This is a genomic window from Arthrobacter sp. P1_D4 (genome assembly GCF_056406115.1).
In genome coordinates, this window is the sequence record NZ_JBFUAU010000011.1 from 114285 (window position 1) to 170662 (window position 56378).

51 protein-coding genes, 1 pseudogene and 1 riboswitch (2 of these 53 cut by a window edge) are annotated in these 56378 nt (G+C 68.0%); of the genes and pseudogenes, 26 read left to right on the forward strand and 26 right to left on the reverse strand.

Annotation, left to right across the window (positions count from 1 at the left end):
- On the forward strand, positions 1-408 hold the end of the coding sequence (locus tag AC1D0A_RS12425) for a PaaX family transcriptional regulator (RefSeq protein ID WP_476945941.1). The gene continues 519 nt to the left of window position 1, outside the view; the window shows 408 of its 927 coding nt (coding positions 520-927); its start codon lies beyond the left edge, outside the window; the stop codon is at positions 406-408.
- Positions 409-445: 37 nt separating this feature from the next.
- Here AC1D0A_RS12425 and AC1D0A_RS12430 read toward each other — a convergent pair whose 3' ends face one another.
- The 4 genes from AC1D0A_RS12430 to AC1D0A_RS12445 all read right to left on the reverse strand — a co-directional run bounded on the left by AC1D0A_RS12430 (position 446) and on the right by AC1D0A_RS12445 (position 3240).
- The gene (locus AC1D0A_RS12430) at positions 446-1069 is read right to left on the reverse strand and encodes a LysE family transporter (protein WP_028275416.1); all 624 of its coding nucleotides are present in this window, start codon (positions 1067-1069) and stop codon (positions 446-448) included.
- Positions 1070-1118: 49 nt separating this feature from the next.
- On the reverse strand, positions 1119-1670 hold the full coding sequence (locus tag AC1D0A_RS12435) for a dihydrofolate reductase family protein (protein ID WP_079550735.1): 552 nt from the start codon (positions 1668-1670) through the stop codon (positions 1119-1121).
- 172 nt (positions 1671-1842) lie between these two features.
- A complete protein-coding gene (locus AC1D0A_RS12440) occupies positions 1843-2295 on the reverse strand; it encodes a hypothetical protein (protein WP_476945942.1) in 453 nt (150 codons plus the stop codon).
- 129 nt (positions 2296-2424) lie between these two features.
- The gene (locus tag AC1D0A_RS12445; RefSeq protein ID WP_243180592.1) at positions 2425-3240 is read right to left on the reverse strand and encodes a methyltransferase domain-containing protein; all 816 of its coding nucleotides are present in this window, start codon (positions 3238-3240) and stop codon (positions 2425-2427) included.
- 142 nt (positions 3241-3382) lie between these two features.
- Between AC1D0A_RS12445 and AC1D0A_RS12450 the strand changes: the two genes are divergently transcribed.
- Positions 3383-4747, forward strand: coding sequence for an APC family permease (locus AC1D0A_RS12450; protein WP_476945943.1), 1365 nt, complete (start codon positions 3383-3385; stop codon positions 4745-4747).
- Between the two features lie 15 nt (positions 4748-4762).
- Here the strand turns inward: AC1D0A_RS12450 and AC1D0A_RS12455 are convergent, their stop codons facing one another.
- Entirely contained in the window at positions 4763-5323 is a 561-nt protein-coding gene (locus AC1D0A_RS12455) for a MarR family winged helix-turn-helix transcriptional regulator (protein ID WP_243180594.1), read from the reverse strand.
- A gap of 226 nt (positions 5324-5549) precedes the next feature.
- Between AC1D0A_RS12455 and AC1D0A_RS12460 the strand changes: the two genes are divergently transcribed.
- Positions 5550-7784, forward strand: coding sequence for an MMPL family transporter (locus AC1D0A_RS12460; RefSeq protein ID WP_476945944.1), 2235 nt, complete (start codon positions 5550-5552; stop codon positions 7782-7784).
- 25 nt (positions 7785-7809) lie between these two features.
- Here the strand turns inward: AC1D0A_RS12460 and AC1D0A_RS12465 are convergent, their stop codons facing one another.
- A complete protein-coding gene (locus AC1D0A_RS12465; protein ID WP_476945945.1) occupies positions 7810-8772 on the reverse strand; it encodes an NAD-dependent epimerase/dehydratase family protein in 963 nt (320 codons plus the stop codon).
- Between the two features lie 124 nt (positions 8773-8896).
- Here AC1D0A_RS12465 and AC1D0A_RS12470 point away from each other — a divergent pair, with 124 nt between their 5' ends.
- The 6 genes from AC1D0A_RS12470 (at position 8897) to AC1D0A_RS12495 (ending at position 14857) form a co-directional block, all read left to right on the forward strand.
- A complete protein-coding gene (locus AC1D0A_RS12470; protein ID WP_476945946.1) occupies positions 8897-9694 on the forward strand; it encodes a TetR/AcrR family transcriptional regulator in 798 nt (265 codons plus the stop codon).
- A gap of 91 nt (positions 9695-9785) precedes the next feature.
- Positions 9786-10262, forward strand: coding sequence for a hypothetical protein (locus tag AC1D0A_RS12475; protein ID WP_476945947.1), 477 nt, complete (start codon positions 9786-9788; stop codon positions 10260-10262).
- 354 nt (positions 10263-10616) lie between these two features.
- Positions 10617-12479: a molecular chaperone DnaK gene (gene dnaK, locus AC1D0A_RS12480; protein WP_223915273.1), complete on the forward strand. Its 1863-nt coding sequence runs from the start codon at positions 10617-10619 to the stop codon at positions 12477-12479.
- Between the two features lie 2 nt (positions 12480-12481).
- Positions 12482-13153, forward strand: a complete 672-nt coding sequence (locus tag AC1D0A_RS12485) for a nucleotide exchange factor GrpE (protein WP_028275424.1) — start codon at positions 12482-12484, stop codon at positions 13151-13153.
- A gap of 282 nt (positions 13154-13435) precedes the next feature.
- Complete coding sequence (locus tag AC1D0A_RS12490) at positions 13436-14419, forward strand: DnaJ C-terminal domain-containing protein (protein ID WP_243180598.1); 984 nt, start codon at positions 13436-13438, stop codon at positions 14417-14419.
- Between the two features lie 15 nt (positions 14420-14434).
- Positions 14435-14857, forward strand: coding sequence for a heat shock protein transcriptional repressor HspR (locus AC1D0A_RS12495; RefSeq protein ID WP_028275425.1), 423 nt, complete (start codon positions 14435-14437; stop codon positions 14855-14857).
- Between the two features lie 113 nt (positions 14858-14970).
- Here the strand turns inward: AC1D0A_RS12495 and AC1D0A_RS12500 are convergent, their stop codons facing one another.
- Positions 14971-15396 carry a hypothetical protein gene (locus AC1D0A_RS12500; RefSeq protein ID WP_476945948.1) on the reverse strand — a complete coding sequence of 142 codons (426 nt, stop codon included), beginning with the start codon at positions 15394-15396 and terminating at the stop codon, positions 14971-14973.
- Positions 15397-15743: 347 nt separating this feature from the next.
- Here AC1D0A_RS12500 and AC1D0A_RS12505 point away from each other — a divergent pair, with 347 nt between their 5' ends.
- Both AC1D0A_RS12505 and AC1D0A_RS12510 read left to right on the forward strand, forming a co-directional pair.
- A complete protein-coding gene (locus tag AC1D0A_RS12505) occupies positions 15744-16142 on the forward strand; it encodes a hypothetical protein (protein ID WP_243180600.1) in 399 nt (132 codons plus the stop codon).
- 91 nt (positions 16143-16233) lie between these two features.
- Positions 16234-18396 (forward strand): elongation factor G-like protein EF-G2, encoded by a 2163-nt coding sequence (locus AC1D0A_RS12510; protein WP_243180601.1) that lies wholly within the window; start codon positions 16234-16236, stop codon positions 18394-18396.
- A gap of 21 nt (positions 18397-18417) precedes the next feature.
- Here the strand turns inward: AC1D0A_RS12510 and AC1D0A_RS12515 are convergent, their stop codons facing one another.
- Entirely contained in the window at positions 18418-19827 is a 1410-nt protein-coding gene (locus AC1D0A_RS12515) for an aldehyde dehydrogenase family protein (protein WP_476945949.1), read from the reverse strand.
- A 349-nt stretch (positions 19828-20176) separates the two neighbouring features.
- Here AC1D0A_RS12515 and AC1D0A_RS12520 point away from each other — a divergent pair, with 349 nt between their 5' ends.
- Positions 20177-21646: an APC family permease gene (locus AC1D0A_RS12520; protein WP_243180603.1), complete on the forward strand. Its 1470-nt coding sequence runs from the start codon at positions 20177-20179 to the stop codon at positions 21644-21646.
- A gap of 62 nt (positions 21647-21708) precedes the next feature.
- Here the strand turns inward: AC1D0A_RS12520 and AC1D0A_RS12525 are convergent.
- Together AC1D0A_RS12525 and AC1D0A_RS12530 are read right to left on the reverse strand one after the other, a co-directional pair.
- A pseudogene (locus tag AC1D0A_RS12525) lies at positions 21709-22614 on the reverse strand (AraC family transcriptional regulator); the annotation flags it as partial.
- A 126-nt stretch (positions 22615-22740) separates the two neighbouring features.
- Positions 22741-23340, reverse strand: a complete 600-nt coding sequence (locus AC1D0A_RS12530; protein WP_476943232.1) for a TetR/AcrR family transcriptional regulator — start codon at positions 23338-23340, stop codon at positions 22741-22743.
- 118 nt (positions 23341-23458) lie between these two features.
- Between AC1D0A_RS12530 and AC1D0A_RS12535 the strand changes: the two genes are divergently transcribed.
- On the forward strand, positions 23459-25411 hold the full coding sequence (locus AC1D0A_RS12535; protein ID WP_476945950.1) for a primary-amine oxidase: 1953 nt from the start codon (positions 23459-23461) through the stop codon (positions 25409-25411).
- A 9-nt stretch (positions 25412-25420) separates the two neighbouring features.
- Positions 25421-25897: a hypothetical protein gene (locus AC1D0A_RS12540; protein ID WP_476945951.1), complete on the forward strand. Its 477-nt coding sequence runs from the start codon at positions 25421-25423 to the stop codon at positions 25895-25897.
- A gap of 25 nt (positions 25898-25922) precedes the next feature.
- On the opposite strand, the gene AC1D0A_RS12545 is transcribed toward AC1D0A_RS12540, so the two are convergent.
- A complete protein-coding gene (locus AC1D0A_RS12545; protein WP_476945952.1) occupies positions 25923-29327 on the reverse strand; it encodes a DEAD/DEAH box helicase in 3405 nt (1134 codons plus the stop codon).
- 196 nt (positions 29328-29523) lie between these two features.
- Between AC1D0A_RS12545 and AC1D0A_RS12550 the strand changes: the two genes are divergently transcribed.
- Entirely contained in the window at positions 29524-30468 is a 945-nt protein-coding gene (locus AC1D0A_RS12550; RefSeq protein WP_476945953.1) for a DMP19 family protein, read from the forward strand.
- Positions 30469-30605: 137 nt separating this feature from the next.
- Here AC1D0A_RS12550 and AC1D0A_RS12555 read toward each other — a convergent pair whose 3' ends face one another.
- On the reverse strand, positions 30606-31139 hold the full coding sequence (locus AC1D0A_RS12555) for a COG4315 family predicted lipoprotein (RefSeq protein WP_243180609.1): 534 nt from the start codon (positions 31137-31139) through the stop codon (positions 30606-30608).
- A gap of 186 nt (positions 31140-31325) precedes the next feature.
- Between AC1D0A_RS12555 and AC1D0A_RS12560 the strand changes: the two genes are divergently transcribed.
- On the forward strand, positions 31326-31835 hold the full coding sequence (locus AC1D0A_RS12560; protein ID WP_026538160.1) for a sigma-70 family RNA polymerase sigma factor: 510 nt from the start codon (positions 31326-31328) through the stop codon (positions 31833-31835).
- On the forward strand, positions 31832-32515 hold the full coding sequence (locus tag AC1D0A_RS12565; RefSeq protein ID WP_243180610.1) for an anti-sigma factor family protein: 684 nt from the start codon (positions 31832-31834) through the stop codon (positions 32513-32515). Before AC1D0A_RS12560 ends, AC1D0A_RS12565 begins: the two co-directional genes overlap by 4 nt.
- Positions 32516-32571: 56 nt before the next feature.
- On the opposite strand, the gene AC1D0A_RS12570 is transcribed toward AC1D0A_RS12565, so the two are convergent.
- Both AC1D0A_RS12570 and trmB read right to left on the reverse strand, forming a co-directional pair.
- A complete protein-coding gene (locus AC1D0A_RS12570) occupies positions 32572-33378 on the reverse strand; it encodes a DUF1206 domain-containing protein (protein ID WP_476945954.1) in 807 nt (268 codons plus the stop codon).
- A 102-nt stretch (positions 33379-33480) separates the two neighbouring features.
- On the reverse strand, positions 33481-34437 hold the full coding sequence (gene trmB / locus AC1D0A_RS12575; protein WP_243180612.1) for a tRNA (guanosine(46)-N7)-methyltransferase TrmB: 957 nt from the start codon (positions 34435-34437) through the stop codon (positions 33481-33483).
- Positions 34438-34574: 137 nt separating this feature from the next.
- Between trmB and AC1D0A_RS12580 the strand changes: the two genes are divergently transcribed.
- Positions 34575-35846: an MFS transporter gene (locus AC1D0A_RS12580; RefSeq protein ID WP_439954122.1), complete on the forward strand. Its 1272-nt coding sequence runs from the start codon at positions 34575-34577 to the stop codon at positions 35844-35846.
- 96 nt (positions 35847-35942) lie between these two features.
- Here AC1D0A_RS12580 and AC1D0A_RS12585 read toward each other — a convergent pair whose 3' ends face one another.
- Entirely contained in the window at positions 35943-37232 is a 1290-nt protein-coding gene (locus tag AC1D0A_RS12585) for an MFS transporter (protein ID WP_079550797.1), read from the reverse strand.
- A 24-nt stretch (positions 37233-37256) separates the two neighbouring features.
- On the reverse strand, positions 37257-38525 hold the full coding sequence (locus tag AC1D0A_RS12590) for a M20 metallopeptidase family protein (protein WP_476945955.1): 1269 nt from the start codon (positions 38523-38525) through the stop codon (positions 37257-37259).
- 204 nt (positions 38526-38729) lie between these two features.
- Between AC1D0A_RS12590 and AC1D0A_RS12595 the strand changes: the two genes are divergently transcribed.
- A complete protein-coding gene (locus tag AC1D0A_RS12595) occupies positions 38730-39761 on the forward strand; it encodes an Lrp/AsnC family transcriptional regulator (protein ID WP_243180906.1) in 1032 nt (343 codons plus the stop codon).
- 91 nt (positions 39762-39852) lie between these two features.
- The gene (locus tag AC1D0A_RS12600; protein ID WP_243180614.1) at positions 39853-41307 is read left to right on the forward strand and encodes an MFS transporter; all 1455 of its coding nucleotides are present in this window, start codon (positions 39853-39855) and stop codon (positions 41305-41307) included.
- Between the two features lie 139 nt (positions 41308-41446).
- Here AC1D0A_RS12600 and cycA read toward each other — a convergent pair whose 3' ends face one another.
- The 4 genes from cycA to AC1D0A_RS12620 all read right to left on the reverse strand — a co-directional run bounded on the left by cycA (position 41447) and on the right by AC1D0A_RS12620 (position 45549).
- Positions 41447-42961: a D-serine/D-alanine/glycine transporter gene (cycA, locus tag AC1D0A_RS12605; protein WP_476945956.1), complete on the reverse strand. Its 1515-nt coding sequence runs from the start codon at positions 42959-42961 to the stop codon at positions 41447-41449.
- Positions 42962-43523: 562 nt separating this feature from the next.
- Positions 43524-43721 carry a CsbD family protein gene (locus AC1D0A_RS12610; protein WP_243180616.1) on the reverse strand — a complete coding sequence of 66 codons (198 nt, stop codon included), beginning with the start codon at positions 43719-43721 and terminating at the stop codon, positions 43524-43526.
- A gap of 147 nt (positions 43722-43868) precedes the next feature.
- Positions 43869-44528 carry a class I SAM-dependent methyltransferase gene (locus AC1D0A_RS12615; protein ID WP_476945957.1) on the reverse strand — a complete coding sequence of 220 codons (660 nt, stop codon included), beginning with the start codon at positions 44526-44528 and terminating at the stop codon, positions 43869-43871.
- A complete protein-coding gene (locus tag AC1D0A_RS12620) occupies positions 44497-45549 on the reverse strand; it encodes a class I SAM-dependent methyltransferase (protein ID WP_243180618.1) in 1053 nt (350 codons plus the stop codon). The genes AC1D0A_RS12615 and AC1D0A_RS12620 overlap by 32 nt, the downstream gene beginning before the upstream one ends.
- A 215-nt stretch (positions 45550-45764) precedes the next feature.
- Between AC1D0A_RS12620 and AC1D0A_RS12625 the strand changes: the two genes are divergently transcribed.
- Both AC1D0A_RS12625 and AC1D0A_RS12630 read left to right on the forward strand, forming a co-directional pair.
- Positions 45765-46082, forward strand: coding sequence for a hypothetical protein (locus AC1D0A_RS12625; protein ID WP_243180619.1), 318 nt, complete (start codon positions 45765-45767; stop codon positions 46080-46082).
- A 344-nt stretch (positions 46083-46426) separates the two neighbouring features.
- Positions 46427-48349, forward strand: a complete 1923-nt coding sequence (locus AC1D0A_RS12630; protein WP_243180620.1) for a DEAD/DEAH box helicase — start codon at positions 46427-46429, stop codon at positions 48347-48349.
- 142 nt (positions 48350-48491) lie between these two features.
- On the opposite strand, the gene AC1D0A_RS12635 is transcribed toward AC1D0A_RS12630, so the two are convergent.
- The 6 genes from AC1D0A_RS12635 to AC1D0A_RS12660 all read right to left on the reverse strand — a co-directional run bounded on the left by AC1D0A_RS12635 (position 48492) and on the right by AC1D0A_RS12660 (position 52750).
- On the reverse strand, positions 48492-49142 hold the full coding sequence (locus AC1D0A_RS12635) for an MBL fold metallo-hydrolase (RefSeq protein WP_018774115.1): 651 nt from the start codon (positions 49140-49142) through the stop codon (positions 48492-48494).
- Between the two features lie 21 nt (positions 49143-49163).
- Positions 49164-50174, reverse strand: coding sequence for an aldo/keto reductase (locus AC1D0A_RS12640; RefSeq protein WP_476945958.1), 1011 nt, complete (start codon positions 50172-50174; stop codon positions 49164-49166).
- 177 nt (positions 50175-50351) lie between these two features.
- A complete protein-coding gene (locus tag AC1D0A_RS12645; RefSeq protein WP_476945959.1) occupies positions 50352-50726 on the reverse strand; it encodes a DMT family transporter in 375 nt (124 codons plus the stop codon).
- A gap of 20 nt (positions 50727-50746) precedes the next feature.
- On the reverse strand, positions 50747-51070 hold the full coding sequence (locus AC1D0A_RS12650; protein ID WP_028275448.1) for a DMT family transporter: 324 nt from the start codon (positions 51068-51070) through the stop codon (positions 50747-50749).
- Positions 51071-51079: 9 nt separating this feature from the next.
- Positions 51080-51144, reverse strand: a riboswitch (guanidine-III (ykkC-III) riboswitch).
- Between the two features lie 23 nt (positions 51145-51167).
- Positions 51168-51929, reverse strand: a complete 762-nt coding sequence (locus AC1D0A_RS12655; protein WP_243180624.1) for a cache domain-containing protein — start codon at positions 51927-51929, stop codon at positions 51168-51170.
- Between the two features lie 80 nt (positions 51930-52009).
- Positions 52010-52750 (reverse strand): FadR/GntR family transcriptional regulator, encoded by a 741-nt coding sequence (locus AC1D0A_RS12660; protein ID WP_243180625.1) that lies wholly within the window; start codon positions 52748-52750, stop codon positions 52010-52012.
- Between the two features lie 237 nt (positions 52751-52987).
- On the opposite strand from AC1D0A_RS12660, the gene AC1D0A_RS12665 reads away from it, so the two are divergent.
- The 4 genes from AC1D0A_RS12665 to AC1D0A_RS12680 all read left to right on the forward strand — a co-directional run.
- A complete protein-coding gene (locus tag AC1D0A_RS12665) occupies positions 52988-54064 on the forward strand; it encodes an ABC transporter ATP-binding protein (protein ID WP_476945960.1) in 1077 nt (358 codons plus the stop codon).
- Positions 54065-54152: 88 nt separating this feature from the next.
- Positions 54153-55340, forward strand: a complete 1188-nt coding sequence (locus tag AC1D0A_RS12670; protein WP_043434485.1) for an ABC transporter substrate-binding protein — start codon at positions 54153-54155, stop codon at positions 55338-55340.
- Positions 55341-55408: 68 nt separating this feature from the next.
- Entirely contained in the window at positions 55409-56338 is a 930-nt protein-coding gene (locus AC1D0A_RS12675) for an ABC transporter permease (RefSeq protein WP_459385745.1), read from the forward strand.
- A 13-nt stretch (positions 56339-56351) separates the two neighbouring features.
- Positions 56352-56378: the start of an ABC transporter permease gene (locus AC1D0A_RS12680; RefSeq protein ID WP_476945961.1), read on the forward strand. The gene runs 786 nt beyond the window's last position; only the first 27 of its 813 coding nucleotides appear in the window; it begins with the start codon at positions 56352-56354; its stop codon lies beyond the right edge, outside the window.

Consider the following 56378-nt stretch of genomic DNA (forward strand, 5'->3'; position numbering starts at 1 on the left):
GGCGTGGACGACTACGTCATCTTCCGCACCGCTGAATCGAGCCTCCGCGGCAAGCGGCTCGTCGAGGCCTGGTCACCGCAGGAGTTCAGGGAACAATACCGGCCGTTTACCGAAAAATTCACGCCCTGGGCCGAACGCCTCGACGCCGGAACGGTCAGCCCGGCGGAGGCCTTCAGGGCCAGGACCGAGCTGATGGACGCCTGGCGGGCGTTCCCGTGGAGCGACCCTGATCTTCCCGCCGAGCTCCTGCCGGAAGCCTGGCCGCGGACCGAGGCCAGGGAACTCCTTGTCCGCCTCTACGACGGGCTCGCGGACGCTGCCACTGCCTACGTCGAGGAAATCGTGGCCCGGGAAGCTCCCGAACTGGCGGGAACGGCGCAGGCGTTGTCGGTGGCGCCCGGGCTCTGACCTGCCGCCGGTGCCGGGACGCCGGCGGCCGCGGTGCCTAGTGGATTGCGGCCAGGAGGACGCCGACGCCGACGAAGAGCCCGCCGAACGTCCGGTTCAGGACCTTTTGTCCGCGGGCGTCGCGGGTGAAACGCTGGAAGGACCGGGCCGCAGCCGCGAAGAAGAACCACATGACCAGGACGTCGATCACGATCACGGTGGCGGCCAGGACCACGTACTGCGGCAGCAGCGGCTGCTCCGGCCGGATGAACTGCGGCATGAAGGCCAGGAAGAAGACCACGGCTTTGGGGTTGAGCAGATTGACCCAGAGGCCACGGCGGAACATGGACAGGCCCGGCTCGTTGCGCAGGGCCGCGGCCTTCTCCTGGTCCAGGTCCGGCTTGTGCAGGAACTGCCGGATGCCCAGGTAGACCAGGTATGCGGCGCCGGCGTAGCGGATCACGTTGAACGCAACCGGTGAGCTCGCCACGAGCACCCCGACGCCGAGCGCCACGATCAGGATGTGCACCACGAGGGCGGCCTGCTGGCCCAGGATGCCCCAAAGGGACCGGCGGAATCCCGAGTTCAGGGAGTTGCTCATGGTGTTGATGGCGCCCGCGCCGGGAGTGAAGCTGATCAGGACGCCGGCGCCGGCCAGGGCCAGCCAAAGGGAGGGTTGCACCAGGTAAGTTTACGGTCCCGGCCGTGGCGGGTCCGATTGATGACGGGAGTCAGTCGCGGCGGAGGCCGTAGCTGAGAATCATGTTGCCTTTGCTGGTCTGCTGGGACGACTGCAGCTCCAGCCGGGTGAGGGCATCGCCGTCGTTGAACAGCCGCCGCCCGCTGCCGGCGATCACGGGATGGACGATCAGCATCAAGGTGTCGAGCAGCCCGGCGAACAGTAACTGGTGGACCAGCGAAATGCTGCTGAAGATCCCGATTTCGCCGCCGTCGCTGTTCTTCAGGGCCGCGACGAAGTCTTCCAACGGGCCCTCGATCAGGCGTGAATTTTGCCATTCCAGTTCGCCTGTCAGGGTCCGGGACGCGACAAATTTCGGCAGCGGATTGATGAATCCGGCAAAGTCCGCGTCGCTTTCGGCGTTGGGCCAGTATTCTGCCCATTGCTGGTAGCCCACGCGGCCGAGGAGCGCAGTGTCGATCCGGCCCATCATCTCGCCCATCCCGGCGCCGAGCTCCTCGTCGAAGCTGTCGAATTGCCACTTGAACGGGTCTTCAACCACGCCGTCCACAGAGCAGAAAAGGCCGGCCGTCAATTTGCGCATGGGTTTCTCCTTGCCGTGGGTCTCCAGTGCAGATATCTAATGCACCCTATCCGCAGACCCGGAAGCAGGGAATGGCTGCCGGCAACTCGACGGTGAACGCCCCGGAGGCCGGCCGTGCCGCCAGGATCGCGGGCCTTGGGCGTGCAAGGGCGCACCCAAGACCCGCTAAGGGTTAGCCGTTGGACGTGTAGCCATCCGTGGCGGTGTCCCCGGGGCCGCCATGGCCGCCGCCGGGGCCGCCCTGGCCTTCCTGGGTTGCGGTCACCGTGAAGTTCGCATCCAGCAGGACAGTGGCGCGCGTGCCGTCCGCCTTCGTGATGTGGGCTTCGTAGGTGGCGCCGTCGGCGTCGGTCTCCATCCGCTCGATCGTCACATCCGGCTGGGCGGCCTTTACCGCCGCCTCGACCTTCGTGGCGGTGTCGCCGGTGAGGACCTCCTCCGTCTTTCCGTTGGCCTGGTGCGGGCCGCGCTGGCCCCCGGTGCCGTAGCCGTCGGTGGCCCGGGTCGAGGACGAGCTGCCGGTGGAATCGGCAGCCATCGCGGGGATGGCCGATGCGCCGATGGCGCCGCCGCCGATCACCGCAGCGAGCATGATGCCCGCGGTGGTCTTGTTGATCTTTGCCATGGTGAAACTCCTTTGCTGGGGCCCGGGCTTCCGGGCCGGCCGAGGATTCGGCCTGTACCCAGCCTCAGGCGCGGAGTTATGGCTGCACTTTCGGCGGGCTGTGCCGGTGCTGTGACCGCTGGCCGCCGCTCACGCCCGGGCGATGACCTCGCCGTTGGGAATCAGGAACCAGCCGTCGTCGGTGGAGCCCCACCGGTGCCAGCCCGCGGAAATCCGGGCCAGGTCCGCCTCGCTGGCCAGGCCGTACTCGAGCGCCTGGTCGGCAAAGGACGAATGCAGCACCCGCTCGCCCCACACCCGGGCCTGCCACCGCCGCTCATGCCCAGTGGCGTAGAGCCAGTTGCTGCTGGACGGCGCCACATCCGTGAAGCCGGCGGCCTGCGCCCAGGACACGAGCCGGCGGCCGGCGTCGGGCTCGGCGCCATTGCGACGGGCGATTCGCTGGTAGAGCTCCATCCAGTCGTCGAGCTCGGGGATGGCCGGGTACCAGCTCATGCCGTGGAAGTCGGCGTCGCGCACCGCCACAATCCCGCCTGCCTTGGCCGCCCGGCGCATCTCCCGCAGCGCCGCGACCGGGTCCGTGAGGTGCTGGAGGACCTGATGGGCGTGGACGACGTCGAAGGATTCGTCCGGGAAGTCGAGGTCGTAGATGTTGCCGGCGGCAAAGCCGACATTGTCCACGCCGCGCTCGACGGCGAGGGCCGCGGCCTGGGCGATGATGTCGGGGGAGCGGTCCAAGCCTGTGACCCTGCCCGGCGCCACCAGCTCCGCGAAGTCGCAGGTGATGCTGCCAGGCCCACAGCCGACGTCGAGGACGGAGGTCCCGGGCATCAGATGCGGGAGCACGAACGCTGCCGAGTTTTCCGCCGTGCGGGAGGCATGGGCACGGACCACCGACTCGTGGTGGCCGTGCGTGTACACATCGTCAGGCTGCTGCGCACTCATAATGGAACGCTACCCTCCCTCGCCCGGAAAAGGGTGGACCCCCGACTGCGGGTCAGCAGGCGCGCGGCGGCAGGCAGTTTTTTGCGGGTGGCCGTCAGTTTTGCCGCTTCCGGCGCCGGTGATTCTACGGATGAATGGAGGGGTGAAAGTCAACAGAAAAAATGACGGCAGCGGCAGCGGCGCCGGCAACGGACTGGGCCTGTTCCGGGCCACCGGAATCTATGTCGGCGCGATCCTGGGCTCGGGTGTCCTGGTGCTTCCCGCCATCGCAGCCAAGGAGGCCGGCCCGGCGTCGCTCCTGGCCTGGGCCGTCCTGCTGGTGTTCTGCGTTCCCGTTGCCTTCAGCTTCGCCGAAATGAGCCGCCAGCAGCCCGACGCCGGCGGGATCGCCCACTTCGTCAAGCGTGCCTTTGGTCGCCGCGCCTCGGTGGTGGCCGGGTACCTCTTCTACTTTTCGATCCCCTTCGGCGCCTCGGCTACGGCCGTGATCGGCGGCAACTACATCGCCCACGCTGCCGGCGGCGGCCGGGACACCGCAGTCCTCGCGGCGGCGGTGATCCTGCTGGCCGCCTTCGCGAGCAACGCCGTCGGCATCAGGGTTTCCAGCCGCATGCAACTGGCGCTCATGGTGCTGCTGGTGGCACTGCTCGCGCTCGCCGTCGTGCTCGCGGCACCGCACGCCAATGCGGAAAATTTCCAGCCCTTCGCCCCGCACGGCTACTGGGCGGTCGGCGGTGCCGCGAGCCTGCTGTTCTTCTGCTTCGCCGGCTGGGAAGCCGTCTCGCACCTGGCCGGTGAGTTCCGGAACCCCGGGCGCGATCTCCGACGGGCCACGTGGCTCACGCTGATTGTGGTGGGCGCGGTCTACATTGGCGTTGTCGCCGCCTCGGTGGCCGTCCTCGGCCCGGAACTGCCCGCTACTGCGGTGCCCGTCGCGGCGTTGCTGGAGAAAGGGCTGGGCTCATTGGCGGCCCCGCTCACCGCGGTTGCGGCGGCGGTTTTGACGTTCGGCCCCATCAACACCTTCGTGGCCGGGGCCAGCCGGCTCGGGGCTGCTCTGGCGTCCGACGGCGTGCTGCCGCCCGCGCTTGCACGCGGTGCCGGGCGGGGACAGGTACCCGCCGCAAGCCTGGCAACTCTGGCCGTCCTGACCTTGCTGTCCTTCGCTGCCGCCGTCGCCGGACTCACCGACATGCAGTTCCAGATCGGCGCGGCCTCGGCGTGTTTCACGGCCGTCACCGCGTTTGGGCTGGCGGCCGGCATCCGGCTGCTGCAGCCGCGGACCGTTGCCTGGTACGGCGTAATCGTGGCGGCCGGGGTCATGGTGGCCGTCCTGATCTTCAGCGGCTGGGCGCTGGGGGTTCCGCTGGCACTGGCAGCGGCCGCCGTCGGCGTCGGCAGGCGCTTTGGCGGGACCCCAGAACAGGAAACGATGCCGGAAACGGCGCCTTCTGCACTGGCGGAGGCGCTCCCCGGTCGCCGGCCGCAAACCGCCGCCCATCCGTGACGTCCGGGCCGCGATTCAGCCGGGGCGCTGCCCCGGCGCTTGCTCCGGCCCGGGGCCGCGGGCCGCTTCCTCGCCCGCCCGGACAGTGGCATCGATCATGGAGTTCATGAACCGGGTGACGATCTCCAGTTCCTCCGGCGTGAAGTTCGCCATGGCTGCACCCATATGGCGGGCCAGCGGCAGGAACATTGCGCCGCCGTCCCGGTAGGCCTTGGGCGTCATGCGCAGCTGCACCTGGCGGCGGTCAGCGCCCTCGCGCTCACGGACCACGTGGCCGGAACTGTGGAGCCGGTCGATCAGTGCGGTGGTGGCCGGGGAGCTGAGGTTCAGCTCTTTCCTCAGCACCCCTGGAGTGACAATCTGGTCCCGCGCCGCGTGCCGCATGATGACGGCGAGGGCGTTGAGGTCCGTGCGGTGCATGTCATTGCGGCCGCCGGCGGAGTCCACATAGCGGTTGGCTTCGAGGGTGAATTCCTGCAGGAGCCGGACGAGGGGCGGCGGACCGGCGGCTTCGGGCGGGACTGTGTTCCTGGGCGAGGCCGCGTCTTCGGATAGGCCCGGGGATTCGGCTGACACGGCGGACCTCCTTCGTCCCTTGATCCTGCCCCGGCGGTCTGACCGCGGCAGGTCGGCGCTGTCGACGGCGCCTTCGGGAGTCTACTGCAGGGTCTGCGCAGCGGCCTGACGCCGGCTGTCTCTATTCTCCTCCGGTGCCCCGGCCGATGGGTTATCTCTATGATGGAGATAGTCTACTATGGAGTTGATCTCTGCTCCCACTCCGAGGCGCACCCTGGAAGGAAACATGAAAACGACTTCGTCCGCGGCGACCCGTGTCCCGTTCTGGCTGCGCTGGCTGGTCCCCGCAGTGCTCGTCCTGGCCTGGCTGGCCATCGCCGGCGTCGGCGGCCCTACATTCGGCCGCCTGAGCGAGGTGTCATCCAATGACCAGGCATCGTTCCTTCCCGCCGGAGCCGAGGCCACCGAGGCCGCGGACTGGCAGGCCAAGTTCAGGGACTCCAAGGAGATCCCGGCAGTGATCGTGGTTGAGAGTGACTCCGCTTTCACTCCGGCCCAGCTCCGCGAGACCGCGGCCCTCAAGGGCAAGCTGGAGGCCCTGCAGGCCGGGAGCACGGTGATCGGTCCCATCCCCTCCGAGGACGCCAAGGCAGTCCAGTTCGTGGTGCCCATTGCTTCCTCGGCGGAAGTGAAAACGGTGGTCAAAGAACTGCGCAACGAGGTCCGGGCGTCCGCGCCGGCCGGAATGCAGACCTTCGTCACCGGACCGGCCGGGCTCACCGCGGACCTTGTGAGTGCCTTTGCCGGCATTGACGGCATCCTGCTGCTCGTGGCCCTGGGCGCCGTGTTCCTGATCCTGCTGATTGTCTACCGCTCCCTGCTGCTGCCCGTCACGGTGCTGTTCACCTCGGTCTTCGCGCTGTGCGCCGCGATCCTGCTGGTGTTCGGCATGGCCAAGGCCGGTTGGATCCAGTTGAACGGCCAGAGCCAGGGCATTTTGTCCATCCTGGTCATCGGCGCAGCCACCGACTACGCACTGCTGTATGTGGCCCGGTTCCGCGAAGCCCTGACCCACACCACCAACCGGACGGCCGCCGCCGTCACCGCATGGAAGGCGGCTTGGGAACCGATCCTGGCCTCTGGCGCCACCGTAATCATCGCGCTGCTTTGCCTGCTGTTCTCCGACCTCAACTCCAACAAGGCCCTCGGCCCGGTGGCGGCGGCGGGCATCCTCTGCGCGCTCTTCGCCGCCCTGACCCTGCTGCCGGCCCTGATGGCACTGCTGGGCCGGGCCGCGTTCTGGCCGTTCAGGCCCAAGCTGCTCCCGGAAACCGATCGGGAACCGGAACTGGTCACCGGCCTCGAGGGCCAGAAGGGACTCTGGCGGGCCACCGGTTCGCTCGTATCCCGCCGGCCGCGCACGGTCTGGGTCGCCTCGGTGCTGCTGCTCCTGGTAGCCGCTACCGGCGTCCTGCAGCTTAAAGCCAACGGCGTCGCCCAGACCGACGTCATCCTCACCGCCTCCAACGCCGTCGACGGGCAGGATGCCCTGGGCCGGCACTTCGACGCCGGGTCCGGCAGCCCCGCGGTGATCGTGGCCGACGAGGCAAACGCCCAAGAGGTTCTGGCGAAGCTGCAGACCAGCGACGGCGTCGGAGACGCCTATCTGCTGGCCGAAGGCGGCGCCCCGGTCATCACCGGCGCCCCGGGCGCACCGGCTGCCCCCGCAATCAGGGACGGGAAGGTCCTGATCAACGCGACGCTGAACCACGCCGCGGACTCCGCCGAGGCCGAAAACGCCGTGGTGTCGCTCCGCCAGGACCTGAAGAAGATAGACAGCGGCGTGCTGGTCGGCGGTGTGACGGCCACGGCGCTGGATACCAACACCACTGCCCAGCGCGACCTCGTCACCATCATCCCGGTGGTCCTGGGCGTCATCCTGGTCATCCTCATGCTGCTGCTGCGCTCGGTGCTCGCGCCGGTCCTGCTGGTCGCCTCCGTGGTGCTGTCCTATGCCGCGGCGATGGGCGTCTCCGCCTTCGTGTTCAACAATGTCTTCGGCTTCCCGGGCGCGGACGCGACGGTGCCCCTGTTCGGCTTCGTCTTCCTCGTGGCACTGGGCGTCGACTACAACATCTTCCTGATGAGCCGGGTCCGGGAGGAATCCCTCAAGCACGGCACCCGGGCAGGCATCCTGCGCGGCCTCGTAGTGACAGGCGGGGTCATCACCTCTGCCGGGGTGGTCCTGGCGGCCACGTTCGCGGCCCTCGGCGTCATCCCGATCATGTTCCTGGTCCAGCTCGCCTTCATCGTCGCGTTCGGCGTCCTGCTGGACACGGTGCTGGTCCGTTCCCTGCTGGTGCCCGCGCTGGCCTACGACATCGGCCCGCGGCTTTGGTGGCCCGGCAAGCTCGGCCGGCCCGGGAGCGGGGCCGTGGCCGGCGATGGCGCCCGGGCCACGCTGCCCGCCGAAAATCCGAAGGCAGATCCGGCTGAAAACGAGGAGGCCGGGGTCCGCTAGGCGGAACCGAAGACCGCAGCCGCCGTCACTGTCCCTGGTCCCCCCACCAGGCGACGGTGGCGGCGGCTGCCTCGTCCAGCGGGGTCGGTGTCAGCCCCAGGGCAGCCTGGCTCGCCATGGAATCCGTGACGAAGGGGTGCTCGAACTGGTACAGGGTCTCGGCCAGGTCCCGCATATCCGGAGAAAACACTCCCATTGCCCTCACCGCCCACCCGGGAACTCCGGTGACACGCGGTGCCCGGGCGCCGGCCGCCTTGGCGAATGCCCCCGCGATCTCGCGCTGGGTCAGTGCAGGTCCGGTGGGCGCATGCCATACCCGGTTCCACACCTGAGGCCTGTCAGCCGCCGCAATCATGGCGGCCGCGAGGTCCGGAACGTACGTGAAGGAATGCGGCTGGTCCGCCCGCCCGATCACCTGCATTGGCTTGCCGGCCGCGACGGGCCGGACCATGCGCTCGCCGGCGTGCGAGTTGCGGACCCGCGGCCCGAAGAAATCGCCGGCCACCATGCTCACGGTGGCGGTGGGGGAGGCCGCCCGGGCTGCGAGCAGTGCGGTCCGGACTCCGCGCTTGCCGCCCTGCGCCTGCCGGGGGCTGTCCTCGGTCATGATGTTTTCCGGGGTGCTGTAGGAGTACAGGCTTTCCGGGAAGACCACGACGGCGCCCGCTGCGCCCGCCGCGGCGAGCACATTCAGCTCGGCGGCCGGGAGTTCCCTGGCCCACACCTCGGCGTTGTACCGCGAGCCGTGGATGCAGTGAAAAACGGCCGCGGCGCCCTGGAAGGCCTCGCCGAGCCGGGCGGGCTCGGACACGTCGATCGACACTCGTTCCACCAGCGGGTGGGCGGGTCCGCTGCCGGACCTTGTCAGGAGGCGCACCCGGTGTCCCGCCGCTGCCAACTGTTCGGAGACGGTCCAGCCCACCGGCCCGGCCCCTGTGACGACGTGGAGCCGGGACGGTTGGTGCCCGGAGGGTGCAGGTTGGGACACTCCGATCTCCTTTTCAAATAACGAGAGCAGTGCTCTCCCATTCAGGATGCGACGCCGCTGCCGACAAGTCAAGAGCAGTGCTCACATTTGTTGTCAGTGCTCTTGGATGTGGAATGCTGGACTCATGCCAGAGGACAGGATTGCGGGCGCGACAGACTCCGGCGTTGCGGCCGGCCCGGCCGGAGCGGCCCCGGCGGCGGTGCGCCTGCGCACCCCGCGCGACCGTGCCCGCGCCCAGACGGTGGCCGATATCGTCCGCCTGGGCCGGGAGCATCTGGCGCTGCACGGGGCCGCCGCGCTGTCCCTCCGTGCCGTGGCCCGTGATCTCGGGGTCGTCTCTTCGGCGGTCTACCGCTACGTGGAGAGCCGCGAGGAGCTGCTGACCCTTCTGCTGATTGATGCGTACAACGAACTTGGCGATGCGGTGGATGCCGCCGTCGGGGCCGTGCCGGAGGAAGACTTCGGCGGGCGCTTCGCGGCGCTGGGCGGCGCGGTGCGGGACTGGGCGCTGCGCGAGCCATCGCGCTACGCCCTGCTCTTTGGCAGTCCGGTGCCCGGTTACCAGGCCCCGGCGGAGCGGACCACCGGCCCCGGGACGAGGGTGATTACGGCCTTAATTGGAATCCTCGACGGCGCCTTCCGGGCCGGGCGGCTCGCCGCGACCGACCGGCGGGGTCCTGCCATGGCCGCCGGACTGGCGGGGGACCTGGCGAAAATCCGCGCCGAGTTCGGCCTGGCGGTGCCGGATGACCTCCTGGCCCGCGGCGCACTGGCCTGGACCTCACTCTTCGGCGCCGTCAGTTTCGAGGTTTTCGGCCAGTACGGCCCAGGCACGTTCACTGCCCGGGAGGAGCTCTTCGGCCACCACCTCGCGGTGCTGGCCGACGTCGCGGGCCTGCCGGCGGCCGGCGCTGCCCGGTAAAGCAGGTTCCCCTGTTGCCCTGCCGTGGCGCTCGATAGACTGCCCCTGCGCCCGCACGGGCGCGCCAGATGCGTCCAGGAAGGATCCATCCATGTCTGAAGAGACCAGGCCTGAAGAGAACAGGCCGGCAGAGAACACGCCTGAAGAGAATGTCCCCGGAGAAGCGGCGCCGCGGAACGTCGATGCCGGTCCCGCGGAAGTTGAGGCAGAGGCCGCGGCACCTGAGGGGCAATACGTTGAGGGCGACTACGGCTCCGCCGGCACGGCCGGCCAACTCCCGCCCACCGCCGTCGAGGGGGAGTACGCGGCGGGGGACTATGGCGAGGCCGGCGTGGCCGGAGCCGCCGTCGTCGGCGACGTGGAAGGCGACTATCCCGAGGGCGACTACGGCGAGGGCGGGGTCTCAGGTGAGCCCGCCGGCGTCGCCGGTGAGTCGGCCCGCGTCGCCGAGGAAGGTGAATACCCCGAAGGTGACTACGGGAGCGCCGGTACGTCCCGTCCCGAGCGATCCGCCCGGCCGGCAACGGGAGAGCCTGCCGACGGCGACGCCGCTCGGGGCGACAACTAACGAGACCAAAGCTGGCGGGACCAGCCGGCGCGGGTGCCGGCTGGTCCCCTGCCATGGTCTGCGCCCCTGCGCCCATCGTGCAGGTTCGCGCAGGGCGAAACGCCGCCCTGGACGCGCCGGAAGGGCTGGATTGAGGGGAATTTAGGCGGCGGGGAGCTGCCTCGGGCAGGACGGGAAAGCAAAGTTGAGTCGACTTCGCTCAACTTTAAATTGACTTATGTCCCCCTCTGGGTAAAGTTGAGTGTAGATCGCTCAATAACGGTCGGACCCGTTGCGGTTAGAGCCCTTGCGGTTAGAGCCACTGCGGGTCCGCGGCCATCTCCGCAAGATTCCTAGGAAGTAAGGAAACAATCCATGTCACGTGCAGTAGGTATTGACCTCGGAACCACTAACTCCGTCGTCTCCGTTCTCGAAGGTGGCGAGCCCACCGTCATTGCCAACGCCGAGGGTGGCCGCACCACGCCGTCGGTTGTTGCCTTCTCCAAGTCCGGCGAGGTCCTGGTCGGCGAGATCGCCAAGCGCCAGGCCGTCAACAACATTGACCGCACCATCGCGTCCGTCAAGCGCCACATGGGCACTGACTGGACCGTCGCCATTGACGACAAGAAGTACACGGCGCAGGAAATTTCCGCCCGTATCCTCATGAAGCTTAAGAACGACGCCGAGTCCTACCTCGGTGAAAAGGTCACCGACGCCGTCGTCACCGTGCCGGCCTACTTCAACGACGCCCAGCGCCAGGCCACCAAGGAGGCCGGAGAAATCGCCGGCCTGAACGTCCTGCGCATCGTCAACGAGCCCACCGCGGCCGCCCTGGCCTACGGCCTGGACAAGGGCAAGGAAGACGAACTCATCCTGGTCTTCGACCTCGGCGGCGGAACCTTCGACGTCTCCCTCCTGGAGGTCGGCAAGGATGAGGACAACTTCTCCACCATCCAGGTCCGCGCCACCGCCGGTGACAACCACCTCGGCGGCGACGACTGGGACCAGCGCGTCGTTGAATACCTGCTGAACCAGCTCAAGGTCAAAGGCATCGACCTCACGAAGGACAAGATCGCCCTGCAGCGTCTCCGCGAAGCCGCGGAGCAGGCCAAGAAGGAACTCTCCTCCTCCTCCAGCACCAACGTTTCCCTCCAGTACCTGTCCGTCACCCCCGACGGCCCGGTCCACCTGGACGAGCAGCTGACCCGCGCCAAGTTCCAGGACCTCACCAAGGACCTGCTGGACCGCACCAAGAAGCCGTTCCAGGACGTCATCAAGGAAGCCGGCATCAAGCTCTCCGAGATCGACCACATCGTGCTCGTCGGCGGTTCCACCCGCATGCCGGCCGTCTACGACCTCGTCAAGGAACTGGCCGGCGGCAAGGAGCCCAACAAGGGCGTCAACCCCGATGAGGTCGTCGCCGTCGGCGCCGCCCTGCAGGCCGGTGTCCTCAAGGGCGAGCGCAAGGACGTGCTGCTGATCGACGTCACCCCGTTGTCCCTTGGCATCGAAACCAAGGGCGGCATCATGACGCACCTGATCGAGCGCAACACCGCCATCCCGACCAAGCGGAGCGAAACCTTCACCACCGCGGATGACAACCAGCCGTCCGTGGCCATCCAGGTCTTCCAGGGCGAGCGCGAGTTCACCCGCGACAACAAGCCGCTGGGCACCTTCGAACTGACCGGCATCGCGCCGGCCCCCCGCGGCGTTCCGCAGGTCGAGGTCACCTTCGACATCGACGCCAACGGCATCGTGCACGTTTCGGCGAAGGACAAGGGCACCGGCAAGGAACAGTCCATGACCATCACCGGCGGCACCGCGCTGTCCAAGGAAGACATCGACCGCATGGTCCACGACGCCGAAGAGCACGCAGCCGAGGACAAGGCCCGCCGCGAGGCAACCGACACCCGCAACACGGCCGAGCAGCTCGCCTACTCCGTGGACAAGCTGATCGCTGACAACGCCGACAAGCTGCCCGAAGAGGTCAAGACCGAGGTCAAGGCCGACGTCGACGCGCTCAAGAAGGCCCTCGAAGGCACCGATGACGCCGCCGTGAAGACCGCGTTCGAGAAGTTGCAGGCTTCCCAGAGCAAGCTCGGCGAAGCCATCTATGCCCACGCCGGATCCCCCGACGGCGCCACCGGCGCGGAGGGTGCCCCCGCAGGCGAGCAGGCAGCCGGTTCCGACGAGGACATCGTCGACGCCGAAATCGTTGACGAAGACGAGAAGAAGTAATCATGCCGCACCACGGTAACGAAGAAGAGCACGGTTCTTCCGAGAGCCGGCGCGACGCGGAACAGCAGGAGAACGAGCCGCAGAAGCCGGTGATCCACGACAACCGCAAGGTTGATCCGAAGACCGGCCAGGCCCGCCACCCCGGCCAGGATCACGCCGCTGCCGCGGCAGACTCCGGGGACGCCCTGTCCCAGGCAGAGGACATCCTCAACAGTGTTGAGGTGCCCGCCGCGGAATCTGTAGCCCAGGGCGTTGACGCGGCCGCGGCGGAGGAGCTCAGGAATGACCTCCGCCGGCTGCAGGCCGAGTACGTCAACTACCGCAAGCGCGTCGAACGCGACCGGGCCGTGGCGGGGGAGATGGCCGTCATCGGCGTCCTGAACTCCCTGCTCCCGGTGCTGGACGACGTCGACGCCGCCCGCCAGCACGGCGACCTCGCGGACGGCCCCTTCGCCGCGATCGCCGCCAAACTGGAGGCTGCGCTGAAGACGTACGGACTGGTCCGCATCGATGAGACCGGCGTGGAGTTCGATCCGACCATCCACGAGGCCCTCATCCAGCAGCCCGGCACGGATATCGAAATCGACACCGTCAGCCAGGTGCTGCGCTCGGGCTACAAGTCCGGCGACCGTGTCCTCCGCGCGGCCCAGGTGATCGTGGCGGTACCGGCGTAGGTTGCCTCTGGCGCTCCGCCGGATAGGGGGCGGTGCCCGCTTCGCGGTGCCCTCCACACCGCCGCCCCCTATCCGGCCTCCGCGCCAGCGTGTTGCTCGCCTAAAGTGAGTTGAGAAACAGCGCGAAGCAGATGATGGGCCCCGGGAGTGGCATCGGGCCTGTCGGAGCGTGGTGGCTTGGTCCGTCAGGACCAGGCCCGTCAGGACCAGGCCACCACGCGAAGGGGCGGGGGCCCATCATCTGCGAAACGCACTCTGCACGACTTTTGAAAGGAAACGCCATTGGCTAGCCAGGACTGGGTGGACAAGGACTTCTACAAGATCCTTGGTGTCGCCAAGGACGCTTCCGACGCCGACATCAAGAAGGCCTACCGCAAACTTGCCCGGCAACACCACCCGGACACCAACGCGGGGAACGTCGCGTCGGAGAAGAAGTTCAAGGACATCTCCGAGGCGTATTCCGTGCTCTCGGACCCCGATGAGCGCCAGCAGTACGACGCCATCCGGGCCATGGGCGGCGGCGCACGCTTTGCCCCTGGCGGAAGCGGCGGGGCCGGCGGCGGAGCTGGCTTCGAGGACCTCTTCGGCGGCCTCTTTACCGGCGGCGGAGGCCGCCACTCCGGCGGCTACAGCACGGCCGGCGGCATTCCGCCCGAGTTCGCAGATCTCTTCGGCGGCGGCGGATTCGGCGGCGGGGGCCAGTCCTTCCAACGGGCTCCGCAGAAGGGCTCGGACCGCACCGCGTCGACCTCGATCTCATTCGGCGGATCCATCCGCGGCACCACGATCGGCCTGCGTGAACCGGACGGCGAGATCATCGACGTCCGCATCCCGGCCGGCATCAAGGACGGACAAAAGGTCCGCGTCCGCGGCAAGGGGCAGTACGCCCCCGCCGGCAACGGCGACCTCATGGTCACCGTCTCGGTAAAGCCGCACGAATTCTACGTCCGCGACGGCGACAACCTCCGGATCCACGTCCCGGTCTCCTTCCCGGAGGCGGCCCTGGGCGCCGACATCGAGGTTCCGACGATCGACGGCGACACGGTCAAGGTCAGGGTTCCGGCAGGGACGCCCTCGGGCAGGACCCTGCGTGTCAAGGGCCGCGGCGTCAAGCACGCCAAAGCCACCGGCGATCTGCTGGTGACGATCGACGTCGCTGTTCCACGGAAGCTGAACAAGGAAGCGGAGGAGGCCGTAAAGGCCTTCGCCACGGCCACCGCCAATGAGGACGTCCGCGCGGGCCTGACAGCCAAGGCCCGGCTCTAGGAACGGGATCCAGCCATGGCCATCGACTTCGACCAGCCGATCTTCGTCATCTCCGTTGCCGCGGAACTGGCGGACATGCACCCGCAGACGCTGCGCCAGTACGACCGTCTGGGCATCGTTTCGCCCAGCCGTGCCCCGGGCAAGTCGCGGCGTTACTCGCAGCGGGATGTGAACATGCTCCGCGAGGTCCAGCGGCTCTCCCAGGAGGGGGTCTCGCTCGAGGGCATCAAGCGGATCCTGCAGCTGGAGAACCAGGTGGCCGCCCTGCAGCGCCGGGTCGGCGAACTGACTGAGGAGCTGGGCCGGCGCCGCCAAGGGGCCGATTCGCGGATCTTCGCCGCAGGAACCGCCGGCGACGTCGTCAGCCTGGCCCGCGGCAAGCGTCCGCAGGCGAGGTCGCAGGCGCTGGTGGTGTGGCGGCCGAGGGGCATGGGCTAGGACTCATCGGCCAGGACACGCAGCTGTGCCCGGGACCAGTGGTCCCGGGCAAAGCTGTTGTTGCGTCCTGTTGTTGCGTCCTGTTGTTCCGTCCGGTGGGGGGCTGCCGTGGCCTACTTGCTGGCGGCGATGAGCTGGTCGACGGCGGCGCGTTCGCTGTTTCCCCAGGTTTCCCTGGTGAGCAGGGCGGCGATGAGTCCGATGGCTCCGCAGGCCATGTAGACGATTGCCACGCCGCTCCAGCTCCAGGCCGCGGCCGTGGCTGCTGCGATGAGGGGGATGAAGCCGGAGATTGCGGCCGAGAACTGGTATCCGATGGATGCCCCGGAGGTCCGGGTGTTGGCGGGGAACAGCTCGGAGAACCAGGCGCCCTGGGCGCCGGCGAGCATGTCGCGCAGGATCGGCAACCCGATGATATATACGAGGGTCACCATGAACGGGACGCCCGTGTTGACCACATTCTTGATGACGGTCAGGAGCGGATTCTTGACGAGTTCGCCCTTGGCTTGGTGCCGGGCAGGTGTGCCGACCAGGAGCAACGGAGCAAGAAGTCTGTTTTTTGCCCGATCAGCCGGCCGGCGGGCTGTGGAGCGAATCCGCCGGGGCAAGTAGCGGCAGGAGCGAACCGAGTACACCGGAACGCAATCAGGTACCCGACCATCCGATAGTCGGGTACCTCATTTGCGTGACTTCATGCCCATTCCGCGCGTTGAATTGGAGTGTCAGAAAAGGCTGGCATGACACGCCTACAGCTCCTACGGGAAGCCCGGGCGCGGAGCCAGCGCAGGAGCAGCGTAGACGCCGGGGGGCATCGCATGCATGATTCAACCGAGTATGATCCGTCCACTGCCGATTCTTCACGGCCGGCTGCTTTGACGGGCACGCCGTGAGCCCGGGGCTCCAGGCGGCCGTGCTGTTTGCCGGCTCCCTGCCGGGGCACATCCTGATGTCCCTGGGGCAGGCCCTGGTGGTCGTCTGCCTGTGCTTCGACTTCGTACGCGCGGTCTCCGTGCCGCGATCCCGCAGCCGGTACGTCGCCAACACGTGGTTCCGGACACTTGCGCTGCCTTCCATCCTGGTCATGGCGATCAGCGTGCTCCTCGATGCCGCCTCCGGCTCTTGGCCCGAGGTCGCGGCCGGAGTGTTCGTCATGGTCGCTGTGATCTTCCGGTGGCACTATGGCAGCGACGAGGACAGCTGGTGGAAGGGCAAAGGCAAGGCCCTGGGCCGTTGGCTCCGGAACCGGGCAGCCTCCGGGTCCCTGGTTGCTCCGGCCACGGCCTGAAAAAGACCTTGCTGTCCGGGCGTCCCAGGGTGTCCAATCCTTAACACAAGGCCCTGCAGGGCACGAGTGGATGCGACGCCGGGAGGTTCTCATGCCATCGAAAGGCGCCAAGACGCAGTCAAGGGGACCGGTCCGGGGTACGTCTGACCTCCGGCGGGCAGACGCCAACGGCGTCGCGCCGCCGGAACAGCCGGACAAGGTCCGCAATGTGGCACTCGTGGGGCATTCCGGTTCCGGAAAAACGATGCTCACCGAGGCACTGCTTGCCGCCACCGGAGCCATCACCCGCAAGGGCTCGATCGCCGAGGGCACTACGGTGAGCGACTCGGATCCTTCCGCCATCGCGCAGCAGCGCTCCGTGGCGCTCGCGGTGGTGCCGGTGATGGTGGGGGACATCAAGGTCAACCTCCTGGACACTCCGGGCTATACGGATTTCATCGGCGAGCTGAGGGCAGGGCTCCGGGCGGCGGATGCGGCGCTGTTCGTCGTCTCGGCCACCGACGATGTCGACGCAGCGACCACGGCGCTTTGGAGCGAGTGCCAGCGGCTCGGGATGCCGCGGGCCGTGGTCATCAGCCGCCTGGACCATCCGCGCGCGGATTTCGACGCCGCCATCGCCCGCTGCCGCCTGGCATTCGGCGACTCCATCCTTCCGCTCTACCTGCCGGTCCCCGCCGACGGTCCCGTCACCGGGCTGCTGGGACTGCTGACCGGCACGGTCTCCGACTACAGTGATGCGGAACCGGCGCCGGCCACCCGGGCCGCGACTGGCGTCGAACTCGCCGCCGCGGAGTCCGCACGGGGCGCGCTGATCGAAGGGATCATTGCCGAGAGCGAAGACGAGACGCTCATGGACCGCTACCTCGGAGGCGAGGAAATCGCCCCCGACGTCCTGATCACCGATCTTGAGACGGCGGTGGCCCGCGGGTCCTTCCATCCGGTGCTGCCGGCCTCGGCGGAGTCCGGACTCGGCCTGTCGGAACTGCTCGAGGTCCTGGTGCGTGCGTTTCCGACGCCGGGGGAGCGCGACGTCCCCGCAGCGACCGACCTCGACGGGGTGCCCGCCGGGGCGCTCGGCTGCGACCCCGACGGCCCGCTGCTCGGTGAAGTGGTCCGTACGACGATCGACCCGTTCCTTGGCCGCGTCTGCCTGGTGCGCGTCTTCTCCGGCGTGGTGCGGGAGGACGCCGCCATCCATGTGGGCGGCCGCGGAATGGCCGACCGCGGCCACGAGGACCACGACAGCGACGAGCGGGTCACCCACCTCTACTCGCCGCTGGGATCAGGACTGCGGCCAGTGCCGTTCTGCGTCGCGGGGGATATCTGCGCGCTGACCAAGCTGGGCACCGCCGAGACCGGCGACACGATTTCGGCCAAGGAGCTGCCGCTGCTGGTGGCCGCCTGGGACATGCCGGACCCGCTTATGCCGGTCGCCATCGAAGCCGCCACGCACGGCGACGAGGACGCCTTGGCCAGGAACCTGGGGAAGGTCACGGCCGGGGACCCGACGCTGCGGGTGGAACGCAACTCCGAAACCCACCAGCTGATCCTGTGGTGCATGGGCGAGGCGCACGCCGACGTCGTCTTGGGCAGGCTGCGGGACCAGGGCGTGAACCTGCAGAGCGTCCCGGTCATCACGCCGCTGCGGGAGACGTTTGCCGCGCCGGCCGCCGGGCACGGGCGCTACGTCAAACAATCCGGCGGCCACGGCCAGTACGCGGTGTGCGACATCGAGGTGGAACCGCTTGACCGTGGCGGCGGGTTCGAGTTTGTCGACAAGACCGTTGGCGGCGTGATTCCCGGGCCGTTCATCACCTCGGTGGAAAAGGGCGTGCGGGCCCAGATGCAGAAAGGCGTCTCGGCCGGGTTCCCGGTAGTGGATATCAAGGTAACGCTGATCGGCGGCAAGACGCACAGCGTGGATTCCTCCGATGCTGCCTTCCAGGCGGCCGGGGCGCTGGCTCTCCGGGAGGCGGCCGGGGCAACCCGCATCCAGTTCCTGGAACCGGTCTCGTCCGTGACCATCAGCGTTTCGGAGGACCATGTGGGCGCCGTGATGAGCGACTTGTCCTCCCGGCGGGCACGCCTGACCGGAACCACCTCCGCCGGCGCCGACGGCACCGAGATCAGCGCCGAGGTGCCGGACCAGGAACTGTTGCGGTACGCGGTGGAGTTGCGGGCCCTGACCGCCGGCAGCGGCCGGTTCCGGCGCAGCTACCTGCGGCACGAACCAGTGCCGCAGGCGCTGCGCTGATGGCCCCTGCTAAATGCAGCGTCAGCCGTTGATGACCTGCGGAACGCCGAGGGCCTTGAGGCCTTCGACACCGAATTCGAGTCCGTAGCCGGACTGCTTCGCGCCACCGAACGGGATGCGGGGGTCCACGGCGCCGTGCTTGTTGATCCAGACGGTGCCGGCCTCGAGCCGGGCCGCCACCTTGCGGGCTTCGGCGGGGTCGGAGGACCAGACCGAGGCGCCGAGGCCGACGTCGACGGCGTTGGCCATTACGATGGCCTCGTCCACGGTGCCGTAGCGGATGATCGGCAGGGCGGGGCCGAACTGCTCCTCCGCGACCAGCGGGTTGCTGTTGGCGATGTCCGCGACCAGGGTGGCGGGGTAGAAGTTCCCGGGCTGGTCGTTCTCCGGGTTGCCGCCGAGCAGGATCCTGGCGCCGGAGTCGCGGGCTGCCCCGACGAGGCCGGCGACGATGTCGAACTGCTGGCGGTTCTGCAGCGGGCCCAGGACGTTGGCCTCGTCGAGTCCGTTGCCCATGGGCATGGCCCGGGCGACGGTGGTGAGTTCCTCGCAGACGGCGTCATAGATGTCGGCGTGGACGTAGAGGCGCTTGAGCGCCGCGCAGGTCTGGCCGGTGTTGATGAAGGCGCCCCAGAACAGGCCCTCGGCGATCGCCTTCGGGTCGGCGTCGGGCAGGACAATGCCGGCGTCGTTGCCGCCGAGCTCCAGGGTGAGGCGTTTGACGGTGTCGGCGGAGGATTTGATGATGGCCTTGCCGGTGGCGGTGGAGCCGGTGAACATGATCTTGCCGATCGTGGGGTGTCCGGCCAGGGCCTCGCCCACGTCACGGCCGCCGGAGACCGCCGTGAGGAGGCCTTCGGGGAGTTCCTGGTTGAGGACTTCGACGAGGGCAAGGACGGACAGCGGGGTGTATTCGGACGGCTTGATGACGACGGCGTTGCCCATGCGCAGGGCTGGGGCGAGCTGCCAGACGGTGATCATCATGGGCCAGTTCCAGGGGCCGATCGCGCCGACGACGCCGATGGGCCGGTAGTGCAGTTCGGCGCGGGTTTCGCCGTCGTCCACCACGGTTTCGGGGTCCAGGGGCGTGCCGGCGGCGACGCGGAGCCAGGCGGCGCAGGCGCCGACCTCAAAGCGGGCGTTCGGGCCGTTCAGCGGTTTGCCCTGCTCGCGGGAGAGCAGGCGGGCGAGTTCCTCGGCGGAGCGTTCGACGGCGTCGGCGGCCTTGAGCAGCGCGGCGGACCGGGCGTCGTGGCCCAGTGCAGCCCAGGCCGGCTGCGCGGCGGCTGCGGCGGCGATGGCGGCTTCGAGGTCCTGAACGGTGTGGACCGGTGCTTTGCCGACCGGCTGTCCGGTGGCCGGGTCAAAGATCGTGCGGGTTTCCCCGGCCACCGGGGTGATCGAGGCGAGTAGGGCGTCGTAGGTTTCCATGGGGGTACTCCACATCGAGTAGGTCAGAGAACGCGGCCGGTGCGGCCTAAGAGTGCTGTTTCAAGCGTGCTCCGGCGAGGGGCCGAGGGGCTTGTCTATCCGCGAAGAGCTGTTGTGCGGGAGCGAACGGAACACCGAAAGCAATTTCCCGAGGCTGCGGACCGGAGGGCGTCCGGCCGGCCGTGCAGGCGGCGACGGCCCTGGTGCTGACTACGCTCAGGAACAACAACCGGTCGCTCAGCGACAAAAGCGTGACGGGCGCCACCTGCCATGCTGGATTTCACGGTGCAACGCACCCCCATTTCCCAGACCGCCGTTCCCCAGACTCATGACCGTTAAGAAGGATCCGATGAGTATTTCAAATTCAGATTCCCGGACCGCAGAATCCAGCCCCCGCACGGAGCACTCCACCGCGCTGCGTGCCGGCAGCGTCGGCGTCATGGGCATTCTTTTCTTTGTTTTGTCAGCCCAGGCGCCGTTGACCGGAATCGTCGGGGCATCACCGCTGGCCGCAGCGCTCGGCAACGGCGCCGGCGCCCCCGGCGCGTATCTGGTGGTGGGCATCGTCATCGTGATCTTCGCGGTCGGCTTCGTGGCCATGAGCCGGAAGATCCAGGCCAACGGCGCCTTCTACGCCTATGTCACCGCCGCCTTCGGACGCAAGGTTGGCGCGGGAGCGGCGTGGCTCGCGCTCCTCGCGTACAGCACGGTCCAGGCCGCGATGTATGGATTGTACGGCGCGGCGTTCTCGGGCCTCCTCGGATCTGCCGGGATCGTGGTCCCTTGGTGGCTTCTGGCCGCCATCACCATGGCGGGCGTGCAGGTGCTGGGCTCCCTCAACATCGAACTCGGGGCGAGGGTCCTGGCGGTGCTCGTGGGCCTGGAGGTCGCCATCCTGCTCATGTTCGGGTTCACCGTGCTGTTGCGGGGCGGCGGGCCGGAGGGGATCAGCCTGGCGGCGTCCTTCTCTCCCGCGGCGATCGGCGCAGGCGCCCCGGGCGTTGCCATCATGTTCGCCGTCGCCTCCATGTTCGGCTTCGAATCAACGGCCATCTACTCGGCCGAGGCCAAGGACGCCCACCGCACCGTAGCCCGGGCCACGTACCTCTCGGTAGTCGTCATCGCGGTCTTCTTCTCCTTCATTTCTTGGATGCTGGTCAGCTACTACGGACCCTCGCATGTCATCGACGCCGCGGGCGCGGCCCTCGAATCGGGCGATTCCACCGCGTTCGTGCTGACGCCGATGGTGGAGCTGTTCGGGCCGTGGGCCGGAACGGTCACCGGCATGCTGCTCGTGACCTCCCTGCTGGCCGGCATCATCGCCTTCCACAACGGCATCAACCGCTACCTCCATTCGCTGGCCCTGCGCGGGTCGATGCCCCGCGGAGTGGCCCGGACCAACCGGCACAAGGCGCCCGCCGTCGCTGCACGGATCCAGACCGTGGTCGCCTTCCTGCTCGTGGCGCCGTTCGCGGTGCTGTCCCTGGATCCTGTCCTCACCCTCTTTTCCTGGTTCAGCGGGCTGGCCGTGGCCGCGCTCCTGGTGCTCTACATGCTCTGTTCGCTGGCCGTCGTCGCGTACTTCCGGCGGGAAAGGGTGCCCGGCCAGCTCTGGCAGACCGCGGTGGCACCGGTGCTCGCCACCCTGCTGCTTGGCTGGGTCCTGTCCCTCGTCATCATCAACTTCACCGCTCTGATCGGCGGCAGTGCCGAAACGGCCGTGGGCCTGCTGCTGACCGTACCCATAGTGTTTACCGCCGGTGTGCTGGTGGAAATTGCCGTGGAGGGCAGGGCCGCGCGCGCAGGGGTCACTGTCTGACGGGCGGCGGTGGGCATCAGCAGTGGAAGCAGAGGGGGCGGTGCCGGACAGATCCGGCACTGGGCCGCATCCAGGAAGCCCCAGCGCGCGGCCACGGCTCCGACCGGCATTCCGGCCAGGAGCGGATCGCGCAGTTCGCGGCGCGCCCCCTCCAGCCGCTGGGTCCGGATCCAGCTCGCCACGGTGGTCCCGGATTCATGGAAGACGTTGTGCAGGTGCCGGGTGGAGATGAAATGGGCCGCCGCGATGGACGCCGGTGACAGCATTGGATCGGCCAGGTGGGCATCGATGTACTCGCGGACGGATGCCGCCAACAGGGCCTGGGGTTTCATACGGTCGGGGGACATGTCCAGTTCCGAATGCAGCATCGTGGAGACGAGATCAAGGGCGTTGGTGGCCAGCCGCGATCCGCTGGGGCCGCTCAGCGCCTCCAGGTTCTCAGCGAGGTGGGCAATGAACGGCCCGACGATGGCGGCGAGGCCCCCGTCGGAGGCCAAACGCACGGCCGAAAGCTGTGCGATGCACTCCGGCGGCAGGGACAGTGCGTCCCAGGGAAACATCAGCACCATGAGCCGTGCGTCGCCCTCGAAGGCAAGCGTGTAGGGGCGGCTGGTGTCATAGATGGAGAGATCTCCCGGATGCAGGACTGCCTCGCGGTTGTCCTGGATGAGGAGCCCGGTGCCCTGCAGCTGGAGGTTGAGCTTGAAATAGCGCTGGTTGGACTGCGCAATCAGCGCCGGTGTGCGGTGGACCTCATGGCTTGTGGAGGAGACCTCGACGAGTGCCATGCGGTCCAGCCTGCGGGCCCGTAAGCGGCCGTGGAAGTTGTCCGCATTTGCGCTCGAGGCGGCCAGGGGAACGAAGGATTCCGCGACGAGGTGCCGCCAGTGGTCGAAGGATTCTGCCGTGCTGGTTCGGACGTCCTGTCCCGTGGGACCGAGCGAGGGGCGGGCTGCAACTGCGGTCATAGGAGATCCTGACGCCGTCGTATTTCTGGGAGTGTGTCATGGGACACAGTCCTTTCAGGGTAGCGCCGCAGCCCGCCGCTGTCATCTTTTTTCGACAACCGGCGAAAAAAGATCGCCCGGGCCCAATTACCGGGCCTGGCAGCCCAGCAGGGTCAGGAAGCCCTCCAGCTGCTCGTTCAGCCCGAGTTCCACCTGGCCTTCCGGGGTGAGTGCCGCCGTAATCTGCGCGCCGAGCAGGAGGTTGAGCAGCTGCCCGGCCAGGGCGGCGTCGTCGACGGCGGTGGTGACGGCGCCGGCCTGCCGCGCCTCGGCAAGGAACCGCCGCATCGCTGCAAGCCACTGCTCCATCGAATCCCGGTGGATCCGGGCCTTGCCGGGGTCGTTGATGGCCTTCTGCCAGAACGGGATGACAATCCGGGCCTCATTGATCCGCTCCTCATCCAGCGGCAGCACCTCGACGCAAAACGACCGCAGGGCCGCCAGCCCGGCCTGCCCGGCGGTGACACCTGCGATACGCTCGTTGGTGCGGTTGAAGACGTGCCCGAACGCGAAAGTCAGCAGGTCATCCTTGGTGGGGAAGTACGGCTTGAGGGCGCCGTTCGCGAATCCTGCCTCGAGGGCAATTTCCCGCATGGTGGCACTTTCAATCCCGAGCCGGGCGATGATCCGCCACGTGGCGTCGACGAGTTCAAGCCGCCGCTGGTCGTGGTCGACAATCTTTGGCACCGGACAGCTCCCCTAATATTTTTCGTCGGACTCTTGTGGCACAGCTTACATTTCCGTATTCTCTACAACTATAGAAAATAAAGTTCTGACCCGCCAAGGTCACCGAACGAAGGCCGTCATGATGACCGCACAAACTGACACCCGTACCCCTTACAGCCCCCACAGCCTGGCCACGGGCGCCGAAATCACCGCGGTCCAGGGCATCCTGCGTGCCGCGGGACTGCTGGGCGAGACCCGGCGCATCGCGTACCTCGGTCTGCTGGACCCCGCCCGGAACGCGCCGGCCGAAAGTGAGGACCGGCGGTTCCGGGTCTTCCTGCACGATGCCGCAGGGGGAAGGCCGGCCGATGTGACCGTTTCGGTCTCCAGCGGCACGGTGGTTTCCGCCGTCGAGCTGGACACGGCGGTGACCGGCGAGCTCCCGGTCCTGGAGGAGGAATTCGAAGTCGTCGAACAGCTCCTGGCCACGGACGAGCGCTGGCTCAAGGCCCTCGCCAGCCGCGGTCTGGACGTCAGCAAGGTCCGCGTTGCCCCGCTGTCCGCCGGCGTCTTCGAGTACCCGGAGGAAAGGGGCCGCCGGATCCTTCGGGGTCTGGCCTTCGTGCAGGATTTCCCCGAGGACAGCGCCTGGGCGCACCCGGTGGACGGGCTCGTGGCATATGTCGACGTCGTGAGCCAGGAAGTGACGCAGGTGCTGGACACCGGCGCCGTCCCGATTCCCGCGGAGCACGGCAACTACACCGATCCGGAGCTCACCGGCCCGATGCGCACCACGCAGAAGCCGATCAACATCACGCAGCCGGACGGGCCCAGCTTCACGGTCACCGGCGGCAACCACGTTGAATGGGAAAAGTGGAGTGTCGACGTCGGCTTCGACGTCCGCGAGGGGGTGGTGCTGCACAACCTTGCCTTCCAGGACGGCGACCGCCTGCGTCCCATCATCAACCGCGCATCCATCGCCGAAATGGTGGTCCCGTACGGGGACCCGTCGCCGATCCGGTCGTGGCAGAACTACTTCGACACCGGCGAATACCTCGTGGGCCAGTACGCCAACTCCCTGGAACTGGGCTGCGACTGCCTGGGCGAGATCACCTACCTCAGCCCCGTCATCAGTGACGCCTTCGGCAACCCCCGCGAGATCCGCAACGGCATCTGCATGCACGAGGAAGACTGGGGGATCCTGGCCAAGCACAGCGACCTCTGGACGGGCATCAACTACACCCGCCGCAACCGCCGCCTGGTGATCTCGTTCTTCACCACCATCGGCAACTACGACTACGGCTTCTACTGGTACCTCTACCTCGACGGCACCATCGAGTTCGAGGCCAAGGCCACCGGCGTCGTCTTCACCTCCGCCTACCCCGAAGGCGGCTCGGCCAACATCTCCCAGCTCGCCCCGGGCCTGGGCGCGCCGTACCACCAGCACCTGTTCAGCGCCCGTCTCGATATGGCGGTCGACGGCCTCACCAACCGGGTCGAAGAAGAAGACGTGGTCCGCCAGGGAATGGGCGAGGGCAACGAACGCGGCAACGCGTTCTCCCGGAAGCGGACTGTCCTGGCGCGCGAGTCGGAAGCCGTCCGGGAAGCCGACGCGCGCAGCGGCCGGACCTGGATCATTTCCAACCCGGAATCACGCAACCGCTTGGGCGAACCCGTGGGCTACAAGCTGCATGCCCAGGGCCAGCCCACTCTCCTGGCAGATCCGGAGTCCTCCATCGCCAGGCGCGCGGCCTTTGCCACGAAGGACCTGTGGGTCACCCGGTTCGCGGAGGAGGAGCGGTACCCCACGGGGGACTTCGTCAACCAGCACGCCGGGGGAGCAGGCCTGCCGGCCTACATTGCCCAGGACCGCGACATCGACGGCCAGGACATCGTGGTGTGGCACACCTTCGGCCTGACCCACTTCCCCCGGATCGAGGACTGGCCCATCATGCCGGTGGACACGGTCGGCTTCAAGCTCCGCCCCGAGGGCTTCTTCGACCGGAGCCCCGTGCTGGACGTGCCGGCCAACGCTCAACAGTCCTCAAGCTGCCATGGCGAGGGCGACGCCGGCGCACACTGCCACAGCTAGGCCGGCGCCGTGAGTGTCGCAGCCAGCTTGGGCCGCCGGGCCGGCCTCGCCGGCGTCGTCTTCCATTCCCGGATCTGCGCCGCCGTGACCGCGGCGTCGTGCCTCGCGCATCTGTGGCTGGCCGCCGGGAACCAGCACGGGACCTGGCTGAACGTGCTCATGCTCGCCATGGTGGCAGTGTGCCTGCCGTGCGCCGTGCACATCTGGCGCCACGGCAGGCACAGGGCCCTTCGCCAGGTGATGGCCGCGGCGCTGTCCATGACCGCGGTGCACGCGGTCCTGCTCCTCGGCACGGGAGCCGGCGGCACGGGCCACAGTCACCATGTGAGCACTGCGGCAGCAGGGGCCGGCGCGGCGCCGTCGGGATCCGGGGCGCTGCTGGCAGTCATCGCGCTGGAAATGACGACGGCGCTGCTCGCCGCGACGCTGCTGGCCCGGCTGCGGGCGGAGCCCCGGTCGGCCGTATCAGGGTTGAAGCGCGGCTAAAGCGCAGCTTCCGGGTTGGTCAGCGTCAGTCGTTGAACAGCCCCGCCAGGTCTTCCGCCGTCAGGGCGCCGCCGGTGAGTGCGTCGCCTTCCATGACGTCGGCGAAGAGCTGCGACTTCTTCGCTTTGAGCGCCATGACCTTCTCCTCGATCGTGTCCTTGGCGACCAGCCGGTAGACCATGACGTTCCGGGCCTGGCCGATCCGGTGGGTCCGGTCCACGGCCTGGGCCTCCGATGCCGGGTTCCACCACGGGTCCAGCAGGAACACGTAGTCGGCCTCGGTGAGGTTCAGGCCGAAGCCGCCGGCCTTGAGGCTGATGAGGAACACCGGCGCGGCGCCGTTCTTGAACTCGTTCACGACGTCGGTGCGGTTGCGTGTGCCGCCGTCGAGGTAGCAGAACTCGATGTTCTCCTCGACCAGGCGCTCCCGGACCTTGCCCAGGAAACCGGTGAACTGGCTGAAGATCAAGGCCCGGTGCCCTTCGGCCACCAGGTCCGCGAGCTGCTCGAAGAGGACATCGAGCTTGCTGGAACGCACCCCTGACAGGGAGGGATCGATCAGCGAGGGATCCAGGCTCAGCTGACGGAGCAGGGTCAGCGACTGGAAGATAGTGAACCTGTTCTTGTTGACGTCCTCAATCAGGCCCAGGATCTTTTGGCGCTCCCGCTGCAGGTGGGTCTGGTAGACCTTCTGGTGCCGCGGGTTCAGCACGACTTCCAGGATCTGCTCCTGCTTGGGCGGCAGGTCACTGATGACCTGTTCCTTGGTGCGCCGCATCATGAGCGGCCGGACGCGCCGCCGGAGCTTGTCCAGCTGCCCCTTGTCGCCGTTCTTCTCCACCGGCTTCTGGTAATACTCGGCGAACCGTTTGGGGCTGGAAAAGAGCCCGGGAGCCACGATCGAGGTCAGTGCCCAGAACTCCATCAGGTTGTTCTCCAGCGGCGTGCCGGTGATGGCGAGTTTGAAGGCGGCGGGCAGTTTGCGGGCGCACTGGTAGGCCTTGGACTGGTGGTTCTTGACGAACTGCGCCTCGTCCAGGACCAGCCCGGCCCACGTCTGGGAGGCGTAGGCCTCGTAGTCGATCCGGAACAGGGCGTAGGAGGTGACGATGATGTCCGCGCCGGCCATCGCCTCGGCCGGGTGCGAGCCGCTCTTGGCGAAGGTTTCGCCGATGGCGCGCACGTTGAGCCCGGGAGCGAACCGAGCCGTCTCCGCCTCCCAGTTGCCCACCACGGAAGTGGGGGCGACGACAAGGAACGGGGCGGTCCCGGACCCGGTTCCGGCTTCATCTCCTGCGGCGGCGTCTTTTGCGGCGCAGATCAGGGCGAGGGCCTGGACGGTCTTGCCCAGGCCCATGTCATCGGCCAGCACGCCGCCGAGGCCGTGGCGGTACAGGAAGCTCAGCCAGTTGAAGCCCTCCAGCTGGTATGGGCGAAGCTCGGCGTTCAGTGACCCGGGCAGGGGAAGGCCCTTGATGCCGCCTTCAAGGAGGCCGCCTACGGACTCGCGCCACGCCGCGGCCTGTTCATCCACGATGCCCAGGTGTGCGAGCTCGTCCCACAGCCCGGCCTGGAAGCGGCTGATCTGCAGCGGGGCGTCCTTGTCGCCGGGGTTGTCCTGCAGGGAGCGGGCCTCGTCGATCAGGGCCCGCAGCTGGTGCAGCTCCGGCAGGTCCAGCGAGAAGTACGCCCCGCTCGGGAGCAGCATGCGGGTCTGGCCGGCGGCGAGGGCGGAAAACAGTGCCGCGAAGGAAACCGGTTGGCCCTCCAGGGTGATGACGATGCCCAGATCGAACCAGTCGCGGCTGTCCGTCGCCTTTGTGGAGATCGCCACCACCGGGGCTTCTTCGGCTTCGCGGTAGTCCGCAATCTCGCCGGAGGTATCCACGGAGACGTCAGGGAGGTCGCGGAGCCGGGGGAGCACGTCCTCGGTGAAGGCGAGGGTGTCCAGTCCGGCCAGCTCTGCCGTGGCCGCCAGGCGCGGCGTGCCCCAGCCGCCGGTCGCGGATTCGCCCAGGGCCGGCACGACGTCCCAGGGCTGCCCGACCGCCTCGAGGATGCGGGCCTCGGCCGGGTCGTCCCGGTAGCCGTGATCGCCCGGGTGCCGCCACAGCGGCTGTGCCGTGACGAGGTTTCCGGACGTGTAGTGCCATTCCCAATGCAGCCGGACCCGGTGGTCGGCCCCGTAATTGGCCAGCAGGGACAGGGTGGGGACGGCGAGCGTGGGCAGTTCCACCGACTCGTCGGAGGCGGTAACCCGCGCGGTTTGCTTGAGCTTGGGGTAAAACCCTGTTAGGAAGCGGCTTTCGTCCCGTGCGGGGATGTGCAGGGTTGTCCCGCCCGTGACGAAGGTCAGCAGTTCCTCGCTGAGACCGCTTTCCAGCGGGGCGAGGGTGATGACGGGGTCCGCGGGGGCGGTACCGGGCAGGGCGCCGCCGTCGGACGCCAGGAAGATTCCGTGCGCCGGGCGGCCGATGGTCCCGACCGACGCCGGATCCACCACCTCACCTTCGACCGTGATGGTCGGCGCGAGCTCGAGACCGCCGTCGTCCCCGCCGGTGCCGATGCGCGCCAGGTTCAGCCCGACGGCGGCAGGCTGTTCGACCAGCCGCACCGGCTCCGTGCCGCGGCTGTGCACCAGGGCGACGCCGATTTTCTGGGCCTGGGACAGCAGGCTCCACAGGTTCTTGCCGGCGTAGGTGTTCAGCCCCAGCCACAGTCCGGTGCCGGAGTGCTGCCGGTTTGCCACAGCGGTGTGCGAGGCGAGGAATTCCTGCATCCACTCGACGTGCGCCTCGTTGCATTCGCGCCGGTAGTTCAGGTAGCTCAGCGTGCTCCAGGAGACGTCGCCGCGGATCCACTTGCCCTTGGCGCCCATGATGACGGGGCGTGCCTTGAGCTGGCGGACGCTGCGGAGCGGGTCGCGGCGGCCCGTGTAGGAAAAGTGCGGGGCGGGTTCCTCGACGTCGAACTGGAGCGCCAGCGGGGTGCCGTTGGCGGACGGCGTGATCCCCGGGTGGGCGATCAGGGGGCTAAGGGCCTGCTCCCAGTCGGCCATTTCCGGTGGCGCGCTTTGGCGGGACAGCCGCGTGCCCTCGGCGGGGGCCAGCAGCTGCATCCTGGTGGCGGGGTTGTCTTCGGCCGCGAAGAGCAGGGCAGCCACGTGCTTGCAGTCCTTGCGGACCGGGCAGCTGCAGACGCCCACCGTGCAGCTCCAGCCGCCTGCCTTCCGGACCAGCTTCGCCGTCGTGGAATAGGGCACGTCGGAACCGCCCCGCACCTTGCCCAGCAGCAGGCCTGTGGCGGCGTCGAAAGAGATCCCGGAAACGCGGCTCCCCATGGCGTAAGCGAGCCCGGCCGCGAGGGAGCGGTCGTTGATCGCGGGAGTCTGTATTGCCAGTGCCGCACTCTCGTCCGGATGGGATGGCATGTGCGCGCTACTTTCGGCAGGTAATCATCTGATCCATCTTACCGAGCCTTCGCAGGCCCCGGAACTTCGCCGCCGCCCGCACAAGCGCCGCCTAAACTTCGCCGGACGTTCAACCGGGGCTCGGCCGCCCGCCGTGACGACGGACCTACCGTGGAGAGGTCCGGAGTATCAGCAGCGCCAGCAGTAAGGATTCCGCATGACCCACAGTGAGCCCACCATCCAGTCCGCCCACAGCTACCCCACCGTGCTGACCACCGAAAGCCTCAACGGCGGAAACGGGGACGTTGTCGACGCGAACGTCAACGTGGTCAACGCCATGTTCGAGGAGTTGCTGGACACGGAAGAGATCTCCCCGGCCGCGCTGCGCGGTTACTACGTGGACTTCTACCTGACGCAGGCGCTGGCCGGCGGCTTCGCGCAGTACGTGTTCACCGCGCCCGAACGCGAGGAAGTCGACCCCTACGTCCGGGAAGGCCTGGAGGCCATGGGTGCCGCCGCGCACCTGGACCTCTTCAACCGCACGGTAGCCGCCTTCGGCGCCCTGACCGACGCCGACGTCGACAGCTACCTCGACGGCGGCAGCGGCTGGGCCGCCGGAAGCGCAGAGGAAGACGAACCCGGCGACGGGGTCTCCGACGCCGTTCGGCGCATCGAAGAACTGGACGGGGAATTCGAGTCGATCCTCGCAACGGAGGACATCGCCGCATTGAATGCCGCGTGGCTGCGCGGCCAGGAGGACTTGCTGGTCCTTTCCGACGACGACCTCGACGCCCACATTGCCGGGCGGGTGGCCCGGCTTTCCGACCTCGCGGAGCGCCAGGCGGCAGCCGCCGAGGAAGCGCTTCTGGACGCGCCGGAGTTCGAGCAGATCATCCGCGAGCTGTGCGGCCTCGCGGGCCACAGCCTGGTGCGGATCACCATGGGCGATCCGAATTATGAGCACAACGGGGAAACCACCCTGGCCTGGCACTTCACCACGGAGCAGGGCGAATTCCTCATGCTGGAGGACGACGACGAGGCTTTCATGCTCAATCCGCGGACCCAGGAAATCCTCGCGGCTGTGGGGTTCGAAGAGGCTGTGGAGTTCGAAGGGGCTGTTGACTTTGAAGGGTCGGCGGAGTTCGAAAAGGCACGCCCGTAGGCGGCCTTCCACGACAGTTTTCCGGTACGACCGGCGCCTGCCCCCAAATGCAGGCGCCGGCCGTGCCGTGTTGAGCAACCCGTGCCGACTAACTCTGGCCCGGCCGACCGGGCCCGGCGGATCCGCGGCCGGTGAGCCTACCCGGCCGGCGGTGCCGTGATCATTTCCCCGGAGGGTGACACGAGGAACCAGACCCCGCCGACGCCCTGGCCGTTGATGTCCCCCGCGGCCTGGTCCTTGGAGTAGTAGTAGATCGGCATCCCGTTGATGGTCACCTGCATCTTTCCGTCAGCCGTGGGAATGGTTCCGACCTTGCCGGTGACGCCGTTAACTGTGGGAGTCGCCGTCGTCGACGTGACAGCGGGCCACGACGTCAGGCACGCGCCGGTGCAGACGCTGTTCCCGGAATCCTTCGTGTTCTTGGTGAAGAAATAGACGCTCAGTCCCTGCTCGGCCACCACGATCTGGCCCGCCTTGGAGTCGGCCACCGAGAGTACCGCGGCGGACATGGACGACGGCGCGGAACTGGCTGGCGCGCTCGTGGCGGTCTCTGCGGGGGCGGAGGTGGCCGGCGCCGCCGACGTCGGCGTCGTGGTCGTTCCGCCCCCGCAGCCGGACAGGAGGGCGGCCAGAGCGAACGCGGACAAGCCAATGCTGAGATGCTTCTTCATTTGCTGCTCCTAGACTCGAGCCAGCCCAACTCGGAGGCCGGCGCTACGAGATACGACGCCATGGAGAGCGGAATGGTTCATGGCGGAACCGACATGTTCGTGTCGGGCTGTCCTGGGGCACACTGAACTATTGGGCCTGCCCGTACGTCGTAGAGGGGCAGAACACGAATTCCCTGGAGGTGGGCAATGCCGCTGGACGAAGACGTCGTGGCTGCGATTTACCGCGACCACGGAACGGCACTGAAACGCTTTGTCCTCAGCGTCTCCCGGGACCCCCAGCTCGCCGACGACGTCGTCCAGGAAACGGTGCTGCGGGTCTGGCAGCAGGCGCCGCAGATCACGGGCAGCCTGCGCAGCTACCTGTTCCGGACGGCCCGCAACATCATGATCGACAATTACCGCAAAGCCCAAAGGCGGCCGCAGGAAGCCGGCGACCGCGATGTCCAGGCCCTCCCGGAAGGCGGCGTCGGCGCCGGGCGCATCGACGAGCTGCTCAACAAGGTGCTGATGGAAGAGGCGTTGCTGCGGCTCAGCGCGGAACACCGCGAAGTCCTTGTTGCGCTCCACTACCGCCGCTACACAGTCCAGGAGGCATCCGCCCAATTGAAGATCCCCAGCGGCACGGTGAAGTCCCGGGCGTTCTACGCCGTCCGGGCCCTACGGACGATCCTCGACGAGATGGGGGTGCAGCAGTGAACGGGACCGAGTTGCATCACTTCCTCGGCGCGTACCTGCTCGGCGGGCTGGAGCCGGCCGAAGCCGCGGCCTTCGAGCAGCATCTTGCGGTGTGCGCCCACTGCCGCCAGGAGCTGGACGAACTTGCCAGCCTCCCCGCGCTGCTGGACGCGATCCCGGTGTCCGACGCCGTCGCGCTCACCGCCGCGGCGGCGGCCGCCCGGGACCGCGCGCTGGTCCCGCCGGAACCCGAACCTGTCCCAAGCCGGCTCCTGGACGAGCTCGCCGCCCGACGCCGGAAGGTGCGGCGCCGGTGGACGTCGGCGGTGGCCGCGGCGGCCGCCGCATGCCTGGGGCTGGGGATCTTGGCCGGTCCGCTGCTGAACCAACCCGCCAAACCGGACGCGAGCTATTCCGTTGCGGCCAGCAGCGGGTTGGAAGTCACGGTGGGGCTCGTCAAGAAAACCTGGGGCACCGAACTGGCGGTGGACGGCCGCAGCCTGCCCGTCGCCGGGACCCTCTCACTCTGGGTAAAGGACCGTGACGGCGGCGTGGACCGCGCCTGCGCGTGGACGGCCACGCCCACCGGCAGAGTCCGGATCACCGGGGCGACGCCGGTGCAGCTGGCCAGGATCGCCAGTGTCGAGATGCGCGATGAGCAGCAGCAGACCGTTGCTGTCATCGCCGTGCCCCAGGGGTAGCCCACTCCTGGGGCGCGGCGGTCCGTTCGGTCCGGGAGCCGGCAACGGGCGCGGGCCTACATTTTCGCGAGCTTGGCCCGCACCGCCATGTAGATGCCGTAACAGATCAGGCCTACGCCCACTGCGGCCAGCAAGTACACGCCGAACGGCTGCTCCCGCAGGGCCTTCAGGCTGCCGTCGAGCCCGGTTGACTCTTCGGGGTGTGCCTTCACCGTGGCGATGATGATGAGCAGGCCCACCAGCAGCAGGGCAAAGCCCTTGGCAGCGTAGCCCACCATGCCGATCACCGTCACTGCGGTGCGCGCCTGCGGCTGGGACGGCATGCGCAGGTATTTGATGAAGGACTTCTTGAAGCCGCGGATCGCGTAGACGATCCCGGTGACGGCTACCGCGGCGCCGATGATCACCAGGAGTGCAACGCCGCCCGGTGCCTTCATGAGGTTTACGGTCATGTCGGAAGTCGACTCGCGGTTGTCGGAGCCGGCCCCGGTGGCGACCGACGCGAGCGTCAGGGCGAACGCGGTGTACACCACGGCCTGCAGGGCTGCCTTGAGTTTCTTGCCGACCTTTTTCTTGGTCGGCAGGTGCCCGAAATCGAAAATGGCGTCGGACGCCTGCCAGATGGCCAGCGCCACGCAGGCGGCAAACGATGTCCAGAGCAGCAACGGCCCCGCCGGCTGCCGGGCGAGCTCTTCCACCGCGCCGCTGACATCGGCCTGGCCCTGACCGCCCATGGCAAGCCGGATCGCGACCAGCCCGATGAGGAAGTGCAGCAACCCCGACACGGCGAACCCGGCCCGCGCTGCGATTTCGAGGGGCTTCGAATTGGTGACGTCCTCGGCGACGTCAGCAGCGTCGTTCAATTCTCGTTTGATGATCGTGTCCTTAGTACTACCCAGCGTGGTTCGTTCCGTAATCGTGCCACGCGAAGCCGCTCAACAAAAGACACCCGCGCGCCGGGGTGCCTAAATTCGGCGGTAGCTGAGGTCGAAGATCAGGCGGCCGGCTTCGTGCGCCTTGTTTTCGAAACTGGTCAGAACACGGCCCTCAAACCGCGGCGCCCACCCGCCGGTCCCGTCGACGCCCTCGTTGGGTCCGGTGTGCTCGGTGCTGACCGGCGCCCGGCCTTCCTTGACCGGTGCTCCGCCCACTCGGGACTCGACGCCGGATTCCCACACCTGGGTCAGGGGGCTGTCCGCGCCGGCGCGCTCGCCCTGGTGCAGGTTCTCGAACTCCGCCGAGCCCGCCATGACCTCGCGGACGTGAACGGCGTAGTTGGACCAGTCGGTCGCGATCCGGAAGATGCCGCCGGGCTTGATGGCCCGGGCGGCGAGATCAGCGAACGCCGGTTGAATGAGGCGGCGCTTGTGATGCCGGGACTTGTGCCATGGATCCGGGAAGAACACCCATAGTTCCGTGACGGAGCCGGCCGGGAGCATGGTGGCGAGCACCTCAGGGGCGTTCGCCTCGACAACCCGCACGTTGCTCAGTCCGCGGCTGTTGATTTTGATCAAGGTGTTGGCCAAGCCGGGGGTGTAAACCTCCACGGCCAGGAAGTCCTTGTCCGGGTTTTGCTCGGCGGCGTGGCAAACGGCGTCGCCCAGTCCGGAGCCAATCTCGACAACCAGCGGAGCCGTGCGGCCGAATTCGGCCTCTGCGTCGAACACATAGTCCGGGTGGACGGAGGTGTTTGCGACATGGCGGGGGACCTCAACCGCCCAACGGTCCGAGTGTTCCTCCCAGGCCGCCTGGCGTCGGCCCTGAAGGCGCGTGCCGCGGCGCACAAAGCTCACCGGACGGCCCCCATAGGTGCCGAACGAGGCCTGGCTGCCGGGGGTCACGGGGCGCGGCAACTGGCTCTGGTCCGGGGCGCCGGACTCCGGGTTTGCCTGCAGGCCGGGGGATTCTGGGGATTCGCTCATCCCTTCCAGAATAGTTGAGTTCGCCGGGCCGGGCCGCCCGGGGATCCCGCGGCCGCCCCSGCGGGCCGSCCGCGGAGGTGGGGTTGAGCCGCTGAGGGAGGGGTGAAGGGAAGGGGTGAAGACGCGGGGCTGCAAGAATGGGGCGGGTGACCTCAGCTGGGAAAACTGACGAGTTGGACCATTCGGCCGGCGCCGTTCTCCGGGACGGCCCCGCCGGGCCGCCCCGCGCGGCCGGCCGCCGGCAGCTCGCGTATTTGGGGATCTGCCTGGTCCTGATCGGGCTGAACCTCCGCACAGTCTTTTCGAGCTTCGCTGCGGTACTGCCGGAGGTGACGGCCGACGCCGGGCTTCCGGCCTGGGCGGTCATGGTGCTCACCACCGTCCCGGTGACGCTGCTGGGGGTGTTCGCTCCGCTCGCCCCTGGGCTGGCACGCCGGTTCGGGGCCGAACGGGTGCTGCTCGGTGCCATGGCGGTGCTCACTGCCGGGCTGCTGCTGCGGCCCGTGGAGCTGCCGGCGGCCGGCCACCTTCCGGCTCTGCTCGCCGGGACCGCCGCGTGCGGTGCCGCGATTTCACTGTGCAACGTGCTGCTGCCGGGCGTGGTCAAGCGTGACTTCCCGCATCGCCTGGGCCTCATGGGCGGCCTCTACACCACCGCGATCTGTGCCTCGGCCGCGCTCGGTGCCGGCTTCACGTTCCCGGTCTTCCGCGCGAGCGGGGAATGGACGGCGGCGCTCTGGTTCTGGGCGCTGCCGGCCGGCGTCGTCCTTCTGCTGTTCCTGCCGCCGGCGCTCCGGGCCCGTCCCGGCGGGGCGGCGCGGCCGGCCGGCGGCGTCAACGTCTGGCGTTCCGCCGTGGCCTGGCAGGTGACCGGGTTCATGGTCCTGCAGGCCATGATGTCCTTCAGCGTCTTCGCCTGGCTGGCGCCGATCCTGCGCGAACGCGGGGTGGACGGCGGCACGGCCGGCCTGATCGTCTCGGCCTCGATTGTGCTGCAGATGTTGGGCTCGCTGTTCGCGCCGGCGCTGGCCACCAGGTTCCGGGACCAGCGTGCCCTCAACACGGCGGTGGCGCTCATGACCGGCGCTGGCTTCGCGCTGAGCATCTTCGGGCCTGTGGAACTCCTGTGGCTGTGGACCGGGCTGCTCGGCCTGGGGCAGGGAAGCCTGACCGCCGCCGCGCTGACGCTGATCATGGTCCGCACCAGGGACGGGCACACCGCGGCCCACCTTTCCGGGATGATGCAGGGCGTGGGCTACGGGATTGGCTCCAGCGGCACGCTCCTGGTCGGCCAGCTGCACCAGTTCACCGGATCCTTTGCCGCGGCGGGTGTGCTGTTCATGCTGGTGGGCTCTCTTGCAGCGGTGTTCGGGTACCGGGCCGGGCGCGACCGCTACATCGGCGACTGACCCTTCCCCCTGCAAAAACGGGATGAGCCATCAGTTGTGGCTGTCCTGAACCCTCCAGAACAGCCACAACCGATAGCTCAACCGGCCCGGACCGGATCAGAGCGTGAGGTCCTTGCCCTTCGTCTCCGGGATGGTGAAGACGCAGGCCGCGGAGATCGCGAGCAGCAGCACGGCGTACACATTGAACAGCTGCGGCATCTGCACCGTGGTGCCGAGCCACTGCTGCAGATAGGGCGCGGTTCCGCCGAACACGGCCACGCAGATCGAGTAGGGCACTCCGACGCCCACGGTGCGGATGCTGGTGGGGAACAGCTCGGCGTAGACGGCCGGGACGATCGCCGCGCTGGCGGCGATGAAGATCAGCATGACGGACATGCTGACGGCCAGCTGCCAGGCGGAATCCTTCAGCAGGGCGGTCATCGGGAAGTGCATGATGCCTGCGCCGATCGCACCGGCCCACAACACTTTCTTCCGTCCGATCCGGTCCGCCAGCTTGCCCCAGAAGGGCAGCGCCGCGATGAACACGATGTTGCCGATCACGCCGGCCCACAGGGCCTCGCCCCGGTCGATCTTCAGGGCGGTGGTGGCGTAGCTGGGGGCGACGACACCCCAGATGTAGTAGATCACGGTCAGGCCGACCGTCAGGCCGATCACCTGGAGGGCCTGCTTGCGGTGGCGGACGATCTGCGGCCAGATCGGAGCGCGCTTCTCCGTCGCGGCCTCACCCTCGAAAACGTCCGTTTCGTGCAGCCGGGACCGCATGATCAGCGCGTAGAGACCCATGGCCGCGCCGATCAGGAACGGGATGCGCCAGCCCCACGCGTTCATGAGTTCAGTGCTCAGCGTCATGTTCAGCACGGCACCGAGCAGGGTTCCGAACAGGATGCCCACGGTGCCGGAGGTGTAGATCAGCGTGGCCCAGAAGCCGCGGTGTTCCTTCGGCGCCATTTCGGACAGGTACGTCTGCGACGACGGCAGCTCGCCGCCGTGGGCCAGGCCCTGGATCAGGCGCGCCACCAGGAGCGTGAGCGATGCCCAGACGCCGACGGCCGCGAACGTCGGAGCGATGCCGATCATCAGGCTGCCCACCGACGCCAGCCCCACGGCCAGGGTCATGGAAGCCTTCCGGCCGATCCGGTCACCGATCCAACCGAACAGGAAGCCGCCGAAAGGGCGGGCAACGAAGCCGACGGCGAAAATCGCCAGCGTGGACAGCACCGCGGACGCAGGATCCGACTTGCTGAAAAGCTGGCTGGCGATGAACGGCGTGAACGTGGCGTAGATCGCCCAGTCATACCATTCGACGGCATTGCCGATGCCGGTGCCGACGAGCGTCTTGCGGGTGGATGTTCGGGTTGCCGCCGGCGTGATCGTGGCTGCAGTCATGGTCTTCTCCCTCGGGGGTGCGGGTTAGGAAAGGGCGGAGGCCGCGGCAACCGTGTTGGCCGCGGCAGGAGCGTCGGCGGCCGCGAGTGCGGCCAGCCTTGAGATGGCGAGCTCGGCGTAGAGTGCGGCGCCGTCAGCCAGCACGCCGTCGTCGAACGTGGCGTACGGGGAGTGGTTGAACGCGGAGGTGGCATGGTCGGCGTCCCGGGGGACGGCGCTCAGCCCGATGAACGTGCCGGGGACCTCGGCCAGAACCCGCGAGAAGTCTTCGGAGCCGCTCAGCGGGGTGGCCCAGCGGGAGAGCCGGGAGTCGCCGAACAGGCCCGCAATGACGTTCTCCGCGGTGTGCGTTTCGTCCTCGTCCGTGATGGTCAGCGGATACTCCTGCTGGTAGTCGACATCGACGTCCAGGCCGTGTGCCGCCGCGATTCCCTTCAGCAGCCGCGGCACGGCGTCCATCATTTTCTGCCGGGCTTCCTCGGAGAAGGTCCTGATGGTGGCCTCGATGCGTGCGGTTTCCGGGATGATGTTGCGCTTCGTGCCGGCCTGGAGGACCCCCACGGAGAGGACTACGGGGTCGAACATGTTGAACTGGCGGGTGATCATGACCTGGAGGGCGGTGACCATCTCGGCGGCCGCCGTGACGGGGTCCTTGGCCGAGTGCGGGGCCGACCCGTGGCCGCCGGCGCCGAGCACGGTGACCACCAGGCCGTCGGAGGAACTCAGCATGACGCCGGGCTTGGTGCAGAACGTGCCGTACGGTTCCAGGGCGGAAAACACGTGCATGCCATAGGCGGCGTCCACACGCCGGCCGGCGGCATCCAGCACGCCTTCGCGGATCATGTGGCTCGCGCCGTCGAAGCCTTCCTCTCCGGGCTGGAACATCAGGACGACGTCGCCGGCCAGCTGGTGCCGGCGTTCGGCCAGGAGGGTGGCGGCCCCTGCCAGCATGGAGGTGTGCAGGTCGTGGCCGCAGGCGTGCATGGCGCCGTCGATCCTGGACGTGTAGTCCACGCCCGTCTTCTCCTGCACCGGCAGGCCGTCCATGTCAGCGCGCAGCAGCACCGCCGGGCGCGAGCCCCCTTCGGTGCCGGGCCCCTGGCCCCGCAGTACTGCGGTGACCGACGTCGTCTCCTGGCCCAGGGTGATCTCGTAGGGAAGCCCATCCAAGGCCTTGAGCACCTTCTCCTGGGTGCGGGGCAGCGCCAGGCCGATCTCGGGTTCCCGGTGCAGTTCATGGCGGAGCCGGGCAAGGTCCGTCTGCATTTCCCGGGCATCTGCGGTGATCGGCACGTGTTCTCCTTGTTTGTCGTTTGTCGTTTGTCGAACATCGCCTGGTTGGCGACTGGCTTGTTTTTCGAAGTTCCTTGGTTCACGTCCGGCGGGGACGTCCTGCGTCTATTCTCAAGTGACACAGTTCACACCCGCCCGAAGGCCAGAAAAAATGCACGAATAGACTGTTGCCGCAGGTTTCGTGCATGGATGAAGGGAAGAATGATGGAACTCAGCGAGGACGATCTCGCGCTGATCAACGTCCTGCAGATTGCCCCGCGGCTGAGCTGGGCGGATGCGGCGCAGGTGCTGGGCGTGCACGCCACCACCCTGGCCGCCCGGTGGGAGCGGCTGTTGGACTCTGGCGTGTCCTGGATCACCGCTCACCTGATCGGTGACCCCCAGCAAATGTGCCTGGCATTCGTCGCTGTGGACTGCGAAATGCACCGGCGCGAGGAAGTCACCGCCAGGCTCGCCGAGATGCCGGAAATCGTCACGGTGGAGGAGGCAGCCAGCCACCGGGACCTCATGCTGACCGTCATTACGCCCTCCCTGGACGATTTCAGCCTGAAAGTCATCTCGCGGCTGAAGGAGATTGACGGCCTCCTCAAATATCAGACCGCCCTGTGCACCAGGCTGCACGCGAGCGGCGGCTCCTGGCGGCTGAACGTGTTGAGCCGCGCGCAGCAGGCCGCCGTGCGGGCGTTGGCCGGCCCCGAGGCCACCGGGGTTGCCCAGGCTGCCGCCCGGGAAGCGCTGCCGGAAAGCCACCTGGCGCTCCTGCCGTTCCTGGCCAGGGACGGGCGGGCCACGGCGGCAGACATCGCCCGCGGCCTGGGCAGGCACCCGGCCACCGTCCAGCGCCAGCTCAACCGTGTGCTCGCCAGCGGCATCCTGTCATTCCGGTGCGAGGTGGCCCAGAAACTCTCCGCTTTCCCCGTGACCTGCCAATGGTTCGTCAACGTCCCGGCCGGGCGGCACGAGGCAGCCGCCGCGGAGCTGAGGACCATGCGGAACGTCCGGCTCAGCGCCTCCACCACGGGGCCAACGAATTTCGTGATCATCATGTGGCTGCAGTCCCTGGCGGACGTCATGAACATCGAGGTGGCGCTGCAGCAAAAAGTGCCCGGGATCGAGCTCGTGGAAAGCGTCGTCATGCTGAGCACCGTCAAGCGTGTGGGCTGGATGCTGAACCCGGACTCCAGGGCCAGTGGCGCCGTCGTGGTTCCTGCCCAGGGGTTCGACGAGGCGGACTGACGGCGGCGGACCGGCAGCTGATAAGCCGAACGGCCAGCTGATAAGCCCACAGGAGGGCGGGCTGCGGGGGTCCGGTTGTAAGCTGTGGCACGTGCCCCAGACCGACCCGCCCCCTCACCAGGAGTCCCGTCCGAAAGCCGTCCCGGAATCGGCCGGCATCTTCCACCGCAGCTACCTGTTGGTGACCCTCGGCGCCTGCGCACTGGTGTTCCTGGCGGCCTTCGAGTCGCTGGCGGTGACCACCATCATGCCGCTCGTCAGCCGGGAACTGGATGGGGCGGGACTCTACGCCTTGGCCTTCGCCGGGCCGCTCGCCACCGGGGTGATCGGGATGGTGGCCGCGGGCAGCTGGTCGGACCGCAAGGGGCCGGTGGCGCCGCTCCTGGCCGCAGTGGGCATGTTCGTGCTCGGCCTGCTCATCGCTGGGACCGCCGGAACCATGCCGGTCCTCGTGTCCGGACGGCTGGTGCAGGGACTCGGCGGGGGCGGGCTTACCGTGGCCCTGTACGTGGTGATTGCCCGGGTCTACCCGCCGGTCCTGCATCCGAAAATTTTCGCCGCCTTCTCCGCGGCCTGGGTCATCCCGTCCCTCGTGGGACCGTTCGCGGCCGGCGCCGTGGCCCAACTGGCCGGCTGGCAGTGGGTCTTTCTCGGCGTGGTCGGGCTCGTGGTGCCGGCCCTGCTCCTGACGGCCCCGGCTCTGCGCGGCCTGAACGGCAGCACGGGCGGCGCCGACGGAGATTCCCCGGCCGCTGAGCCAGGGTCCCGCGGCCGTCCGCCGGGAGGCCTTGTCAAGTTGGCGCTGGCGGCGCTGGCGGCGCTCGCCGTGCTGGGCCTGAACCTGTCCGCAGCGGTACCGGTCGCCGGCGGGGTGCTGGCGGCGGCCGCCGTCGCCGTCGCGCTCCTGGCCGTCCGTCCCCTCATGCCGCGCGGAACGCTGACCGCCCGGCGCGGTCTGCCGAGCGTGATCCTTACCCGCGGCCTGGCATCCGCGGCGTTTTTCGGCGCCGAGGTCTACCTGCCGTACCTGCTCGTGGAACGCTACGCCTTCGCCCCGACATTTGCTGGCCTCACGCTCACCGGCGGCGCCATCGCCTGGGCGGCGGCATCGGCCATCCAGGGCAGGCTGGGGACCCGGCTGGAGCACCGGAGGGCGGTGCGGATCGGATCGGCCATGGTCCTTGGCGCCGTCGTCCTGGCCTTCGTGACCACGGTACTGGCCTGGCCGGCCGCGGTCGCGATCGCGGGATGGATCTTCGCGGGGGGCGGCATGGGCCTGATGTATCCGCGGCTGAGCGTCATGACCCTGGCGCTCTCCACCAAGGACACCGAGGGTTTCAACAGTTCGGCGATGTCCATTTCGGATTCCCTCGGCGGTGCCCTGGCCCTCGCCGGCACTGGGATCGTGTTCGCAGCGTTCGCGACGGCGGCGCCGTCGGCGTCGTTTGCCGGGGTGTTCGCGCTGACGGCGGTGATCGGGATCGCCGCCGTGGCCGTCGCGCCGCGCGTCGCCGTCGTCCCGGCCGCCGTCACCAAACGCTCGTAGCGGCAACCACTAGAACGGGCACAGCACCTTGATGCGCCCTGCACCATAAAAAGCGCTGCACCATAACAAGCACTGCACAGGAGCCCCGGCCGGATGATCCGCTCCTTTGTTTCAGCGCTCCGTTGTTTCCGCGCGGGGATCAGGCAGACGCGCGGGCTCCCTCCTGCGAGCGGACGGCCTTCCATTCCACAATCCGGGCCTGCTGCAGCGGGGACTTGCGGTTGAAGTGCCAGGCCGCGCCCAGCAACAGGAACCACACGGGCGCCACGAAGAGTGCCAGCCGGGTGTCGTCGGCCTGCCCCAGGGCCACCAGCATGAACACGAAGAAGGCGAGCACGACGTACGGCATGAAGGCGGAGCCGGGCATCTTGAAGGACGACGCCTCGTGCAGGGCCGGCCGGCGGCGGCGGAAGACGATGTAGCTGACCAGGATCATGGACCACACAAACATGGTCAGCACGGACGCCACGGAAGTGACCACCGTGAACGCGCCGATCACGGAGTCGCCGGAGTAGAGCAGGACCAGGCCGGCCAGCAGGAAGATGCAGGAGAACAGCAGCGCGTTCTGCGGTACTTTGCGGACGCTGAGCTTTCCGAACGCTTTGGGCGCGTTCCCGTCCTGGGCGAGGCCGTAGACCATCCGGGAGGTTGAGTAGATTCCGGAATTGGCGCTGGAGGCGGCGGAGGTCAGGACCACAAGGTTAATGACCACCGCGGCGATCCCCAGCCCGGCGAGGGTGAACATGCCGATGAACGGGCTGCTGGCGGGGTCGATGGTGCGCCACGGATTGACGGCCATGATGACCACCAGGGCGCCCACGTAGAAGAGGAGGACGCGGACCGGGATGGAGTTGATGGCGCGCGGCAGGTTCTTTTCCGGGTCCTTGGTTTCGGCGGCGGCGGTGCCCACCAGTTCGATTCCGGCGAAAGCGAAGATGGCGATCTGGAAGCCGAGGACGAAGCCGAACATGCCGTGCGGGAACATGCCGCCGTCGTTCCACATGTTGGCGAGGTTGGCTTCCGCGCCGTTCGGGGACGTGAAGTGGGTGGCGATCATGACCGCGCCGGTGACGATCAGGGCCACGATGGCGACCACCTTGATGATGGCAAACCAGAACTCCGCTTCACCGAATGCCTTCACGGTGGGGAGGTTCAGGAGGATCAAGACCACGGGCGTGAGCAGCGCAGGGATCCACAGGGGCGTGCCGGGAGCGAGCTTGTCCACGTAGCCGGAAATGGCGACGATGTCCGCCACCCCGGTGACCACCCAGAAGAACCAGTAGGACCATCCGGTGAAGAAGCCGGCCCACGGCCCCAGCAGGTCACCGGCGAAGTCGCTGAAGGACTTGTAGTTCAGGTTGGAGAGCAGGATCTCGCCCATGGCACGCATCACGAAGAACAGCATGAAGCCGATGATCATGTAGACGAAGATGACGGAGGGCCCGGCGAGCGAGATGGTTTTCCCGGACCCCATGAACAGGCCGGTGCCAATGGCGCCGCCGATGGCGAGCAGCTGGATGTGGCGGTTGCCGAGGGCCCGGGCGAGGTGCGGCCCGCGGTTCCCGGAGTCACCGCTGGCGGAGGCGGCAGTTCCAGTTTGGGCAATGTCAGATTCTGCAGTGGCCGGAGCGGCCGTGGTGGTGCGTTCAGACATGAGGCTTCTTCCTTGTCACAGGCGGTCGCCGGCGGGGGTTCCACAGTGCGGGCCGCACGGATCCGTCAGAGTGTGACGGAGGTAACAGTTTTGGCGGGTAGATCAAGGTTAGGGCCGGTATTTCGTGGTCCCTGTTGTCGGAGCGGTCCGCGTATGTGGTCCGGCTGGTCGGTGGGGTGCCGCCGCGCTCCCGGCGGGACGAGGCTCCCGGAAGGCGCGGGAACCGGCAATCTTCGCGGACTCTGGGGGAGGACGCGACGTCGGCACAGTCGCCCGGTGCGGGCGCTGGCACCGCTTTTCCGTGGATCGCCCGCCCGCAGGCAGGCTCGACAACTGTCGACCATCTTAGCTTCAGTTGTCGTCCGCTGTCTTTTGTCACATTTTTTCGCGGCAGCGGCCGCGGAGGGCCGCCGTTAGCTTTCCGCAGCGTTGGCCGGCKCGGGCCGGCCCTGCACAACAGAATGGCCCCGCCTTGGGCGGGGCCGTTCCTTGCAGAGCTCAGCTGCGGCGCAGCCCAGTTGGGCAGTCCAGTTGCGCCCGCTACTCCTTGGCGAAGCCGTCCTTAACCTTCAGCGGCCCTGATGGCTCCGATGTCGGCGGCGTCCTTGACGCGGTCGCGGGCCTCCGACAGCTTGGGCCGGGCCTGCTCATGTTGGCCATCGCGCTTGAGGTCCTCATTGCCAGTCACCGTGCCGGTACCTTCTGTGGCTGCACCGATGTGGTGGATGACCGTGAGTTTGGCCTTGCCGTCGATTCCCATGATGTTCCCTTCCCCTGATTGCTAGGTCATGCGGTGTTGCTGTAGGTCCACAGGGCGGCCACGGGCGCGGTCAGTTCCAGCCACATTGGGGATTCGGAACAGAACCCGAAGTGGATGGCCCGGCAGTGTATCGATTTCGGGGGTGGGTCAGCGACGGCGTCCGTGATCCAGGGGATGCTCCCTCGACCGATTGCCCGACAGGCCGTTGGGCCGTCTACTGGGCGGCCAGGCGCGTGGCCCGCAGCACGGCATCCGTGAGGGACACTGCCTCGCCGGGGGGGCCCGCGGGGCGGGGGCCCCGTCGGGGTGATGGCCGACGATCAGCAGCGTCCCGCCGGTCCGCACCGCGGCCGCGGCGAGCTGCAAAGCCTGCTGCCACGGCATCTGGGTGGAATGCAGGAACTGGGCCGTGACGAGGTCGAACAACCGGTCCGGGACCCAGGTGGCAAGATCCTGCTGCACCCACTCGATGGCGGCGTCCTGGCCCCGTTCCCGGGCGTGGGCGGCCGCACGCTCCAGGGCGACGGCGGAAACGTCCAGGCCCGTCACGCTCCAACCGCGGGCAGCAAGCCACATCGCGTCCGCGCCCTCGCCGCACCCCAGGTCCAGAGCCTCGCCGGCAGGAAGGTCCGCCACCTCGGCAACGAGTTGCGGATTCGGCTCCCCGCTCCACATCCTGGACCGGCTGCTGTACTTTTCATCCCACATCCGGGCTGCGGAACCGGGCGCCGCATCCTCGACGGCCGCATGTTCGGCTGTGTCATGCTCGTCGGCGTCATGCTCGTGGCTGTGGCTGCGTTTTGTCATGGTTCCCCTCATCACGGCGGTTCGCCGGGTTTCGCTGTTTGTTTTCAGGCACGACGGCGGTGACGAACCCTCCCGGCGCGGACCGCCGTCGGGTCTCCTTGCCGAAATTCCTGTGCTCCTCAAGCACCAGTCCGAAGCCCCCAACAAAGTCCGCGGCGCTTTTCCTGGCCGGGGGAGTGTTGTCGATCCCAAAGGTCAGGGGCTCGCCGACGAATCTCGCGGTAGCCCGCGCATACCGCATGTAGGGCGATCCCGAGGTGATCGTTTCCCTCGAAAAGTAGTCGAAGGCCACGATGCTGCCCGGGGCGGTGCCGGCGATCCTGCGCAGCGTCGCCTCGACGGAGGCGCGGTCCAGGTACATGGTCACCGCTTCCCAGAGGAACAGTGCGGGCCGGTTCGGGTCGAAACCGGCAGCGAGCAGCTTCTCCATCCAGTCCTCGGTCTCGAAATCGGCGGGTACGTACGTGGCCAGGCGCGTGGAGAGGCCCGCCTTTTCGAGCATCGCGAGTTTGAAAGCCTGGGTCCGGGGCAGATCGAGTTCAAAGCAGCGCACCCGGTCCCCGGGCGCCAGCCGGAACGCCCGGGTGTCGAATCCCGCTCCGAGGATTACGAGCTGGTCGATGCCGCCGCGATGCCTTTGAACGGCCGCGTCATAGAGGCTGGTCCGTGCTGTCGGCTGGTGGCGCATCGGTGCCCGCCCCGGGTACGGATAGCGGTAGAGCCTGGGCACGTAGCCCGTGATCAGGTGGGCGGCGAGCGTGGGGGCGGTCTCCATCTGGATGCCAGTCGCGGACACGTTCGGCAGAACGGCCATGAGCCGGGCCGCGGGGACGTCCGGCCGTGTCCCCAGACGGTGCTGCATCCAGCGCGTGTAGAGGGATGCGAGCAGCGTGGCCGACGTGCCGGTGCGCCGGCTGTAGGCAAGCATCCCGGGGACGGATGTGATGTAGCCGGCCGCACTCAAGGGAAACAACGCCAGCTGGATGACCCGAAACAGGCCAGCGGAGACTATTCGCGGCATTGCGTGCGACTCCCCTCACGGCCCGCCCGTCGCGCGGCCCTTCCCGCCCACCATGGTCCTCCCGGACGTAACGGCGGTCAATAGACCGTCCGGGCTTCCGTCCGGGCGCCGCGCAGGCGGACGGACACGTGGAAATCACGCTCCGGAAACCATTCTGAAACTTGCGTCATGAATGCTGGGCACAAGACATTGAACGCTGGGGAAGGGCAATGACCATGGACGTTGACGAAGCACGGCAGATCCGCAGCTCGGCCGAGTTGAACGTGGGGGACGAGATCGAGGCGTGGCACAACGGGAAGCTCTTCCACCGGGGCCCGGTGACCCAGACCGTCACAGGCGTGGACCTGTTCTGGATCCTGGATGCCCGGACGGGGACCCGCCGCCTCATCGACGCCGAGGCGCTCGTGATCCTGCGGCCGGCTGGCCCGGGACCGGCCAAAACGCCGTCACGGGCGGCCGTCAACACATCCGCTCATGCACCGGCCCAGTCGTCCCACATGCCGCTGTTCCAAGCCCCCAGCATGGCGGGCTAGGGGCCGGGCCGGCCGTCACGGATACGGGGCCCGGGCATCCTGGGTGGTAGACTACTAAAACTTGATGTGCAGTGATGCCCACTTTTGATTTGGTTGACCGGCTTCGGTCCATCAGCCGGATCCCTGCCGGATTCCTTCGGGAATCCGCACGCAGGCAGTGGGATTTTTTCATGTGAGAGGCACATCCTGCGTCGATGAACGCGTTCCATTTGGTCCCGGCGGCCGCTTGCTGAAGTTTGGCAGCAGCCCGGTTGATCACCTGACTTTTCTTCGGCGAACCCTTGAGCCAACCGGCATCGGGGGCCGATATCCGCACGGATACCGCCTGAAAGACTTTGAAACACATGACTACATTTGCTGCCCTCGGCACGCCCAAAGCACTTGCCGACACCCTGACCGCACAGGGGATCGTGGAGCCCTTCCCGATCCAGGTCAAGACCCTTCCCGACACCCTGTCCGGACGCGACGTCCTGGGCCGCGGCCGCACCGGCTCCGGCAAGACCATCGCATTCGCCATCCCGCTGGTGGCACGACTCGCAGAGCGCGAAGCCAAGCACTTCCGCAAGCCCGGCCGCCCGATGGGCCTGGTCCTGGCGCCCACCCGCGAGCTGGCCACGCAGATCAACGCGACCATCGAGCCGATGGCCAAGGCCATGGGCCTGACCACCACCGTGATCTACGGCGGCATCTCCCAGGCCCGCCAGGAAAAGGCCCTGCGCGCCGGCGTCGACATCGTCATCGCCTGCCCGGGCCGCCTGGAGGACCTGATCCGCCAGCGCATCCTGACCCTCGAAGCAGTCGAGATCACCGTCCTGGACGAGGCCGACCACATGGCCGACCTTGGCTTCCTCCCGGTGGTCAAGAAGCTCATGGACATGACCCCCACCCAGGGCCAGCGCCTGCTGTTCTCCGCCACCCTGGACAACGGCGTGGACAAGATCGTCCAGCGCTACCTGTCCAACCCGCTGACCCACTCCGTGGACGACCCGCAGGCCGCGGTGACCACCATGGAACACCACGTGCTGGTGGTCAACGACCAGACCGTCAAGAAGCAGCTGATCGTCGAGCTCGCCTCCGGCGCCGGCCGCCGCGTACTCTTCATGCGCACCAAGCACCACGCCCGCAAGCTGGCCAAGACCCTGACCGACGCCGGCATCCCCGCCGTCGATCTGCACGGCAACCTCTCGCAGAACGCCCGTGACCGCAACCTGGCCGAGTTCTCCTCCGGCGATGTCCGCGTCCTGGTGGCCACCGACGTCGCGGCCCGCGGCGTCCACGTCGACGACGTCGAACTGGTCATCCACGTGGATCCGCCCACGGAGCACAAGGCGTACCTGCACCGCTCAGGCCGTACGGCCCGCGCCGGTTCCGACGGAACCGTGGTCACGCTGACCCTGCCCGAGCAGCAGTCCGACGTCAAGAAGCTGATGAAGGCTGCCGGCGTCGAGGTCAACTTCGAGCGCGTCACCGCCAACTCCCCGCTGGTTGCTGAACTGGTCGGCGAAATGGCCGACAAGATCGATCCGCGCACCCGCGCCGCGCTGCTGGCCGCCAAGGCCGCACAGCACGGCGGCGGTAGCTCCACCGGTGCCAACGCCGAGCGCAAGCGCGCCCGCCGCACCACGCAGGCTGCACCCACTGCGGGTGGCCGTGGTGGCCGTGGCGGACGCGGACGCGTCGGAGCCGAGGCTCCCCGCACCGATCTGCCGCGCGCCGAGCGCCGCGCTGTAGCCTATGAAGGCCAGGCTGCTGCCCGCAACGCTGCTGAGCGCGTTGCGGAGAAGAACGAGGACCGCGCGGAGGCCGAGCGCGCCGAGCGCCGGAATGCGCGTGGCCGCGGCCGCACCACCGCCTACGCGCACCACAACGATGTTCCGGCAGCCGGCGGTCGTGCCGCGGCCGGCCGTGGTTCGGACGGACGCGCCGCCGAGGGACGCAGCGACGCCCGGGGCGCTTCGGCTCCCCGCAGCGGAGCACCCCGCACAGGTGGCGCTCCCCGCTCCGGTGGCGCACCCCGCATCGGCGCTTCGACCGGCGGCCAGCGCAGCGGACGCCCGGCAACCGGCCAGCGTGCAGCTGCCGGCGCCAAGTCCGCTGGCAGCAAATCCGGTGGCAGCGCTGCTGTCTGGTCCTCCAACACCGGTGGCACCTCGGGCGGATCCTACGCCGGCGGCGGCAATGGCCGTTCCGGTGAAGGACGGCCGGCCCGCGGCTCCGGCCCCCGCCGCGCGTCGGCTCCGGCCTCGAACGAACGCCGCAGCCGCTAATCCCCAACCGCTCCCTAACCTCGCAAGCTCGGTCAGGGAACCCGGCGGTCGTGGCCCCAGCTAACCACCATCGAGTGCTCCGTAACTGCCGTTTAAAGGGTTCATAACGGCAGTTCTGGAGCACTCGATGAGGTTTCAGGCCCTACCAGCCGCGGGCGCGCCACTCTTCCAGGTGCGGCCGTTCCGCGCCGAGGGTGGTGGGCTGGCCGTGTCCCGGGTGCACCACGGTGTCATCCGGATATACATCGAACAGCCGCTCGCTCACATCGGTGATCAGCTGGGCAAAGCGCGCCGGATCCTTCTGTGTGTTGCCTACCCCGCCGGGGAACAGCGAGTCGCCGGAAAAGATGTGGGCCGGGCCCTCGGGGTCCTGGTACACGAGGGCGATCGAACCCGGTGTGTGGCCGCGCAGATGTACAGCCGTCACGTCGAAGCCGTCGAAGTTGCCGACGTCCCCGTGATCCAGCAGTACATCCACCGGCACCGGCAGCTCCGGGGCATCCTCTGTCCCGGCCGCCGTTTTCACACCGGTGGCTTCCACCAGGCCCGGCAGCGCCCGGACATGGTCCCAGTGCTGGTGGGTGGTGGCAACCAGCGCCAGCTTCGGCGTCGCGGAAGTATCCGCGGCGGCGTCCGCGAGCAGCCCCTGGATGGCGGCCAGATCATCGGCCGCATCGATCAGGAGCTGCGCGCCGGAGGCCTTGGCCGTGAGCAGGTAAACATTGTTGTCCATCTCGCCGACCGAAATCCGGCGGATGGTGATGTCACGTAAAGAGTGAATGAGCGAGTCCATGGGCTTCAGTCTACGGACCCGCTATTCACGGCCTTGGGACACCCAGTTGGGGTCCGCGGCGCGGGAACCGACGACGGCGTCCGCGGCGGACTCGAGCGTCCTCAGTTGCGCTGAGGTGAAGTCGAGGGCCAGGGCGCCCAGGTTTTCGTCGATCCGGTCCGCCTTGCGGGTGCCGGGGATGGGGACCACGGGCAGTCCCAGCTGGCGGCCCCGCGCGAGCAGCCAGGCCAGCGCCACCTGGGCAGGAGTTGCAGCCTGCCCGGCAACGCTCAGTTCCGCAGCGACTGCCTGCACGGCCGCCACCACGCCCTGGTTGGCGCTGGCAGCATCCGCGGCGAACCGCGGGATGTTGCGGCGGAAGTCGTTGCTGCCCAGCGTCGAGGCGTCCACGGTGCCGGTGAGGAATCCCCGGCCCAGCGGCGAATACGGCACAAATCCCACCCCGAGTTCGGCGGCGGCGGGCACCACGTTGCGTTCCACGTCGCGGCTCCAGATGGACCATTCGCTCTGGACCGCGGCGATCGGATGGACGCGGCTGGCGTCGCGCAGCTCCTCGGCCGTCACCTCTGACAGGCCCAGATGCCGCACCTTGCCGGCCTGTACCAGCTCCGCCATGGCCTCCACGGTTTCCACTATCGGAACGCGGAGGTCAAGGCGGTGCAGGTAGTACAGGTCAATGGTGTCGGTGCCCAGCCGTTGCAGGCTGCGGTCCACGGCCTGCCGCACGTAGGCGGCGTCGCCGCGGATGTCCGTGTAGCCGGCCGACGGTGTGCCCACGAGGCCGAACTTGGTGGCCAGCTGGACTTCGCCGCGGCGTTCCTTGAGCAGCCGCGCGATCAGCTCCTCGTTGCTGCCGCCGCCGTAAATGTCCGCCGTGTCGATGAAGCTGACGCCGGCGTCCACCGCGTGATGCAGGGTCCGCAGGGCCTCGGCCGGGTCCACGTCGCCGTAGACGGGGGTCAGGGCCATGCCGCCGAACCCCAGGGGGCTGACCATAAGGCCGTCGCCGAGCCGGACTGTTGCTGCCGTCATCTTGGTCTCCATTCGCGCACTGAATAGTTCCGTAGGACTTCCGTCCCTGCCAAGAACCCCAGGATGCGCGCGGCTATTCCGGCCCCTGTTATCGGCCGGGCAGACGATTCTCCCCACCTTTGACTGTTGCGCGGCCGGCACGACGGCGCGCCGCAGGGGACACGCCGTCGTACTGCCCTAAACGTGGGGAATTTCCGCGGGGGAGTCCGGCCGGACAGCGCTTTGTGCCGGTTCCTTTGCCGGCAGGAGCTTCAGGCCCGCCGCGCAGCCGACGATCCCGGCGATGAACAGCAGCTTGAGCGGACTGGCCGGTTCGACGCCGGTGGCCATCGCCCAGCCGACCGTCAGTGCGGCGCCGATCCCCACCCAGATGGCGTAGGCGGTGCCGAGCGGAATACGCTTCACGGCCAAGCCGAGCCCCACCATGCTGAGGGTGGCCGTCACGGCGAACACAAGGGTCGGCAACGGGCGGGAGAACCCGTCGGACAGGCCCAGTGCCGTGGCCCAGACTGCCTCCAGCACAGCGGAAGCGAGCAGGATCATCCATGACATTGCAGCTGGTTTCACCATGGTCACGCCACCAGCTTCAGACCGGCGACGCTCGCGGCAATCCCGCCAAGAAGCAGGATCCGTGCCGCGGTCGGACGCTCAACTTTGGCGGCTATCGCGTAGCCGGACGTCAGGACGACGCCGACCCCCACCCACACGGCGTAGGCCGTTCCGGTTGGGATGGACTGCATGGCGACGGCGAGCCCGCCGGTGCTGGCGAGGACGGAAACGAGGAAGACGAGGGCCGGGACAAGCCGGCGGCGGCCCCTGGCCTGGGCGGTCCGGTGCAGGGCGGCGGCCCAAACGGCCTCCAGCGCCCCGGAAAGAATGAGTATTAGCCACGACATGACAGCTCCTGTGGCCAGTCTTGTCGCGTGCCGGGTACTGAACCGTCGTCCGGAGGCCTGGAAGAGGGCCTTGGCCTCCAAGTTTAGCAAATCGGCATCAGAGCCCGACGGCGTCGCTGCAGAGAGTGAACGTGCGCCCCACGGGGTACTGCGCGCACGGCTCGTTCGGCGCGGTCAGGTCGCCGGCGTCGATATCGGACGCCGCCGACACTATGGCCCGGCCGTCGGCATTGGCCAGTGTGGCCCGGCCGCCGATCCGCCGCAGCGCCGCCATGGCTCCGCGTTCCAGGCGCTGAACTGTCACGTCGATGCCCACGATTCCCGCGACCGGGCCGTCCGGGCGGGTAAACACCGGGTGCGTGAAGGTCAGGACGTACTCGTCGGTGCAGAGGAAATCCACGTAGGGCCCGGTGACGTGGGCCCGTCCTGTTTCCACGGGGATCCGGAACCATTCGGCCTTGACGTAGCGGCTGATGGAGTTGGGACTGAAGTTGGCCAGCGCGTCGACGTGCTCCAGATCCGGGCCCTGCCACCAGGCGATATAGCTGCGCTCGGGCCCGAGCAGCCCGGCGTTGGCGATGAACCCCGCTCCGGCCGCGTAGCCGCCGGGCAGCTGCACCAGTTCCTCGACCACCGGACGGATGAGCTTGTCCACGGCCGTGCCGGTGACTTTGCCGGACATGGCGGCCAGGGCGGCCCCGGTGTCAGCGGCCCATTCCGTCAGGCGGTGCTCGATGCCGGCGATGGTGGCGTCGAGTTCGGCTGCGGCCAGCTGGGCCGCCTTCCCAACATCGCCGGGTTCGGCCGGCGCTGCCATGGACGCTGTGGTGGGGCCTGCGGTGGAGGTGGTTTCGGACATCGGTGCTGCCTTAGCTCGAAGGTGCCGGACATTTGCGGTCAAAAGTTGGCCACGATCGTGGCTCCGGGATGCGGGTGCGGTCAATAGCTTTTGGCCTGTTCGGTCAGCAGCCAGTCGGTGGTGGCGGAGATGAGGGCCTTGACCCCCGTTTCGGCGGCCCCGGGATCGTGGGTCTCGATGGCGGCTGCCACGTCACCGAGGATCACGGCGGTGCGTCCGCGGTAGCCGGTGTCGGCGCAGGGCAGCAGGGTGAGGGTGCCGAGATCTGCCTGCAGCCGGATGAGCTCCCGGGCAAGCCGGGCCGAGCGGGCGATGGCCGCGACTTCCAGCAGGAACTCCGAGAGGGCCAGACGCCAGCTCAGCGGGTCATCGTCCGCTGCGGGGATGAACGAGCGCAGCGTGGCGATGTCGGCGGCGTCGGAGCGGCGGGCCGCCACGCCCGCGCAGGCCGCGGCGATCGCCTGGTAATGCAGCGCGAGGTCCCTGATCTGCAGCCGGCTCAGCTCATGCAGTTGCGCCAGGGCCCGTTCCCGGGAGGGCAGCACGTCGTCGGCGATGAAGCTTCCGCCGCTGCGGCCGCGCGCGGTCCGGATGATTCCTGAGGCACGCAGCTGGGAGAGTGCCTCCCGTGCCGTTACCGCGGACACTCCGAGGGCCGCGGCCAGCTCGGTTTCGTTCGGCAGCCGCTGGCCGCTGGTGAGCAGCCCGGTCTCCACGGCCTGTTCGATCCGGCCGCACACTTCATCGACAAGCCCGCGTGATTTGATCGGCGTGAACACCGCCGCCAGGCTCCGGGAGGCGCCCGTGGGCGACAACACCATTCGGGCCTCCCTTCCCTCCGGCGGTATCCGCCCTGCCCCGGCCGTGCATCCGTGCGGCTTCCGCGGTGTCGCCGCGCGCCGCCCGGGCTGATGACATCCTAATCCGGGCTTTGCCGGAGGGTCTATACACAAAACCTATGGAGTAATAGCATTTGGCCCAGCAGCCCAGTGTGGACTGGAGCACATTCGGCTGCGTGGTTCCTGTGGACGATCCGGCAACGGAGTAAGGCGCACCCCATGACCGAAACACTGGCCGCCGGCACCTCGACCGGAAACGAAGAGGTTCCGGCGATCCGTCTGCGTAAGCTCACCAAGGTCTTCGGGGACACCGTCGCGGTAAATGGCGTGGACCTGGACATCCGCCACGGGGAATTCTTCTCCATGCTTGGCCCGTCAGGCTCCGGCAAGACGACGGTCCTGCGCCTGATCGCCGGCTTCGAGCTGCCGACGTCCGGAACTATCGAACTCGAGGGCAAGGACGTCACGGCCATGGCGCCCTTCCAGCGGGACGTCAACACCGTATTTCAGGACTACGCGCTGTTCCCGCACATGTCCCTGGTGGACAACGTCGCCTATGGGCTGCGGGTGCGCGGCATGCACGGGAACCGGCGGCGGGAGCGGGCCAGGGAAGCCTTGGACCGCGTCCAGCTCGGGAAGTTCCTCGGCCGCAAACCCGCCCAGCTCTCCGGCGGCCAGCGGCAGCGCGTTGCCCTGGCCCGGGCGCTGGTGGTCGAGCCCAAGGTCCTCCTCCTGGACGAGCCGCTCGGTGCCCTGGACCTCAAGCTCCGGCAGCAGATGCAGGTCGAACTCAAGGAATTGCAGCGCTCGCTGGGTATCACCTTCATCTTCGTCACCCACGACCAGGAGGAGGCCCTGACCATGAGCGACAGGATCGGTGTGTTCAACAACGGCGGCATCGAACAGATCGGCACCGCGCACGAAATTTACGAGCGCCCGGGCGGCACCTTCGTGGCCAACTTCGTCGGCACCTCCAACATTTTCGACGCCGGCCAGGCCCAGGCCATCTATGGCCGGCCGGAGCCGCTGTGCATCCGTCCCGAGCGGCTGCGCGTCGCCTGGACCGGCGAACCGGAGCACCGTTCCGGCACCACCTCCCGGCCCGGGACAGTGACGTCGTTCGTATACGTCGGGCACGCCACCCAGGTGCGGGTGCAGCTCGACGGCGGACCTGCCGTCGTCGCGCTCGTTCCGGAAAAGCTGCCCGGCAGCGACACCGATCTGGTGAACGGGCCCGTCACAGTCAGCTGGGACGACGACGCCGTCGTTTGGCTTCCGGTCCCCGGCACTACCTGACGCCGGGCCATGCCGGGCGGGGTTGCCGTCCGTGCCGCGGCGCAGCGTTCCAGTCCAGAGTTTTTCTCCACAGCGAAAGGTACGGATCATGGCACCAGGAACTAAGGCCTCCCTCGTAGTCGGGGTGGTTGCAGCCGCAGCCCTCGCGCTGTCGGCCTGCGGAACCAGCGGTGGATCGGGTTCTGCACAGTCGGCGCAGCCGGTCAAGACCGAGATCGGCACCGGTGAAGGCCAGGTGTCCATCCTCGGATGGCCCGGCTACGTCGAGGATGGCAGCAACGACCCGGCCGTCGACTGGGTGCATCCGTTCGAACAGGAAACCCAGTGCAAGGTCAGCTTCAAGCCGTTCGGCACCTCGGACGAGGCCGTGACGCTCATGCGCACGGGGCAGTACGACGTTATCTCGGCCTCCGGGGATGCATCGCTGCGCCTGATCGCCGGCCAGGACGTGCAACCGGTCAACATGAGCCTGCTGAAGAACTACCCGGACATCTACCCGTTCCTGAAGGACAAAGCCTGGAACACCGTCAACGGCGTCAACTACGGAATGCCCCACGGCTGGGGCGCCAACCTGCTGATGTACTCCACGGACAAGGTCACCCCGGCGCCCGCCTCCTGGAGCGCGGTGTTTGACGACGCCGCCAAGAACACCGGCAAGGTCACGGCCTACGACTCGCCCATCTACATCGCCGATGCCGCCATGTACCTCATGGCCCATAAGCCGGACCTCGGCATCAAGAACCCCTATGCCCTCGACAAGGACCAGCTGACCGCGGCCGTTGACCTGCTCAAGCAGCAGCGCACGCACATCGGCGAGTACTGGAGCGACGTCGTCAAGGAGGTCCAGGCCTTTACGTCCGGGAGCACCGTGGTCGGCACCACCTGGCAGGTGGGGGCCAACATCGCGACGGCAGACGGCGCCAAGGTCGCAACCCTCGTCCCGGACGAGGGCGCCACCGGCTGGTCGGACACTTGGATGATCGGCTCCAAGACCAAGAACCCGAACTGCGCCTACAAGTGGCTCGACTACATCGCCAGCCCCAAGGCGAACGCCCAGGTGGCGGAGTACTTTGGCGAATCGCCGGCCAACGCGAAAGCCTGCGAGCTGACCAAGGATCCCAACCACTGCCAGACGTACCACTCAGGTGATGCGGCCTACGCCGACAAGATCTGGTTCTGGACCACACCGGTGGCCGAGTGCCTCGATGGCCGCAAGGACGTCAAGTGCACCGACTATTCGGAATGGACCAAGGCCTGGACGGAAATCAAGGGCTGATTCCGGCTCTGCCGCACCAAACCCGCAACAACGAGCCGGCCCCGGGGGCCGGCAGAGATTAAGGCGAGATGGCACTTCATACGCAACAGCTGCCGCCCGGGGCGCCCGGCGATGCCGGGGCCGTGCCGCGGGCGAAAACCAACGCCTTCTCGGCGTTGCTGCACCGCTCGCCCCGGCTGAGGCTGGCGGCCCTGCTCACCGCCCCGGCGGGCTGGCTGGTGCTGGTGTACATCGCCGCTTTGGCGGCACTGCTTATCACCGCGTTCTGGACCGTGGACACCTTCACCGGGGAGGTGTCCACGGTCTGGACCACGGAAAACATCGTCACGGTCCTGACCGATCCGGTGTATCAGCGGATCACCCTGCGGACATTGTGGATCGCCGTGGCGGTCACCGTGATTGACATGATCCTGGCACTGCCCATCGCGTTCTTCATCGCCAAGGTCGCTCCCGCCCGCTGGGAGAAACTGCTCGTGGTGGCCGTGCTGATGCCGCTGTGGGCAAGCTACCTGGTCAAGGCCTACGCCTGGCGGAATGTTCTGTCCGAGGGTGGGCTGCTGGAGTGGCTGGGGGCCCCGATCGGACTGTCCTCGCCGGGTTACGGCGAAACCGCCGTCATCCTAACCCTGTCCTACATCTGGCTGCCGTACATGATCCTGCCGATCTACGCGGGCTTTGACCGGGTGCCCGACTCCCTGCTGGAGGCCTCCGGGGACCTGGGCGCGAAGCCGCTCACCACCATGCGCCTGGTCATGCTTCCGCTGCTGGTCCCCTCCATCATCGCGGGCACGATCTTCACGTTCTCCCTGTCCCTGGGCGACTACATCACTGCGCAGATCGTCGGCGGGACCACCCAGATGCTGGGCACCGTGATTTACGCCAACGTCGGAGCGGCCAACAACCTGCCGTTCGCCGCCGCGGTATCGCTGGTGCCGATCGCCATCATCATGTTCTACCTTTTCGTCGTCCGCCGCACCGGCGCCCTGAACAGCCTGTAGTGCGAGGAGCATCATGAGACTTTCCCGTAGCGCCAAGGTG

What these genes read in the sequence shown, in the direction of transcription:
- AC1D0A_RS12535 (WP_476945950.1), top strand. Translation starts at nt 23,459, where the DNA reads ATGATGACCGCACAAACTGACACCCGTACCCCTTACAGCCCCCACAGC.
- AC1D0A_RS12615 (WP_476945957.1), bottom strand. Translation starts at nt 44,528, where the DNA reads ATGACAAAACGCAGCCACAGCCACGAGCATGACGCCGACGAGCATGAC.
- AC1D0A_RS12645 (WP_476945959.1), bottom strand. Translation starts at nt 50,726, where the DNA reads ATGTCATGGATGATCCTGCTCGCTTCCGCTGTGCTGGAGGCAGTCTGG.
- AC1D0A_RS12665 (WP_476945960.1), top strand. Translation starts at nt 52,988, where the DNA reads ATGACCGAAACACTGGCCGCCGGCACCTCGACCGGAAACGAAGAGGTT.
- AC1D0A_RS12470 (WP_476945946.1), top strand. Translation starts at nt 8,897, where the DNA reads ATGCCAGAGGACAGGATTGCGGGCGCGACAGACTCCGGCGTTGCGGCC.
- AC1D0A_RS12555 (WP_243180609.1), bottom strand. Translation starts at nt 31,139, where the DNA reads ATGAAGAAGCATCTCAGCATTGGCTTGTCCGCGTTCGCTCTGGCCGCC.
- AC1D0A_RS12655 (WP_243180624.1), bottom strand. Translation starts at nt 51,929, where the DNA reads ATGTCCGAAACCACCTCCACCGCAGGCCCCACCACAGCGTCCATGGCA.
- AC1D0A_RS12620 (WP_243180618.1), bottom strand. Translation starts at nt 45,549, where the DNA reads ATGCCGCGAATAGTCTCCGCTGGCCTGTTTCGGGTCATCCAGCTGGCG.
- AC1D0A_RS12610 (WP_243180616.1), bottom strand. Translation starts at nt 43,721, where the DNA reads ATGGGAATCGACGGCAAGGCCAAACTCACGGTCATCCACCACATCGGT.
- AC1D0A_RS12460 (WP_476945944.1), top strand. Translation starts at nt 5,550, where the DNA reads ATGAAAACGACTTCGTCCGCGGCGACCCGTGTCCCGTTCTGGCTGCGC.
- AC1D0A_RS12635 (WP_018774115.1), bottom strand. Translation starts at nt 49,142, where the DNA reads ATGGACTCGCTCATTCACTCTTTACGTGACATCACCATCCGCCGGATT.
- AC1D0A_RS12580 (WP_439954122.1), top strand. Translation starts at nt 34,575, where the DNA reads ATGGGGCGGGTGACCTCAGCTGGGAAAACTGACGAGTTGGACCATTCG.
- AC1D0A_RS12675 (WP_459385745.1), top strand. Translation starts at nt 55,409, where the DNA reads ATGGCACTTCATACGCAACAGCTGCCGCCCGGGGCGCCCGGCGATGCC.
- AC1D0A_RS12520 (WP_243180603.1), top strand. Translation starts at nt 20,177, where the DNA reads ATGAGTATTTCAAATTCAGATTCCCGGACCGCAGAATCCAGCCCCCGC.
- AC1D0A_RS12630 (WP_243180620.1), top strand. Translation starts at nt 46,427, where the DNA reads ATGACTACATTTGCTGCCCTCGGCACGCCCAAAGCACTTGCCGACACC.
- AC1D0A_RS12660 (WP_243180625.1), bottom strand. Translation starts at nt 52,750, where the DNA reads ATGGTGTTGTCGCCCACGGGCGCCTCCCGGAGCCTGGCGGCGGTGTTC.
- AC1D0A_RS12560 (WP_026538160.1), top strand. Translation starts at nt 31,326, where the DNA reads ATGCCGCTGGACGAAGACGTCGTGGCTGCGATTTACCGCGACCACGGA.
- AC1D0A_RS12495 (WP_028275425.1), top strand. Translation starts at nt 14,435, where the DNA reads ATGGCCATCGACTTCGACCAGCCGATCTTCGTCATCTCCGTTGCCGCG.
- trmB (WP_243180612.1), bottom strand. Translation starts at nt 34,437, where the DNA reads ATGAGCGAATCCCCAGAATCCCCCGGCCTGCAGGCAAACCCGGAGTCC.
- dnaK (WP_223915273.1), top strand. Translation starts at nt 10,617, where the DNA reads ATGTCACGTGCAGTAGGTATTGACCTCGGAACCACTAACTCCGTCGTC.
- AC1D0A_RS12475 (WP_476945947.1), top strand. Translation starts at nt 9,786, where the DNA reads ATGTCTGAAGAGACCAGGCCTGAAGAGAACAGGCCGGCAGAGAACACG.
- AC1D0A_RS12545 (WP_476945952.1), bottom strand. Translation starts at nt 29,327, where the DNA reads ATGCCATCCCATCCGGACGAGAGTGCGGCACTGGCAATACAGACTCCC.
- AC1D0A_RS12485 (WP_028275424.1), top strand. Translation starts at nt 12,482, where the DNA reads ATGCCGCACCACGGTAACGAAGAAGAGCACGGTTCTTCCGAGAGCCGG.
- AC1D0A_RS12510 (WP_243180601.1), top strand. Translation starts at nt 16,234, where the DNA reads ATGCCATCGAAAGGCGCCAAGACGCAGTCAAGGGGACCGGTCCGGGGT.
- AC1D0A_RS12440 (WP_476945942.1), bottom strand. Translation starts at nt 2,295, where the DNA reads ATGGCAAAGATCAACAAGACCACCGCGGGCATCATGCTCGCTGCGGTG.
- AC1D0A_RS12585 (WP_079550797.1), bottom strand. Translation starts at nt 37,232, where the DNA reads ATGACTGCAGCCACGATCACGCCGGCGGCAACCCGAACATCCACCCGC.
- AC1D0A_RS12550 (WP_476945953.1), top strand. Translation starts at nt 29,524, where the DNA reads ATGACCCACAGTGAGCCCACCATCCAGTCCGCCCACAGCTACCCCACC.
- AC1D0A_RS12595 (WP_243180906.1), top strand. Translation starts at nt 38,730, where the DNA reads ATGGAACTCAGCGAGGACGATCTCGCGCTGATCAACGTCCTGCAGATT.
- AC1D0A_RS12670 (WP_043434485.1), top strand. Translation starts at nt 54,153, where the DNA reads ATGGCACCAGGAACTAAGGCCTCCCTCGTAGTCGGGGTGGTTGCAGCC.
- AC1D0A_RS12650 (WP_028275448.1), bottom strand. Translation starts at nt 51,070, where the DNA reads ATGTCGTGGCTAATACTCATTCTTTCCGGGGCGCTGGAGGCCGTTTGG.
- AC1D0A_RS12625 (WP_243180619.1), top strand. Translation starts at nt 45,765, where the DNA reads ATGGACGTTGACGAAGCACGGCAGATCCGCAGCTCGGCCGAGTTGAAC.
- AC1D0A_RS12515 (WP_476945949.1), bottom strand. Translation starts at nt 19,827, where the DNA reads ATGGAAACCTACGACGCCCTACTCGCCTCGATCACCCCGGTGGCCGGG.
- AC1D0A_RS12435 (WP_079550735.1), bottom strand. Translation starts at nt 1,670, where the DNA reads ATGCGCAAATTGACGGCCGGCCTTTTCTGCTCTGTGGACGGCGTGGTT.
- AC1D0A_RS12640 (WP_476945958.1), bottom strand. Translation starts at nt 50,174, where the DNA reads ATGACGGCAGCAACAGTCCGGCTCGGCGACGGCCTTATGGTCAGCCCC.
- AC1D0A_RS12445 (WP_243180592.1), bottom strand. Translation starts at nt 3,240, where the DNA reads ATGAGTGCGCAGCAGCCTGACGATGTGTACACGCACGGCCACCACGAG.
- cycA (WP_476945956.1), bottom strand. Translation starts at nt 42,961, where the DNA reads ATGTCTGAACGCACCACCACGGCCGCTCCGGCCACTGCAGAATCTGAC.